Source organism: Kluyvera huaxiensis (assembly GCF_040149365.1).
GTDB lineage: Bacteria > Pseudomonadota > Gammaproteobacteria > Enterobacterales > Enterobacteriaceae > Kluyvera > Kluyvera intermedia_A.
In genome coordinates this window covers 1-57,671 of sequence record NZ_JBEFLV010000015.1, presented here as the reverse complement: position 1 = coordinate 57,671, position 57,671 = coordinate 1, and the positions used below count along the sequence as shown (strand labels likewise).

52 protein-coding genes and 1 pseudogene (1 of these 53 running past the window's edge) are annotated in these 57,671 nt (G+C 54.7%); 25 read left to right on the top strand and 28 right to left on the bottom strand.

The genetic code is table 11. The features are described 5' to 3' along the window. Positions 1-161, top strand: the final stretch of a protein-coding gene (gene narX, locus ABOC97_RS15860) for a nitrate/nitrite two-component system sensor histidine kinase NarX (RefSeq protein WP_349599534.1). It extends 1,639 nt beyond the left edge of the window; 161 of the gene's 1,800 nt are visible here — the last part of the coding sequence; the start codon falls outside the window, past its left edge; its stop codon occupies positions 159-161. After that, the gene (gene narL / locus ABOC97_RS15855; protein ID WP_052284392.1) at positions 154-804 is read left to right on the top strand and encodes a two-component system response regulator NarL; all 651 of its coding nucleotides are present in this window, start codon (positions 154-156) and stop codon (positions 802-804) included. The genes narX and narL overlap by 8 nt, the downstream gene beginning before the upstream one ends. Before the next feature lie 46 nt (positions 805-850). Here the strand turns inward: narL and ABOC97_RS15850 are convergent, their stop codons facing one another. The 7 genes from ABOC97_RS15850 to nasR form a co-directional block, all read right to left on the bottom strand. Continuing rightward, positions 851-2,197, bottom strand: coding sequence for a YchO/YchP family invasin (locus tag ABOC97_RS15850; protein ID WP_349599531.1), 1,347 nt, complete (start codon positions 2,195-2,197; stop codon positions 851-853). Between the two features lie 161 nt (positions 2,198-2,358). After that, positions 2,359-4,965: a nitrate reductase gene (locus ABOC97_RS15845; RefSeq protein ID WP_349599528.1), complete on the bottom strand. Its 2,607-nt coding sequence runs from the start codon at positions 4,963-4,965 to the stop codon at positions 2,359-2,361. Further along, positions 4,962-9,026 (bottom strand): nitrite reductase large subunit NirB, encoded by a 4,065-nt coding sequence (gene nirB / locus ABOC97_RS15840; RefSeq protein ID WP_349599525.1) that lies wholly within the window; start codon positions 9,024-9,026, stop codon positions 4,962-4,964. The genes ABOC97_RS15845 and nirB overlap by 4 nt, the downstream gene beginning before the upstream one ends. A 12-nt stretch (positions 9,027-9,038) precedes the next feature. Then, positions 9,039-9,827 carry an ABC transporter ATP-binding protein gene (locus tag ABOC97_RS15835; RefSeq protein WP_349599522.1) on the bottom strand — a complete coding sequence of 263 codons (789 nt, stop codon included), beginning with the start codon at positions 9,825-9,827 and terminating at the stop codon, positions 9,039-9,041. Positions 9,828-9,837: 10 nt separating this feature from the next. Then, on the bottom strand, positions 9,838-10,713 hold the full coding sequence (ntrB, locus tag ABOC97_RS15830; protein ID WP_061281344.1) for a nitrate ABC transporter permease: 876 nt from the start codon (positions 10,711-10,713) through the stop codon (positions 9,838-9,840). Between the two features lies 1 nt (position 10,714). Beyond that, positions 10,715-11,971 carry a CmpA/NrtA family ABC transporter substrate-binding protein gene (locus ABOC97_RS15825; protein WP_349599517.1) on the bottom strand — a complete coding sequence of 419 codons (1,257 nt, stop codon included), beginning with the start codon at positions 11,969-11,971 and terminating at the stop codon, positions 10,715-10,717. A gap of 201 nt (positions 11,972-12,172) precedes the next feature. Then, a complete protein-coding gene (gene nasR / locus ABOC97_RS15820; RefSeq protein ID WP_349599514.1) occupies positions 12,173-13,381 on the bottom strand; it encodes a nitrate regulatory protein NasR in 1,209 nt (402 codons plus the stop codon). 74 nt (positions 13,382-13,455) lie between these two features. Here nasR and ABOC97_RS15815 point away from each other — a divergent pair, with 74 nt between their 5' ends. Both ABOC97_RS15815 and ABOC97_RS15810 read left to right on the top strand, forming a co-directional pair. Beyond that, entirely contained in the window at positions 13,456-13,809 is a 354-nt protein-coding gene (locus ABOC97_RS15815) for a DsrE/DsrF/TusD sulfur relay family protein (RefSeq protein ID WP_052284386.1), read from the top strand. 272 nt (positions 13,810-14,081) lie between these two features. Beyond that, positions 14,082-14,327: a DUF1883 domain-containing protein gene (locus ABOC97_RS15810; protein WP_112203963.1), complete on the top strand. Its 246-nt coding sequence runs from the start codon at positions 14,082-14,084 to the stop codon at positions 14,325-14,327. 46 nt (positions 14,328-14,373) lie between these two features. Here ABOC97_RS15810 and ABOC97_RS15805 read toward each other — a convergent pair whose 3' ends face one another. Further along, positions 14,374-15,054, bottom strand: a complete 681-nt coding sequence (locus ABOC97_RS15805) for a gamma-glutamylcyclotransferase (protein WP_349599512.1) — start codon at positions 15,052-15,054, stop codon at positions 14,374-14,376. A gap of 363 nt (positions 15,055-15,417) precedes the next feature. Between ABOC97_RS15805 and chaA the strand changes: the two genes are divergently transcribed. Then, positions 15,418-16,518: a sodium-potassium/proton antiporter ChaA gene (chaA, locus tag ABOC97_RS15800; RefSeq protein WP_234508031.1), complete on the top strand. Its 1,101-nt coding sequence runs from the start codon at positions 15,418-15,420 to the stop codon at positions 16,516-16,518. Between the two features lie 116 nt (positions 16,519-16,634). On the opposite strand, the gene kdsA is transcribed toward chaA, so the two are convergent. The 6 genes from kdsA to hemA form a co-directional block, all read right to left on the bottom strand. Beyond that, positions 16,635-17,489 (bottom strand): 3-deoxy-8-phosphooctulonate synthase, encoded by an 855-nt coding sequence (gene kdsA, locus ABOC97_RS15795; protein WP_349599510.1) that lies wholly within the window; start codon positions 17,487-17,489, stop codon positions 16,635-16,637. A gap of 99 nt (positions 17,490-17,588) precedes the next feature. Further along, a complete protein-coding gene (sirB1, locus tag ABOC97_RS15790) occupies positions 17,589-18,398 on the bottom strand; it encodes an invasion regulator SirB1 (RefSeq protein WP_349599507.1) in 810 nt (269 codons plus the stop codon). A gap of 3 nt (positions 18,399-18,401) precedes the next feature. Next, positions 18,402-18,794, bottom strand: a complete 393-nt coding sequence (sirB2, locus tag ABOC97_RS15785) for an invasion regulator SirB2 (RefSeq protein WP_349599504.1) — start codon at positions 18,792-18,794, stop codon at positions 18,402-18,404. Beyond that, the gene (gene prmC / locus ABOC97_RS15780) at positions 18,791-19,642 is read right to left on the bottom strand and encodes a peptide chain release factor N(5)-glutamine methyltransferase (protein WP_349599641.1); all 852 of its coding nucleotides are present in this window, start codon (positions 19,640-19,642) and stop codon (positions 18,791-18,793) included. Before prmC ends, sirB2 begins: the two co-directional genes overlap by 4 nt. Continuing rightward, positions 19,642-20,724, bottom strand: coding sequence for a peptide chain release factor 1 (prfA, locus tag ABOC97_RS15775; RefSeq protein WP_234508036.1), 1,083 nt, complete (start codon positions 20,722-20,724; stop codon positions 19,642-19,644). The genes prmC and prfA overlap by 1 nt, the downstream gene beginning before the upstream one ends. Before the next feature lie 35 nt (positions 20,725-20,759). Further along, positions 20,760-22,016, bottom strand: coding sequence for a glutamyl-tRNA reductase (gene hemA, locus ABOC97_RS15770; protein ID WP_349599500.1), 1,257 nt, complete (start codon positions 22,014-22,016; stop codon positions 20,760-20,762). Between the two features lie 209 nt (positions 22,017-22,225). Between hemA and lolB the strand changes: the two genes are divergently transcribed. The 4 genes from lolB to dauA all read left to right on the top strand — a co-directional run bounded on the left by lolB (position 22,226) and on the right by dauA (position 26,659). Next, on the top strand, positions 22,226-22,849 hold the full coding sequence (gene lolB / locus ABOC97_RS15765; protein ID WP_349599497.1) for a lipoprotein insertase outer membrane protein LolB: 624 nt from the start codon (positions 22,226-22,228) through the stop codon (positions 22,847-22,849). Then, positions 22,849-23,697, top strand: coding sequence for a 4-(cytidine 5'-diphospho)-2-C-methyl-D-erythritol kinase (gene ispE / locus ABOC97_RS15760; protein WP_349599638.1), 849 nt, complete (start codon positions 22,849-22,851; stop codon positions 23,695-23,697). The genes lolB and ispE overlap by 1 nt, the downstream gene beginning before the upstream one ends. A gap of 208 nt (positions 23,698-23,905) precedes the next feature. Further along, positions 23,906-24,853: a ribose-phosphate diphosphokinase gene (gene prs / locus ABOC97_RS15755; RefSeq protein ID WP_112203978.1), complete on the top strand. Its 948-nt coding sequence runs from the start codon at positions 23,906-23,908 to the stop codon at positions 24,851-24,853. A gap of 123 nt (positions 24,854-24,976) precedes the next feature. Further along, entirely contained in the window at positions 24,977-26,659 is a 1,683-nt protein-coding gene (dauA, locus tag ABOC97_RS15750) for a C4-dicarboxylic acid transporter DauA (RefSeq protein WP_349599492.1), read from the top strand. A 51-nt stretch (positions 26,660-26,710) separates the two neighbouring features. Here dauA and ABOC97_RS15745 read toward each other — a convergent pair whose 3' ends face one another. Further along, the gene (locus tag ABOC97_RS15745) at positions 26,711-28,174 is read right to left on the bottom strand and encodes a pyridoxal phosphate-dependent decarboxylase family protein (protein WP_349599489.1); all 1,464 of its coding nucleotides are present in this window, start codon (positions 28,172-28,174) and stop codon (positions 26,711-26,713) included. Positions 28,175-28,187: 13 nt separating this feature from the next. Further along, positions 28,188-29,573: a diaminobutyrate--2-oxoglutarate transaminase gene (locus ABOC97_RS15740; protein WP_349599486.1), complete on the bottom strand. Its 1,386-nt coding sequence runs from the start codon at positions 29,571-29,573 to the stop codon at positions 28,188-28,190. Between the two features lie 615 nt (positions 29,574-30,188). Between ABOC97_RS15740 and lysC the strand changes: the two genes are divergently transcribed. Next, a complete protein-coding gene (gene lysC, locus ABOC97_RS15735) occupies positions 30,189-31,550 on the top strand; it encodes a lysine-sensitive aspartokinase 3 (protein WP_349599483.1) in 1,362 nt (453 codons plus the stop codon). A gap of 122 nt (positions 31,551-31,672) precedes the next feature. Here lysC and ychH read toward each other — a convergent pair whose 3' ends face one another. After that, entirely contained in the window at positions 31,673-31,957 is a 285-nt protein-coding gene (gene ychH / locus ABOC97_RS15730; protein ID WP_349599481.1) for a stress-induced protein YchH, read from the bottom strand. Between the two features lie 278 nt (positions 31,958-32,235). On the opposite strand from ychH, the gene pth reads away from it, so the two are divergent. Beyond that, entirely contained in the window at positions 32,236-32,820 is a 585-nt protein-coding gene (gene pth / locus ABOC97_RS15725) for an aminoacyl-tRNA hydrolase (protein WP_234508051.1), read from the top strand. Positions 32,821-33,036: 216 nt separating this feature from the next. Then, positions 33,037-34,131 (top strand): redox-regulated ATPase YchF, encoded by a 1,095-nt coding sequence (ychF, locus tag ABOC97_RS15720; protein WP_349599477.1) that lies wholly within the window; start codon positions 33,037-33,039, stop codon positions 34,129-34,131. Between the two features lie 305 nt (positions 34,132-34,436). On the opposite strand, the gene ABOC97_RS15715 is transcribed toward ychF, so the two are convergent. Together ABOC97_RS15715 and ABOC97_RS15710 are read right to left on the bottom strand one after the other, a co-directional pair. Further along, on the bottom strand, positions 34,437-35,021 hold the full coding sequence (locus ABOC97_RS15715; RefSeq protein ID WP_349599474.1) for a TetR/AcrR family transcriptional regulator: 585 nt from the start codon (positions 35,019-35,021) through the stop codon (positions 34,437-34,439). A gap of 61 nt (positions 35,022-35,082) precedes the next feature. Then, positions 35,083-36,129 carry an aldo/keto reductase gene (locus ABOC97_RS15710; RefSeq protein ID WP_349599471.1) on the bottom strand — a complete coding sequence of 349 codons (1,047 nt, stop codon included), beginning with the start codon at positions 36,127-36,129 and terminating at the stop codon, positions 35,083-35,085. 112 nt (positions 36,130-36,241) lie between these two features. Here ABOC97_RS15710 and ABOC97_RS15705 point away from each other — a divergent pair, with 112 nt between their 5' ends. The 4 genes from ABOC97_RS15705 (at position 36,242) to ABOC97_RS15690 (ending at position 40,029) form a co-directional block, all read left to right on the top strand. Beyond that, positions 36,242-37,036: an SDR family NAD(P)-dependent oxidoreductase gene (locus ABOC97_RS15705; protein WP_349599469.1), complete on the top strand. Its 795-nt coding sequence runs from the start codon at positions 36,242-36,244 to the stop codon at positions 37,034-37,036. 30 nt (positions 37,037-37,066) lie between these two features. Next, on the top strand, positions 37,067-38,173 hold the full coding sequence (locus tag ABOC97_RS15700; protein WP_349599466.1) for an NADH:flavin oxidoreductase: 1,107 nt from the start codon (positions 37,067-37,069) through the stop codon (positions 38,171-38,173). Positions 38,174-38,240: 67 nt separating this feature from the next. Continuing rightward, positions 38,241-39,239, top strand: a complete 999-nt coding sequence (locus tag ABOC97_RS15695; RefSeq protein WP_349599463.1) for an NADP-dependent oxidoreductase — start codon at positions 38,241-38,243, stop codon at positions 39,237-39,239. A 241-nt stretch (positions 39,240-39,480) separates the two neighbouring features. After that, on the top strand, positions 39,481-40,029 hold the full coding sequence (locus ABOC97_RS15690; protein WP_349599460.1) for a GNAT family N-acetyltransferase: 549 nt from the start codon (positions 39,481-39,483) through the stop codon (positions 40,027-40,029). 83 nt (positions 40,030-40,112) lie between these two features. Here ABOC97_RS15690 and arsC read toward each other — a convergent pair whose 3' ends face one another. The 5 genes from arsC to ABOC97_RS15665 all read right to left on the bottom strand — a co-directional run bounded on the left by arsC (position 40,113) and on the right by ABOC97_RS15665 (position 44,226). Further along, a complete protein-coding gene (arsC, locus tag ABOC97_RS15685) occupies positions 40,113-40,538 on the bottom strand; it encodes a glutaredoxin-dependent arsenate reductase (protein ID WP_349599457.1) in 426 nt (141 codons plus the stop codon). Between the two features lie 12 nt (positions 40,539-40,550). Next, positions 40,551-41,840 (bottom strand): arsenite efflux transporter membrane subunit ArsB, encoded by a 1,290-nt coding sequence (gene arsB / locus ABOC97_RS15680; protein ID WP_349599454.1) that lies wholly within the window; start codon positions 41,838-41,840, stop codon positions 40,551-40,553. 218 nt (positions 41,841-42,058) lie between these two features. Then, complete coding sequence (gene arsR, locus ABOC97_RS15675; protein WP_349599452.1) at positions 42,059-42,409, bottom strand: As(III)-sensing metalloregulatory transcriptional repressor ArsR; 351 nt, start codon at positions 42,407-42,409, stop codon at positions 42,059-42,061. A gap of 218 nt (positions 42,410-42,627) precedes the next feature. Further along, positions 42,628-43,335, bottom strand: a complete 708-nt coding sequence (locus tag ABOC97_RS15670) for a DJ-1/PfpI family protein (protein ID WP_349599449.1) — start codon at positions 43,333-43,335, stop codon at positions 42,628-42,630. A gap of 387 nt (positions 43,336-43,722) precedes the next feature. Next, positions 43,723-44,226, bottom strand: a complete 504-nt coding sequence (locus ABOC97_RS15665) for a hypothetical protein (RefSeq protein WP_349599446.1) — start codon at positions 44,224-44,226, stop codon at positions 43,723-43,725. A 239-nt stretch (positions 44,227-44,465) separates the two neighbouring features. On the opposite strand from ABOC97_RS15665, the gene ABOC97_RS15660 reads away from it, so the two are divergent. From ABOC97_RS15660 to ABOC97_RS15620, 9 genes are all read left to right on the top strand, one after another. Next, positions 44,466-45,389: an aminoimidazole riboside kinase gene (locus ABOC97_RS15660; protein ID WP_349599444.1), complete on the top strand. Its 924-nt coding sequence runs from the start codon at positions 44,466-44,468 to the stop codon at positions 45,387-45,389. Positions 45,390-45,555: 166 nt separating this feature from the next. Then, positions 45,556-47,073 carry a carbohydrate porin gene (locus ABOC97_RS15655; RefSeq protein WP_349599442.1) on the top strand — a complete coding sequence of 506 codons (1,518 nt, stop codon included), beginning with the start codon at positions 45,556-45,558 and terminating at the stop codon, positions 47,071-47,073. A gap of 136 nt (positions 47,074-47,209) precedes the next feature. Further along, the gene (locus ABOC97_RS15650) at positions 47,210-48,580 is read left to right on the top strand and encodes a sucrose-specific PTS transporter subunit IIBC (RefSeq protein ID WP_349599439.1); all 1,371 of its coding nucleotides are present in this window, start codon (positions 47,210-47,212) and stop codon (positions 48,578-48,580) included. Next, complete coding sequence (locus ABOC97_RS15645) at positions 48,580-49,980, top strand: sucrose-6-phosphate hydrolase (protein WP_349599436.1); 1,401 nt, start codon at positions 48,580-48,582, stop codon at positions 49,978-49,980. Before ABOC97_RS15650 ends, ABOC97_RS15645 begins: the two co-directional genes overlap by 1 nt. Positions 49,981-50,010: 30 nt before the next feature. Beyond that, complete coding sequence (locus tag ABOC97_RS15640) at positions 50,011-51,015, top strand: LacI family DNA-binding transcriptional regulator (RefSeq protein WP_349599433.1); 1,005 nt, start codon at positions 50,011-50,013, stop codon at positions 51,013-51,015. 241 nt (positions 51,016-51,256) lie between these two features. Then, positions 51,257-52,255: a siderophore ABC transporter substrate-binding protein EitA gene (gene eitA, locus ABOC97_RS15635; protein ID WP_349599430.1), complete on the top strand. Its 999-nt coding sequence runs from the start codon at positions 51,257-51,259 to the stop codon at positions 52,253-52,255. Beyond that, positions 52,255-53,292, top strand: coding sequence for a FecCD family ABC transporter permease (locus tag ABOC97_RS15630; protein WP_349599427.1), 1,038 nt, complete (start codon positions 52,255-52,257; stop codon positions 53,290-53,292). The genes eitA and ABOC97_RS15630 overlap by 1 nt, the downstream gene beginning before the upstream one ends. Further along, positions 53,292-54,053, top strand: coding sequence for a siderophore ABC transporter ATP-binding protein EitC (gene eitC / locus ABOC97_RS15625; protein ID WP_349599424.1), 762 nt, complete (start codon positions 53,292-53,294; stop codon positions 54,051-54,053). The genes ABOC97_RS15630 and eitC overlap by 1 nt, the downstream gene beginning before the upstream one ends. 15 nt (positions 54,054-54,068) lie before the next feature. Continuing rightward, complete coding sequence (locus tag ABOC97_RS15620) at positions 54,069-55,310, top strand: MDR family MFS transporter (RefSeq protein ID WP_349599422.1); 1,242 nt, start codon at positions 54,069-54,071, stop codon at positions 55,308-55,310. Positions 55,311-55,332: 22 nt separating this feature from the next. On the opposite strand, the gene ABOC97_RS15615 is transcribed toward ABOC97_RS15620, so the two are convergent. The 4 genes and pseudogenes from ABOC97_RS15615 to ABOC97_RS15600 form a co-directional block, all read right to left on the bottom strand. Continuing rightward, the gene (locus tag ABOC97_RS15615; RefSeq protein ID WP_349599419.1) at positions 55,333-56,028 is read right to left on the bottom strand and encodes a GNAT family N-acetyltransferase; all 696 of its coding nucleotides are present in this window, start codon (positions 56,026-56,028) and stop codon (positions 55,333-55,335) included. 109 nt (positions 56,029-56,137) lie between these two features. Continuing rightward, the gene (locus tag ABOC97_RS15610) at positions 56,138-56,851 is read right to left on the bottom strand and encodes a fimbrial assembly chaperone (RefSeq protein WP_349599416.1); all 714 of its coding nucleotides are present in this window, start codon (positions 56,849-56,851) and stop codon (positions 56,138-56,140) included. Further along, positions 56,817-57,521 (bottom strand): annotated as a pseudogene (stbD, locus tag ABOC97_RS15605) (fimbrial usher protein StbD); the annotation flags it as partial. The pseudogene stbD and the gene ABOC97_RS15610, both read right to left, overlap by 35 nt. A gap of 15 nt (positions 57,522-57,536) precedes the next feature. Then, positions 57,537-57,671, bottom strand: a 135-nt coding sequence (locus ABOC97_RS15600) for an IS1 family transposase (protein ID WP_000306011.1), incomplete at its 5' end; no start/stop codon positions are given.

Here is a 57,671-nt window from a genome sequence, read left to right as displayed (position 1 = left end):
AACGCAGCAACCATTATGGCCTTATTATTATGCGTGACCGCGCGCAGAGCCTGCGCGGCGATTGCCAGGTTCGTCGTCGTGAAAACGGCGGTACTGAAGTCGTGGTTACGTTTGTCCCCGAAAAATCGCTTTCAACTCCCCAAGGAGAAATCCATGAGTAATCAGGAACGGGCTACTATCCTGCTAATTGACGATCATCCCATGCTGCGTACCGGCGTAAAACAGCTGGTCAGCATGGCATCGGACATTCAGGTCGTGGGCGAAGCCAGCAACGGTGAGCAAGGTATTGAGCTGGCAGAAGCGCTCGATCCAGACCTGATCCTGCTTGACCTCAACATGCCTGGCATGAACGGTCTGGAAACCCTCGACAAGCTGCGCGAAAAATCGCTCTCCGGCCGCGTCGTGGTATTTAGCGTTTCCAACCATGAAGAAGATGTCGTCACCGCCCTCAAACGCGGCGCGGATGGCTATCTGCTGAAAGATATGGAACCCGAAGATCTGCTGAAAGCCCTGCAACAGGCCGCCGCCGGTGAAATGGTATTGAGCGAAGCGTTAACCCCGGTGCTGGCCGCTAGCCTGCGCGCCAACCGTGCCACCTCGGATCGCGATATCAACCAGTTAACCCCGCGCGAGCGCGATATTCTGAAGCTTATCGCTCAGGGTCTGCCGAATAAGATGATTGCCCGACGTCTCGACATCACGGAAAGCACCGTGAAGGTTCACGTCAAACATATGCTCAAGAAAATGAAGCTGAAATCCCGCGTCGAAGCCGCCGTCTGGGTCCATCAGGATCGTATTTTCTAAACCGTACGCCGCTTAATTGTCGTGACAGGGACTCAGTCACGCACAATTAAGGCGTCGCCCCCGACCAGCCATAGTTCATCGGTGCAAAGCTGACGACCGGCTCGGTCAATGCCAGCGTTATCTCATTCGAGGTGACGCGCTGGCCCTTCTTATCTTCGACGATAACCGACAGATGCCAGGTGTTACTGGCCCCTTCGCTATAGTCCCAGGCGGGCATGATAATACTCCAGCCGTCGGTGCCATTATTGGACGCAGGCGGTGTCAGACTTAACGCGGTAGTGTCTCCCTGCCATGTCAACGACTTCACGCCGTACTCTTCACGCACCTGTAGCTTCAGTTCCACCGTCTCATAGCCGGTCAGATTCCACGGCGGCGTCGCCAGGTAAACCGTCAGACTCTTGCGCTGCCGATACTCCATCACCGGCAGATTATTGCGTTCCGGCGCATCATACCGGCTACCGCGCAGAGTACGGGTTTTCGCCACCTCATCGGCGGCAAGCTGTTTCTTGAGCGGTACGCCAAAACGATAGTTTACCTTCATCCCAAGGTTATTCTGGTTAACCCCGCTTTCACCTTGTTTGTGCTGGGCACTAAAAGTCAGCAGCGGAACCGGGGTGTAATTCAGGCCCAACGACACCGCCAGCGGATTATGGTAGCCGGTACCGGTATGGAACAGATCGACGCTCTCGCCGAAATACTGCTCGACGCTAACACTGGTGTTGATGTGGTTATAAGCGGGGATCCAGGCCTGCGCGGTGACGTCGTAGCCGCGCGCCATACGCTGTTGCAGCGTGGTGCCGGTATTTTGCCAATCGCGTAACGGATGGTAATAGTTGGCGGAAAAACGCAGATTCTCGCCCCAGGCTTCCGCCCCGATACCGCCACGATTGAGATTCTGATCCAGCAGACTGTCATAGAAAGTGTTGTAGCCCAGCAGCCAGTGCCCGGCGACCCAACGCTGCCCGACACCGAGGTTGCCGACCAGGCCGTCATCTTGTTGGGTGACACCCAGCTGGCTCCAGGTGAGATAGCGGGTGTTGTCCTCTAGAGGAACAAACCAGCTACCGTGACTGCCGGTCAGCTTGCCCTGTTCATCGACCAGCAGTTGAATATTGGTATTGCCCCACGGCGATAACCAGTTTTCAAGCTGCTGGTTCATCTGACCGTTGACGCTATCCTGGAGCTGCGTTAGCGCGAAAAGCCGGGCCTGCTCGCCGGTATCCAGCCCATTGTCGGTCATGCTCGCTTCGCCGAAGGATTTCACCATTTCAGCCAGCTGTTTTTCCGCATCATGATTTTCCGGCGCAATGCTGAGATCCGGCAAATCATCGAAGGGATGTTCCGCCTCTTCGATAAACGACTGTCGCGCACGTGCGCCGCCACTAGCCAACATTAACAGCACCAAACATGACGAATAAAAACGTAAAGCTACCACCCACAACCTCATAGCAAACTCAAAAGAGGGTCAAAAGCCGCTGACCCTGGTCTTGTAGTTTAGCCTTTTTAGCCGTCGCCTTCAGCCCTCAGGCCCTATTCCAGGAATAGACTGAATAATCATGAAATCATCACCTTCGGTTGCGTACAGGCCAATAGCGCTTTCAGCTCTGGAATACACGAGCCACAGTTGGTGCCGCACTTAAGTACCCGACCCAGTTCGCCAGGGGTAGAACAGCCTTTTTTTTCAATCGCTTCGGCGATGGTGTTTTCACCTACGCTGAAACAGCTACACACAATTTTCCCCACGGAAGGCCGCGCCAAATCCCGTCCACTTAACAACCCGTGGCGTTCAGTCAGCGTCTGCGGCGCCGCGCTAAACGCGCGAACCACCAGGGCTGCATCCAGTTCCGGCAGCGCCCGACCGCTCCAGAACCCCAGCATCAGTTGCCCTTGTTCCCAGGCCAGCAGGTGCCATGTCTCCCCCAAATGGGCTTCCTGAATTTGCCAGCCGTGATGCTGACACCAGGCCAGCAGTTCCGCCTGGATAGTGCGATCCCCGCAAAGCGTCAGGTGATGCAAACCCGGCGCGGCCTTCCGCCACCAGTGCAAATGCTGCGGTAACGTCACCGGCGCACGGGAATACAGCTCGCCCTGCCAATGCGGTTGCCACGGGGCGATGCGCACCGCCGTCTGTTTGCTTTCAGGTTGCCCCGAATGCGGGTCGACCACTGCCTTGACCAGACTATTAATTTTCCCCTGCCGCGCAAAACAGTCGTTCCAGTGCATCGAGGTAAATAACGAGCCGGGGCGCTGGCTGTCGGTCAGTACGACGCGGGCGACCATCACCCCTCGCGGTGAACTGATTCGCGCCAGCGCGCCATTTTGCAAACTAAAACGAGTCGCATCCTGCGGCGACACTTCCACGATAGGCTGGGCAATATGCTGCATCAGCCGCGGCACGTTGCCGGTCCGGGTCATGGTATGCCACTGGTCGCGAATGCGTCCGCTGTTCAGAATGAGTGGATAAAGCGGTTCGGGACGCGCCTGCATTTCCTGCGGCGTAACCGGCACCATGCGTAACCGTCCATCGCCGCGCCAGCCGCGCTGGAGATCCCACGTATTCTCGCTGCGGCTCACCGGCCAGCGTACCGGCTCTAACGCATCCCACTGTTCGCGGCTCAGTGCAGATAGCCCACTGATATCAAACGCTCGCTGCCCCTCGTTCTCAAAGCCGGAAAGCGCCGCGTGTTCGCTGAATACCTCGTGTGGATGCTGCCAGTTAAAGGCGGCGGCAAACCCGAGCTGTTTCGCCACCTGGGCGATTATCCACCAATCGGCTCGCGCCTCGCCGGGGGCCGGGAGAAACGCCCGCTGGCGGGAGATCCGCCGCTCGGAGTTGGTAACGGTGCCGTTTTTTTCTCCCCAACCCAGCGCCGGAAATCGAATGTGCGCATAGCGAGACGTTTCAGTCTCCGCCGCCACTTCAGAGACAATAACCAGTGGGCATACCGCCAGCGCCCGGCTGACCGCATGGCTATCGGGTAACGAAACCGCCGGATTAGTGCCCATAATCCAGACCGCTTTCACCTCACCGCGCCCGATGGCAGAAAACAAGTCCACCGCCATCAGCCCCGGCGTTTGCGCCAGCCGCTCGGTGCCCCAAAAGCGCGCCACCCGGGCGAGATCCGCGGGTTCAAAATTCATATGCGCCGCCAGCATGGTTGCCAGGCCGCCGACTTCCCTGCCGCCCATCGCATTTGGCTGTCCGGTCAGCGAAAATGGCCCGCAGCCCGCACGGCCAAATTTACCGCTGGCTAAATGAACGTTAATAATGGCGTTGCATTTGTCGCTGCCGCTGGACGACTGATTAATGCCCATGGTGTAGAGGGTGATGGCGCGCGGGGCGGCCATGAAGTCCTGATAAAACGCCTGCACGTCGGCCTCTGTCAGGCCGCAAAAATCCGCCACTTTCGCCACCGACCAGTCCGCCGCCATCGCCAGCGCGGCGCGAGCATCGGTGAAATCTGTCTCCGCATTGCCGGTTTGCGCTATCGCTCGCAGCAGCCCGACGAAAAGCCCGGCGTCGGTGCCCGGCGCAATCGCCAGGTGGCGGTCTGCAATATCACAGGTTGCAGTGCGCCGCGGGTCAATCACCACCACTTTCATCTGCGGGTTATCCCGCTTTGCCTGCACCAGCCGCTGATACAGTACCGGATGCGCCCAGGCGGCGTTCGATCCCACCAGCACCACCAGATCGCTGCACTCCACATCCTCATAGCTGCACGGCACCACATCCGCGCCAAACGCCCGTTTGTAGCCGGTCACGGCGGAAGACATGCACAGCCGGGAGTTGGTATCGATGTTTCCCGCGCCGATAAACCCTTTCATCAGCTTGTTGGCGGCGTAGTAATCTTCCGTCAACAGTTGGCCCGAGGCGTAAAACGCCACCGCCTGCGGGCCATGTTCGTCAATAATCGCCTGCAACCGTTGGCCCGCCGCGCTCAGCGCCTGCGGCCAACTGACCTGTTGGCCGTCAAGCTGCGGATGCAGTAGCCGCCCGCTAAGCCCGGTAGTTTCGGCAAGCGCCGCCCCTTTCACACACAACCCTCCGAGGTTGGCCGGATGCGTTTCATCGCCCTGTACGCTTACCTCACCGTCACGCACGGTAGCCAGCACCCCGCAACCAACGCCGCAGTAAGGACAGGTGGTTTTGGTTTGTGTCATGACGCCTCCGCACGCATCACCAGCGCCTGATTACCGACCCACACTTTGCCGTCTTCAATCTTGACCGGCCACGCCCGCACCAGCGGCTCGCCGTTGTCGCACGAACGCCCGTCACGCAGGCGAATACGCTGCTTATACAGCGGGGAGATAACTATTGGCTCACCGCCCGTATCCCCCAGCAGTCCGCGAGATAACACGTTAGCCTGGCTGCCCGGCTCCTGGTTATCCAGCGCATACACTTTGTCATTCAGGCGGAATAGCGCAATTTGCATCTCGCCAAGACGCGCACCAATCCCGGCCTGCGGTGGAATGGCGTCGACGGAGCAGACGGCCTGCCACGGTTTGTTGCTCGCGGCCAGCACCGGCAGTTCCGCCGCGGGCGCGAGCTGCAATTGCCCACGAACCGGCTGACGAGCCACGGCCTCATCCGGGCTGTCGCTATTCACAAACGAACGGAACAGCGCCAACCGCTGTGGGTCGTTGAGGGTCGTTTGCCATTCGCACTGGTAGCTGTCGATAACCCGCGCCATCTCTTGCTCCAGCTCTTCACCGATGCCCAGCGAATCCTCGAGGATCACGCTTTTGAGGTAATCAATGCCGCCTTCGAGGTTATCCATCCAGGTGCTGGTCCGTTGCAGACGGTCAGCGGTGCGAATGTAGAACATCAGAAAACGGTCAACGGTACGCAACAAGGTGGCATCGTCGAGATCGCTGGCGAACAGATCCGCATGGCGCGGCTTCATGCCGCCATTGCCGCACAAATAAAGGTTCCAGCCCTTGTCGGTGGCAATGACCCCAACATCTTTGCTCTGCGCTTCGGCGCATTCGCGGGTACAGCCGGAGACCGCCATTTTGATTTTATGCGGCGCGCGCAGCCCTTTGTAACGATGTTCAAGCGTCACCGCCAGCCCGGTGGAATCCTGCACGCCGTAACGACACCAGGTCGAACCGACGCAGGATTTCACCGTCCGCAGTGATTTACCGTAGGCATGCCCGGTTTCGAAACCCGCCGCCAACAGCTCGCGCCAGATATCCGGCAGCTGTTCCAGCCGCGCGCCGAAGAGATCAATACGCTGGCCACCGGTGATTTTGCTATACAGCGCGTAGCGTTTAGCAATATGGCCGATAGCGATCAGCCCATCCGGCGTCACTTCCCCCGCCGGCATACGTGGCACAATCGAATAGGTCCCGTCTTTCTGGATATTGGCAAAATAGCGATCGTTGGTATCCTGCAGCGGCAAATGCGCGGGCTTGAGCAGGTATTCATTCCAGCATGATGCCAGTACCGAACCGACCAGTGGTTTACAGATTTCACAGCCGTCACCGTGACCATAGCGCTGGATTAGCTGTTCGAAGGTATGAATGCGGTTGACCCGTACCAGGTGATAAATCTCCTGTCGCGAGTACGGGAAGTGTTCGCAGATATCTTTTTTCACCTCCACGCCCTGCTGTTCCAGCTGGTACTCCATTACCTGTTTCACCAGCGCGCTACAGCCGCCGCAGCCGGTCGCCGCTTTGGTACAGCTTTTAATCGCAGCAATGTTGGTTGCCCCCACGCCAACCGCCTGGCAAATGTCGCCTTTGCTGACGTTATGGCACGAACAGATCTGCGCGCTATCCGGCAAGGCGGCAACGCCCAATGCTTTCGGGGCGCTGCCTTCCAGCGCCGGCAAAATCAGCGATTCTGGACGGGCCGGCAGCGCCATATCGTTAAGCATCATTTGCAGCAGCGTGGCGTAATCGCTGGCATCGCCCACCAGCACGCCGCCCAATAGCTTTTTGCCATCGGCGCTGACCACAATTTTTTTATAGACTTGCTCCGGGCCGTGGATCCACTGGTAGCTCTGGCTGCCCGCGGTTCGTCCCTGCGCGTCACCAAACGAGGCCACATCGACCCCCAGCAGTTTGAGCTTGGTACTCATGTCCGCGCCGGTAAACGCGGCATCTTCACCGGCGAGCGTTGCCGCCGCCACCCGTGCCATCTGGTAGCCCGGTGCCACCAGTCCATAGATTTTGTTATCCCACAGCGCGCATTCACCAATCGCGAAAATATCGGCGGCGGAAGTCTGACACCGGTTGTCCACCGCGATACCACCGCGCTCACCAAGGTGGATTCCGGCGCTGCGGGCCAGCGCATCCTGCGGGCGGATCCCGGCGGAGAACACCACCATATCGGTTTCCAGGCTGCTGCCGTCGGCAAAGTTCAGCACCAGCCCATCGGCCATTGGCGTGATGGCGGTCGTGGCTTTGCTGGTGTGCACGCCGACGCCTAAATCAACAATCTTCTCCCGCAGCATTGCCGCGCCGCCGTTATCGAGCTGAACCGCCATCAGATTGGGGGCAAACTCAACCACTTCAGTAGCAAGCCCCAGTTGGCGTAGCGCATTCGCCGCTTCCAGCCCCAGCAGACCGCCGCCAATCACCACCCCGCGCGTGGCCGTTTTGGCCCTGGCGGCAATAGCATCCAAATCATCAAGGGTGCGGTAAACGAAACAGCCCGGCAGATCGTTACCCGGAATCGGCGGCACAAACGGATAGGAACCGGTTGCCAGCACCAGTTTGTCCCAGTGCAGCTCGTGGCCTTCGGCGTCGCAAATGACACGCGACTCGGTATCGATGGCAGTCACCGCCTGCGACAGACGCAGTTCAATGCCGTGCTCAGCAAAGAAATCACCGGCCACCAGCGACAGCGAATCCGCGCTGCGTCCAGCAAAGTACTCAGATAAATGTACCCGGTCATAGGCGGCGTAACGCTCCTCGCCAAAGACCACTATCTGATACTGCTGATGCAGGTTACGGCTAACACATTGCTCAAGAAAATGGTGGCCGACCATACCGTGTCCCACCACCGCTAATGTTGGTTTTGTCATTGTTTGCGTTCCTGCAGCCGTCGGCTGCGTCGTGAATTGGTCGAAGATCCAACCCGCTTGCGCGGGCTGCGTGGAATGCAGTAAATCGGTGAACGTCGCGGCGCTGGCGCAGTCGCCCAGCAGCAGGACGCCGGTCAGTTGCCCATCTCGTATCAACAGCCGGCGATAGTGCCCGGTCTGTGGGTCAAGCGAGCGCCATTGTTCATCTTCCGTGGTGGCCTGAATTTGTCCGGCGCTGAAGAGGTCGATACCGGTCACTTTCAGCCGCGTGCCGCCATCCTGCCAGTGAAAATCATCGCCGGGTGTGCCCGTAAGTCTTGCTGCCAGCACTTCGGCCTGCTGCATACAAGGCGCAACCAGGCCGAAGGTTTGGCCGTCGATTTCACAGCACTCGCCGATGGCGCTCACCCCGGCAACCGCCGTGGCCAGCTGGCGGTTGACCATAATCCCGCGCTGGCAGGCAATACCGGCGTTTTGCGCCAGCGTGATATTCGGCCGGACGCCTGTAGCCATCACCACCCGCACGGCGGGAATTTCGCGCCCATCGCTGAGCTGCACCGCCTGTGGGGTAATCCGTTGAATACCGGCATTGAGTTCACAGCCGATACCGCGCTCCGTCAGACGCTGGGCCAGCAGCGCCCCGGCCTGTTCGTCCAGCTGCTGTTCCATCAATCGGTTGCCGCGATGAATTAAAGTGACGTTGTCACCTAATCGCCGCAGCGCAGCCGCCGCCTCCACGCCTAATACGCCCCCGCCAATCACCACCGCATCGCCGGGCTGCGCCAGAATGGCATCCACATCCTTGATGGTACGGAAGGCAAAAACGTGCGGCAGGTCGACGCCCGCTACCGGCGGTAAAAAGGCCGAGGAACCGCAGGTAAATACCAGTTCATCCCACGGCAGTTCGCGGTGCGTGGTCAGCACTTTGCGCGCTGCGGTATCCACTGTCAGCGCGGTTTCGCCGCAGCACAGCGTAATATGGTGGTCGACGTACCACTGCGCCGGGTGCAACTGCGTCTGCGCAAAGGTCTTTTCCCCACCTAACACCGGCGACAGCTGAATGCGGTTATAGGCCGGATGCGGCTCGTCACCGATAATGGTTATCGCAAACGCATCAGGGGCAGCGGCCACCAGCGTTTCCGCCAGCCGGGTGGCCGCCATGCCATTACCAATCATGACCAGTCGCCGCATACGTCTCCTCCCTTACGCCGCTTTCGGCTGTTTTTCATAGAGGAAATGGAGGATCTGCTGGCGCAGGTGGTGATAACGGCTATCCTCCGCCAGCTGTACCCGATTGCGCGGACGCGGCAAATTGACGTCAAGAATCTCGCCGACGGTGGCGGCTGGGCCATTGGTCATCATCATCACCCGGTCCGAGAGCAGTACCGCTTCATCCACATCGTGGGTGATCAGCACGATGGTGGTATTCAGCGCCTGCTGGATTTGCATCACCGAATCCTGAAGGTGCGCCCGGGTCAACGCATCCAGCGCGCCGAACGGCTCATCCATTAACAAGACTTTAGGTTTCATCGCCAGCGCCCGGGCGATGCCCACGCGCTGCTTCATGCCGCCGGAGATTTCACCGGGGCGTTTGTGCATCGCATGCCCCATCTGCACGCGGTCGAGGTTGTGCTCAATCCACTCCCGACGCTCGGCTTTGCTCATGGTGCGCTGGAAGACGTGGTTAACCGCCAGCGCGACGTTATCAAAGCAGCTCAGCCACGGCAGCAGCGAGTGGTTTTGAAACACCACCGCGCGTTCCGGGCCGGGACCGGCAATTTCACGGTTATCGCAGATAAGCCCGCCTTCGGTCGGCAGCGTGATACCGGCAATCAGATTCAACAGCGTGGATTTCCCGCAGCCGGAGTGACCAATCAGGCTGACGGTTTCCCCTTCGTGAATATCAAAAGAGACGTTTTGCAGCGCCAGAAATTCGCCGCTGGCGGTATGAAAACGCTGGCTCACGGCCTGGACCTGAATTAATGGTTTCATTGTTCTCTCCTCACTTCTCTTGCCAGCTAAAACGACGCGCAATCAGCATCAACCCCTGCTCCAACAGCAGCCCCACCACGCCGATAATCACAATGGCGATCAGGATGTTTTCGACGTTAAGGTTGTTCCACTCATTCCAAATCCAGAAACCAATCCCCAGACCGCCGGTGAGCATTTCTGCCGCCACAATCACCAGCCAGGCGATGCCAATCGACAAACGAACGCCGGTCAGCACCGACGGCAGCACCGCCGGGAACAGAATTTTGCGCATCACCGTCCATTCGGAGAGCTGCAGCACTCGCGCCACGTTGAGGTAATCCTGCGGAATACGCTTCACCCCTTCGGCGGTGTTAATCACCATCGGCCAGATTGAGCAGATGAAAATGGTCCAGCTCGACGCCGGCTCCGCTTTCTGAAATAGCAGCAGGCCGATCGGCAGCCAGGCCAGCGGGCTGACCGGGCGCAGCAGCGCAATCAGCGGCGTAAACATGCGCGAGGCGAAGGTAAAGCGGCCAATCAAAAAGCCCAGCGGGATCCCGACCAGCGCCGCCAGCCCAAAGCCCACCGCCACGCGCTGCAAGGAGGCCAGCACATTCCAGCCAACGCCCACGTCGTTCGGGCCGTTGATGTAGAACGGGTCTGCAAACAGCGTTAACGCCGAATCGAGGGTACTGAGCGGCGTCGGGAAGCCCTTGCTGTTCACGGCGGCGAGCTGCCAGGCCAGCACCAGCAGGCCAAGCCCCAGTAGCGCCGGAATGGTGCGTTCGGCAAGCGCGCGCAAATGACGTCTGAACGCGGGCGGCTGGCGACGCACCTGCACCGGCGGTAGCGTAATCACTTCACCTGCGGGTGCAGGCACATCGACAATCGTGGTTTTGGTCTTCATCTCATGCCCCCAGGCGTTGAACGTTAAAACTCCGGGCGTACCCGGCTGGATCGGCCCCGGTCCATATCGAGCCGTCGATCAATTTGCTGCTGCGCAGCGTTTGCGTTGGCGCACTCACGCCACCCACCGCCAGCGCCGCCTCTTTCCACACATCGATACGGTTAATGCGTTGGGCAATGGCCAGGTAATCCGGGTCGTTTTTCAGCAGTCCCCAGCGACGGAACTGGGTTAAGAACCACATGCCGTCTGACAGCCATGGGAAGCTGGCTTCGCCGTGGTCGAAAAAACGGATCGGATGCGGGTCCTGCCAGCGGCGACCGATGCCGTTGTCATAGGCACCGAGCATGCGGCCCGTCAGATATTGCTCTTTGGTATTCAGCCAGCCGCGCTGGGCGAGGATCTTTGCGGTCTCGCGTTTATTGTCGTCGGAGGCGTCAATCCAGCGCGCGGCATCGAGCAGCGCGGCAACCAATGCACGGCTGGTATTTGGATGCTGCTCAACCCAGTCCCGGCGGGTGCCGAGTACTTTTTCCGGGTGATCCGGCCAGATGTCCTGGCTGGTGGCGGCGGTAAAACCGATGCGGTCATTGATGGCGCGCGCATTCCACGGTTCGCCGACGCAGAAACCCACCATGTTGCCAATACGCATGTTCATCACCATCTGCGGTGGCGGCACCACCACCGTGCGCACGTCGGTAAACGGGTTAATGCCACCGCTCGCCAGCCAGTAATAGAGCCACATGGCATGGGTGCCGGTTGGGAAGGTGTGGGCGAAGGTATAGGTGCCCGGCTCGCTGTTAGCGACAAGCGTTTTCAGCCCGCTAAGATCGGTGACGCCCTTTTCCTGCAAATCGGTCGACAAGGTGATCCCCTGCCCGTTGCGGTTTAGCGTCAGGAGATTGGCCATCGCCTGCGGTTTACCGGCAATACCGAGCTCAAGACCGTACAGCAGGCCATAAAGAATATGCGCCGCATCCAGTTCACCGTTGACCAGCTTGTCGCGTACCGCCGCCCAGCTAGCCTCTTTGCTTGGTACCAGCGTGATGCCGTACTTTTTATCGAACCCCTTCAGCGACGCAATAGCCAACGGCGCACAGTCGGTCAACGGAATAAACCCTACCTTGACCGTTTGCAGCTCCGGCTTATCCGAGCCCGCCGCCCAGGCCGATTGCATAATGCCCGGTAGCAGCATCGCACCGCCCAGGGCCGCTCCGGCCTGCAGTAACCGCCGCCGTGATAGTGAAAACGTCTCGCTCATACTCGCTCCCGAAAGCAAAAAAAAAGCGCCCGGCAATGCTTACGCATTGCAGGACGCCTTTATCCTCGTGGTTCGTGCGCCGCCATTGGCGCACAACCGACTATTTTCAGAAATAATGCAAATCAGATGCCAGGTATGAAATGGCGCATTTTCGCAGGGAAAATGCCGGTGTGCTCACACTTTTGCACCGCATTCAGGCATTCATGCCCGCTGATTGTGCAACGGTGCCCCTGGCTCGTCCTGCCAGAGCGACTTCACCGCCAGCAGCGCGCGGGCGATTTCCACCATCCGCTGGTTTTTGTCCATCGCCATTTTGCGCAGGCAGTGCCAGGCCTGTTCCTCGTTCATCTGTCGATGAGTCATCAGCACGCTTTTGGCTTTGTCTATTAACCGACGCTCCTCCAGCGTGTCTTTCAGCGAAGCCAGCTGGCTGGAAAGCTGCTCCAGCTCGCGCGCTTGTTGGCGAACCAGCGGTAAAAGCTGACGGTCAAGATGCAGCACCAGACTGTCTCCAGGCGGATCGTCAAACGTCGGTGCCAACGTTTCGTCCTCCTGCAAAAGCGCCTCTACGGCATTCATCAGCTCGCCAATCAACAGTTCTTCAAGCCCCCGCATCTGCTCCAGTCGCTGGGTTTGCAGGGTAAACCAGTGCAACGCGCTTTGCCCGTCATCCGCCGTGGGTTTGCGGGTACAGGCGATGCGCCGCAGCTGCTCGATGGCAATACCCGCCTGACACTCGGTAAAAAACAGCATCTTCAGCGGCGCACTGGCCAGCGATAAAAAGCTGTCAAAGCAGGGTTGCTGACCATCGATTCTATCGACCAGCCGCTGGCGAAGTTCGTCGTTAAAATCGCCCAGCGCAAATCCCTGCGCCCCAAGCGCGCGTTCCTGGCCGACCAGCTCTTTGCCCTGCATAAAGCTGTAGAGCGCCACCAATCGACCGGCGAGAGTGGGATCGTCAATGCTGTCGTTAAGCTGTGGAATGATATTCAACAGATGGCGAATCGTGCGGTTGAACTGGCTGGTTGCTGCTTCCGGGCTTATCTGCAATGCGCCCACTTTTTCGCGCAGCGCGGGCAGTTGCTCCAGCGACCACACCGCGCGGGCGATGCGTTGGCACAGGCCGCTGGCGGAAGGTAGATATTGCGGTATCAGCCGGGCAAGCAGGCTGCGGGTCTGTTCATCCACCAACGCCCCGCTGGCGCGGCGTTCGGCAGCATATAATCGCCCCTGCGAGCACAACCAGATGTTGGATGCGCCCCGCTCACACTGTAACATATGCACCACGTGGCTTAACTGGCTCACCAGTTGCCCCTGCTGTGCGAGCTGATGGAGCTGCTCTTTTTGCACCTGACGCGCGTAACGAAACCACTCGATAGCGCCGGGTGTCTCATCTTCACGGTTTATCATGCGCTCTCCCGTTATAGGATTTTCTTACCGATAGTCCTAACGTCTAGCAATAACCGTGCCTTAAAGGAGTTCAGATGCAACGTATCGTCATTATCGCCAACGGTGCTGCTTACGGCAGCGAGTCTCTGTTTAACAGCCTGCGTTTAGCCATTGCTCTGCGCGAGCAGCAGGATGACCTGCAGCTACAGCTGTTCTTAATGTCGGACGCGGTGACTGCGGGCCTGCGCGGGCAAAAACCGGCTGAAGGCTACAACATTCAGCAGATGCTGGAGATCCTCACCGCTCAGGGCGTACCGGTGAAGCTGTGCAAGACCTGTACTGACGGGCGGGGTATCAGCGCGCTGCCGCTGATTGACGGCGTAGAAATCGGCACGTTGGTAGAACTGGCACAGTGGACGCTGGCGGCGGACAAGGTGCTGACCTTCTGATTCGCGACGATATAGTCAGGCAAACCAGAACCATGGTGATTTAAAGGATTTTATATTATCGCAGTATCATTCTTCGTATGAATCTCACGAAGGCTGAATGGATTCAGGGATATTGTCATTTTTGTTGAAGCATTGCGGATTTTTTTGATCAAAATCAGCATCTGCCCCCTCGGTGTTTGGTGTTATGCCATGAGTGATTTGTGAACAATATCACAGGCGAAATAGAGGATTCGATCGCAGGAAGCGGGTTGACTCATAGGCAGCGGGGTAGTTTGGCGATGGTTAAGGCAAGTTTGACATTGTTTGGTGGGGATACGGTGGTGGTGCGTTGTTCTGAGCGTTGCCATATTCATTTAATGAGCACGCAGAAAAATACCAGCAGTCATAATACCGATATTTTGAGCGTACAAAACGAAGAGAAAGCGTATTTGACCGTGCCGTATAGCGGCACCTGGAATGTGCTGATCGATAGCCACAGCCAGTCTCTTGAGCACTCCATCAGCTACGTAGCAGCCTGATGATTCACCCCGGAAGCACGCACTTCCGGGGTTTTCACGATACCGCTTAAGCCAGCCCCGGCGGATTTACCCCGCCAATCAGCGTCCGCACTTTACCGATCAGCTCATTCAGACCGTCATCCGGCATTCCTAACTTTTTCAGCTCTTGCTCCAGCGAGAACAGATACTGCGCGTTGGTGCCCAGCGGCCCGCTGGCGCGCGCAATCAGCGGCGCAATCACCTGCACGCTGGTGTCAGACTCATACAGCGGATGACGCGGGTCCATAATAAATACCAGCGCGTTAACCGTACGCCCGTCGTCAAGGCTCAGCTTGCACCAGGTTGGCAGATAGCAGCCGGTTATCATCTCGCGCTTCCACAATAGTGACAGCTCGTTTTCAATCTCATCGTCCGGCAGACGGTAGGCAACGCCCGTGGTGCGCCCGCCCTCTTTGAGCGCCAGCATGCGCCCCGGTTGACAGGCGCTGCCTCGCCCGGCCGTCAGACGCAGACAGAACGCCCGGTGCCAGCCAACCAGCGTACCGGTGACTGACTCACTAAAGTTAAGCGCCGGGTTCCACATCAGTGAACCGTAGCCAAAAATCCACACCGGGCCGTTATCTGGCCGACAGGCTAGCGTCGCCGCCAGCGATGCCGCACGTTGTTCAGCAGACCATAATAGCGATTCCTCAATGGCGCCAAACGCCGTTGTACAATCTGCCTTCATCAAGAAATCACGCGTTAACACTGTAAACCTCCACCACCACTTCTCTTCCCTGCAACACATACGCCCTTAAGGGAACGAATGGTGACCTCCGGAGCTGTCATTGATGAAATATTATCCAGCTTTATGCGGCAGGATGCAATTTGTCTGCTATGCCTTCTGCGTCAATTCACGTCCGTATTGGCGATAAAAATGGATAATTCCAACACAGCAATTTGCTGTTATTTAAAAAATATTTAACCGATACTTTATATTATAGACATCTATGCGAAAAAATGGCGCTATGGGTAAATTTTAGTAAAAGATCGCATTGCCAGTGGAAAAATTTGTTAATTTATCCCACTGCTTTTTCTATAATTATAAATACCTGCACAGATGGAGACAAACATGACCCACGCGCATGAGGCGGTGAAAACTCGCCATAAGGAGACGTCGCTTATTTTCCCGGTAGTGGCGCTGGCAATCCTGTTATTCTGGGGAAGTAGTCAGTCATTGCCAGTGGTTATCGCGATTAACGCCATGGCGTTAGTTGGTATTCTTAGCAGCGCATTTAGCGTTGTACGCCATGCGGATGTATTAGCACACCGCCTTGGCGAGCCGTACGGCTCTCTGATTTTAAGCCTTTCCGTGGTTATCCTTGAGGTTAGTCTGATATCGGCATTAATGGCTACGGGTGATGCTGCCCCTACCCTGATGCGCGATACTCTCTATTCCATCATTATGATCGTCACCGGCGGATTAGTCGGCTTTTCGTTATTGCTCGGTGGTCGTAAATTCGCCACGCAATATATGAACCTATTTGGTATCAAGCAGTATTTAATTGCCCTGTTTCCGCTGGCAATTATTGTACTAGTCTTCCCGACCTCATTGCCGGGTGCCAATTTTACCATTGGCCAGTCGCTGCTGGTGGCGCTGATTTCTGCCGCCATGTACGGCGTATTCTTGCTAATTCAGACCAAAACGCACCAAAGCCTGTTTATTTACGAGCATGAAGATGACAGCGATGACGATGACCCGCATCACGGTAAACCGTCGGCGCATAGCAGCCTGTGGCACGCGGTGTGGCTGATTGTCCATCTGGTTGCGGTTATTGCCGTCACCAAGATGAACGCCAACCCGCTGGAGACGTTACTGACCAGCATGAACGCCCCGGTGGCCTTTACCGGTTTCCTGGTGGCCCTGCTTATCCTGTCGCCGGAAGGTCTTGGTGCATTGAAGGCGGTGTTGAATAACCAGGTACAGCGCGCCATGAACCTGTTCTTTGGTTCGGTGCTGGCGACGATTTCACTGACCGTGCCGGTGGTGACGCTGATTGCTTACATGACCGGCAACGAGCTGATGTTTGGCCTGGGGATGCCGGAGATGATTGTAATGGTTGCCTCGTTGGTGCTGTGCCAGATTTCCTTCTCAACCGGGCGTACCAACGTGTTGAACGGTGCGGCGCATCTGGCGCTGTTTGCAGCTTATCTGATGACTATTTTTGCCTGATAGCTATTTCAATGCCGGATGACAACGCTTCGCGTCTATTCCGGCCTACATGTTTCGCTAATAAAAAAGCCGGTCTGTTATACAACAGGCCGGCTTTTTTTATTCGTTAAGCAACGTTATTTGCTGGTATCCAGCTCGTCGAACCCTTTAACCAGGTCGTCGATGGCTTTCATTTGCTTCAGGAATGGTTCCAGTTTATCCAGCGGCAGCGCGGATGGACCATCACAACGGGCATGTTCTGGATCTGGATGCGCTTCAATGAACAGACCGGCGATACCGACTGCCATACCCGCACGCGCCAGTTCAGCAACCTGCGCACGACGACCGCCAGATGCTGCACCAAACGGGTCGCGGCACTGCAGCGCGTGGGTCACGTCAAAGATAACCGGGGAGTTGTTAGACGCTTTTTTCATCACGCCAAAGCCCAGCATATCGACAACCAGATTGTCGTAACCGAAGTTTGCACCACGGTCACAAAGAATAATCTGGTCATTACCGCCTTCAATGAACTTGTCGACGATGTTACCCATCTGGCCTGGGCTCACGAACTGTGGTTTTTTAACGTTGATAACTGCGCCGGTTTTCGCCATTGCTTCAACCAGGTCGGTCTGGCGAGCAAGGAATGCTGGCAGCTGGATAACGTCAACCACGTCGGCAACCGGCTGAGCCTGGCTGGCTTCATGAACGTCGGTGATGATCTTCACGCCGAAGGTCTGCTTCAGTTCCTGGAAAATCTTCATCCCTTCTTCCAGGCCTGGGCCACGGTAGGAGTGAATCGAGGAACGGTTGGCTTTATCAAATGAAGCTTTGAATACGTAAGGGATGCCCAGTTTTTGGGTCACGGTCACGTAGTGCTCGCAAATACGCATTGCCAGGTCACGTGACTCCAGCACGTTCATGCCGCCAAACAGAACAAACGGCAGGTCGTTTGCGACTTTGATATCACCAATGCTAACCACTTTTTCTTTCATAAGAGCGCCTTGTTAGGGTATTTCCGCGATTATATACGCAAATAACTTAAGTTACATCAAAGGGGCAAGGGTACGAATTTGCCCCGCTAAAAACGGGTTTTAATGAAGAGTAACTTGCTTGTGCGCGATGGTATTAATCTGCGCACGGATCATTTCGCTGATCGGGTCTTCCGGACATTGCTCAACGAAATAATTTAAATCAGTAAGGGCAATATGTTCACATTCCAGCTGCGCGTAGATAAGCCCACGATCGCGAATTTCATACGGGTCTTCCGGGTTAAACTGCAGCAGCGTTTGGCTGGCACCCAGCGCCAGCTCCATCTGCCGCTCTTCCATCAGCGCCGACTTCAGCGTATCGAGCAGCTTGCGGACAACTTCAGCGTTGTCTGCTTCATCGAGATCTTCATTAAACAGCTCCGCCATCGGGCTGATGTTGCCTTTGAGCCAGACTTCCAGCGTGTGTTCGTCGAGCGTCTCGCCGTTGAACGGATTCACCAGCCACAGCTCTTCGTCGTCAACATCGGCGCGCAGCAGCAGTTGGGTAGGGAAAATCACCGGCACCACGGGAATGTCGAGGTGGCTGGCAATCCACAGCACTATCGCCCCGAGCGCAACCGCACTGCCCTGACGATTTTTCAGCACCTGATCGAGCCACAGCGCATCGGACAGGCGATATACGCCCGACGAGTCGCCAAAATTCCACTCATGATAAAACAGCTCAATCAGACGCTCCATTTGACGCGTCAGCGTCCAGGAAGGGCTAATTTCCTCGCGGGCTAATGCCACCAGGCATTCGAGCTGTTCACGCACCTTCTGCGATGGGAAATCATCACGAATCATTTCGGAAATAAGGATCATGCCATCGCACAGCGGCGCTTTATTAAATTCAAAATCAGCCAGTGACTTCATACCTTACCCCAACAACGGAACTTTAGTGATGGCGAGTTTAACGATGATGCACAACACCACCAGTGCAAGCAGGAAGGCGACAAAGCCACTCTGCTGACTGCGCTGACGACGACGTCCAAGCGCGACAAAACCCAAAAAGATGTAAATGATAACGCCAAACAGCTTCTCCGTCAGCCATGTCCCTTCTTCGGTGAAAGGAAAATAGCGCGTCATCAGCATCAGCGCGACGCCGCTCAGTAGCAGTACGCTATCGACTGCATGTGGCAGAACGCGCACCCAGCGCGCCTCCAGCATGGCGTTAGCGTGGTGTTTCCACCAGTAGCGTAGTGCAAAAAAGCTGACGGAAACAATGGCCGACCCTATATGTAGATAGAGCACCCACTGGAATAAATTCATGGACAAACCTCCGCGTCACCCGGCCATTGCGCCAGCGTCAGGCGATCGTTGTCACCGTAGTCGCGGCAGGTTTGGGCATGCTGATAGCCTGCTGCCTGGAACAACTCACGCACTGCCTCACCCTGCTTCCAGCCGTGTTCAAGCAGCATATAGCCGCCCGGCAGTAATTGCTGACGACCGTGACGGATAATGTGCGCGAGATCGGCAAGACCGTTTTGCGCGGCCACCAACGCGGTTTTCGGTTCAAAACGCACGTCGCCCTGAGCAAGGTGTTCGTCTTGCTCATCGATATAGGGCGGATTGCTGACGATCATAGCAAAGCGCTGACCGTCCAGCGCGCTGAACCAGTTGCTTTGCAAAAGAGTCATATTGTGGATGCCAAGATTATCGGCATTCCGCTGCGCCAGCGCCACCGCATCGGCAATAAAGTCAACGGCGGTCAACTGGCAGTCCGGGCGTTCGCTCGCCAACGCCAGCGCCACGGCACCGGTGCCGGTGCCCAGATCGAGAATACGGCACGGCGTTTGCGGCAGACGCGCCAGCGCCTGCTCAACCAGACATTCCGTATCCGGGCGCGGGATCAGCGTCACCGGAGAGACAAAGAGCGGCAGCGACCAAAACTCACGTGTGCCCACTAGATGAGCGACCGGTTCACCGTTAGCACGCCGTGCCAGCAGTTCCGCCAGTGCTGCCATCTGCGAGGCCGTCAGTTCGGTCTCATCAAAAGCCAGAATGTAGGTCCGCGCCTTGCCGGTTACGTGTCCCAGCAGGATCTCGGCGTCGCGCCGCGGGCTTTCGCTCGCTGCGAAGGCCGCGATAGCCTGTTGTAGCCACTGTCGATAAGTCATCATTCCGTGTCGGACAGCGCCGCCAGCTGATCGGCCTGATATTCCTGCACGATAGGCTCGATAAGCATATCCAGCTTGCCTTCCATCACTTCATCCAGACGGTAAAGCGTCACGTTGATGCGGTGATCGGTGACGCGCCCCTGCGGGAAGTTATAGGTACGGTTACGATCGCTGCGATCGCCGCTGCCCAGCAGGTTACGGCGCTCGGAGGCTTCCGCCTGCTGACGACGAGCAATTTCCGCCGCACGAATACGCGAACCCAGCACCGACATCGCTTTGGCTTTGTTTTTATGCTGGGAACGTTCGTCCTGACACTCCACCACGATGCCGGTTGGCAAGTGGGTAATACGGATTGCGGAGTCGGTGGTGTTAACATGCTGACCGCCGGCGCCCGAGGAGCGGAAGGTATCAATACGCAGGTCCGCCGGGTTGATATCCGGCAGCTCGGCTTCCGGCACCTCTGGCAATACGGCCACGGTACAGGCGGAGGTGTGGATACGCCCCTGAGATTCGGTGGCCGGAACGCGCTGTACGCGGTGGCCGCCGGACTCAAATTTCAGGCGACCGTAAACGCCTTCGCCGCTGATTTTCGCGATCACTTCTTTAAAGCCACCATGTTCGCCTTCGTTGGCGCTCATGATCTCCACGCGCCAGCGGCGGGATTCCGCATAGCGGGAATACATCCGGAACAGATCGCCGGCAAACAGCGCCGCTTCGTCACCGCCGGTACCAGCGCGCACTTCAACAAACGCGTTGCGTTCATCGTCCGGATCGCGAGGCAGCAGCAGAACCTGCAGCTGCTGTTCCAGCTGTTCTTCACGCGCTTTGGCTTCCTGTAACTCTTCCTGCGCCATTTCGCGCATTTCAGGATCGTCGAGCATCATCTGCGCGGTTTCAATATCATCCTGAACCTGGCGCCAGTCGGTATAACAACGAGAAACGTCGCCTAACTGCGCGTACTCACGCGACAGCGCCCGGAAACGGTCCTGATCGGCAATGGTTGCCGCATCTCCAAGCAGCGCCTGAACTTCTTCATGGCGCTCGTAGAGAGCTTCCAGTTTAGCAACAATAGAAGGCTTCATTGGCGTAAATGCACCTTGTAATAAATAGAGTTGTGCTACTCCAGCCCGAGGCTGTTGCGCAGAATATGCAGGCGTTCATCATCCCCGTCACGGGCGGCCTGCTGAAGTGATTTGGTTGGCGTGTGGATCAGGCGGTTGGTTAATTTACGTGCCAGATCCTGCATGATGACCTGCGGATCGCCGCCCTGTTCGAGCGCGGCAATCGCTTTCGCGGTGAGTTCTTCACGCGCGCTTTCAGCCTGAGCGCGATAATCACGAATGATTTCGCTGGCGCTTTGCGCGCGCAGCCAGGCCATAAATTCACTGGCTTCCTGCTCGACAATCGTTTCAGCCTGTACCGCCGCGGCTTTGCGCTGCGCCAGGTTGTGCTGAATGATATTTTGCAGGTCATCCACGCTGTACAGATAGGCGTTGGCGAGTTTCCCCACCTCCGGTTCCACATCGCGCGGTACGGCAATATCCACCAGCAGCATCGGCTGATTGCGGCGCGCCTTGAGGGCACGCTCAACCATGCCTTTACCAATAATCGGCAGCGGACTGGCGGTTGAACTGATAATAATGTCGGCCTCTTTTAGCCGCTCGTCGACGTCGCTTAAGGCAATCACTTCCGCCCCCACTTCGTCCGCCAGCACCTGCGCCCGCTCACGGGTACGGTTGGCAATCAGCATTTTTTGCACGTGATGTTCGCGCAGATGGCGCGCCACAAGCTCGATGGTCTCGCCTGCGCCAACCAGCAGCACCGTGACCGTCGAGAGAGATTCAAAAATTTGTCGTGCCAGCGTACAGGCGGCAAACGCGACCGACACCGCGCTGGCGCCGATATCCGTCTCCGTGCGTACACGCTTGGCCACGGAGAATGATTTCTGGAACATGCGTTCCAGTTCGCTCACGTTGAGATGGCCGCGGCTGGAGTCGGCAAAGGCTTTTTTCACCTGCCCTAAGATCTGCGGTTCACCAAGCACCAGCGAGTCTAAGCCGCTGGCGACGCGCATCAGATGGCTGACGGCGTCGTTGTCCTGATGCCAGTAGAGGCTCTGACGCAGCTCGGCTTCGTTTAATCCGTGGTAATCGCACAGCCAGCGGATAATCGCTTCATGCTGATTATCCTGCTCTTCGACGCTCAGGTAGAGTTCGGTGCGGTTGCAGGTCGACAGGACCACTCCCCCTTGTACCATTGGCTGAGCCAGCAGGCTCTCCAGCGCCTGGTCAAGCGTATCTGGCGAAAACGTCACACGTTCTCGCAGCGCTACCGGGGCTGTTTTGTGGTTAATGCCAAGAGCTAAAAGGGTCATTGTACGGGAGTAGTACCAGCGTTGATAAGGTTAGTCTGAGCGCATCATACAGGATGCGCGAGATCAATAAAAGGGAGGCTCCCCTTTTGGAGTAATAGGTAAGCTGGGTTAATTTTATGATTTAAGACAACTTGAGCGTAGACGCTGCCCCCCGGCAACGCTAGCATTAAGCCTAATTACTGCAACGCATTTCAAGGATTGTCATTATTATGGCCCTGTCTGATTTCCGCATGGTTCGTCTGCTGCCGCTGGCAGCGCTGGTTCTTACCGCTTGTACCACCACTCAACCGCCAGGGCCGGGCAAAAGTCCAACCTCGCCTGAGTGGCAGCAGCATCAGCAAGAAGTGCGCAAGCTCAGCCAGTACCAGACGCGCGGCGCCTTTGCTTATATCTCCGACCAGCAGAAGGTTTATGCCCGCTTCTTCTGGCAGCAAACCGGCCAGGATAACTATCGCCTGCTGCTCACCAACCCGTTAGGCAGTACCGAGCTGGAGCTGGTTGGCCAGGCGGGCTCGGCGCAGTTGACCGATAATAAAGGCCAACACTACACTGCCGCCGACGGCGAGGAGATGATCGGCAAGCTGACCGGGATGCCGATTCCACTCAACAGCCTGCGTCAGTGGATTCTTGGCCTACCGGGCGACGCCACCGACTATAAGCTTGATGATCAGTACCGTCTGAGCGAGCTCAACTACAGCCAAAACGGCAAAACCTGGAAAGTGGTCTACGGTGGCTACGACAGTAAAACGCAGCCGGTGCTGCCGTCCAACATGGAGCTGACCCAAGGCTCGCAGCGCATCAAGCTGAAAATGGACAACTGGATCGTTAAATGATGACCCGCTGGCCCTCTCCCGCAAAGCTGAACCTGTTTTTATACATTACCGGGCAGCGTCCTGATGGCTACCACACGCTACAGACGCTGTTTCAGTTCCTCAATTACGGCGATACGCTGACCATCGTGCCACGTAGCGACGGGCAGCTACATCTACTCACGCCGGTCGACGGCGTGCCCAATGAAGAGAACCTGATTATTCGCGCCGCGCGCCTGCTGATGAAAACGGCGGCGCAAAGCCAGCGTCTGCCAGAAGGCAGCGGTGCCGATATCAGTATCGACAAGCGTTTGCCGATGGGCGGTGGCCTGGGCGGCGGTTCATCGAATGCGGCAACGGTACTGGTTGCGCTGAACCATCTCTGGCAGTGTCATCTCTCGGAAGATGAGTTAGCGACCATCGGCTTGACGCTCGGCGCGGATGTGCCGGTCTTTGTTCGCGGTCACGCGGCCTTTGCTGAAGGCGTGGGCGAAGTGCTGACACCGGTTGAAGTGGCGGAAAAATGGTATCTGGTGGCCCATCCGGGTGTCAGTATTCCAACACCGGTCATTTTTGGCGATCCGGAGCTGCCACGAAATACCCCTGTCAGGTCAATAGATACGTTATTAAATTGTGAATTCGCTAATGATTGCGAGGTTATCGCAAGAAAACGTTTTCGCGAGGTTGATGATGTGCTTTCCTGGCTGTTAGAATACGCGCCGTCGCGCCTGACTGGAACAGGAGCCTGTGTCTTTGCTGAATTCGACACGGAACTCGCTGCCCGCCAGGTGCTTGAGCAAGCCCCGGAATGGTTGCAAGGCTTTGTGGCGAAAGGTGTAAACCTCTCTCCATTGAAGCAAGCCCTACTCTGAATTATTCGGATTTCCGCCAGTTTTGCTGACGAAAGAAGAAAAGTGATGAGTAAACCCTGCCGGGCAAACTGAGCTCCGGTGACAACGTCACCCCGTTCCAGACGTTGCATCGTGCTCTTTAATACACCGCCTGGATGAAATCGCGCCTGGCCCGCACAGTTTTTGGCCCGTTTCATCCACCACTGGACGCATGCCTGAGGTTCTTCTCGTGCCTGATATGAAGCTTTTTGCTGGTAACGCCACCCCGGAACTAGCACAACGTATTGCCAACCGCCTGTACACTTCTCTCGGCGACGCCGCTGTAGGTCGCTTTAGCGACGGCGAAGTCAGCGTACAAATCAATGAAAACGTACGCGGTGGTGATATTTTCATCATCCAGTCCACTTGTGCCCCTACTAACGACAACCTGATGGAATTGGTTGTTATGGTAGATGCCCTGCGTCGTGCTTCCGCAGGCCGAATCACTGCCGTTATCCCTTACTTCGGCTATGCCCGTCAGGACCGTCGCGTACGTTCTGCGCGTGTACCGATCACCGCTAAAGTTGTTGCTGACTTCCTGTCCAGCGTTGGCGTTGACCGCGTACTGACCGTAGATCTGCACGCTGAACAGATCCAGGGCTTCTTCGATGTTCCGGTTGATAACGTGTTTGGTAGCCCGATTCTGCTTGAAGATATGCTGCAGCTGAACCTGGAAAACCCAATTGTGGTTTCTCCAGACATCGGTGGCGTAGTTCGCGCACGTGCTATCGCTAAACTGCTTAACGATACCGACATGGCTATCATCGACAAACGTCGCCCGCGTGCGAACGTTTCCCAGGTTATGCATATCATCGGTGATGTTGCCGGTCGTGACTGCATTCTGGTTGATGACATGATTGATACCGGCGGCACGCTGTGTAAAGCAGCTGAAGCGCTGAAAGAACGTGGTGCTAAACGCGTATTTGCTTACGCAACTCACCCGATCTTCTCCGGTAACGCGGTAAACAACCTGCGTAACTCCGTCATCGACGAAGTTATCGTCTGCGATACCATCCCGTTAAGCGATGAGATCAAAGCGCTGCCAAACGTCCGTACCCTGACTCTGTCCGGGATGCTGGCCGAAGCGATTCGTCGTATCAGCAACGAAGAATCCATCTCTGCCATGTTCGAGCATTAATCGAATTTGGTTAAAAAACCCGCTGCGGCGGGTTTTTTTGTCTATAGTGTTTATTTGTATGATTTATGCCAACTTCACTGCCATTCACCTGACAGATGATGCGCTCACGGATGAAACAGTATTGTGAATAAATTATTCTCCCCTGAAATAATGCCTTTCCGCGCGCTGATTGACGCCTGCTGGAAAGAGAAATACAGCACCACGCGCTTTATACGCGACCTTATCGCCGGGATCACCGTCGGTATTATTGCCATCCCGCTGGCGATGGCGCTGGCGATTGGTAGCGGCGTTGCGCCACAGTACGGCCTTTATACCTCCGCCGTTGCTGGCATTGTTATCGCCCTCAGCGGCGGTTCCCGTTTTAGCGTATCCGGGCCGACCGCCGCCTTTGTGGTGATCCTCTACCCGGTATCGCAACAGTTTGGCCTCGCTGGCTTACTGGTGGCGACGCTGATGTCGGGGCTGTTTTTGATCCTCTTTGGCCTCGCCCGTTTTGGCCGCCTGATTGAATACATTCCGCTGTCTGTCACCCTCGGTTTTACCTCGGGGATTGGTATTACCATCGGGACCATGCAGATTAAAGACTTCCTTGGTCTGCAAATGGCGCATGTCCCTGAGCATTATTTACAGAAAGTTGGCGCGCTGGCGATGGCCCTGCCGACCATTAATTTCGGTGATGCGGCGATCGGCATTGTCACCCTTGGAACCTTAATTCTCTGGCCACGCCTCGGCCTGCGTCTGCCGGGGCACCTCCCCGCGCTGATTGCGGGCTGCCTGGTGATGGTCATCGTCAATATGCTTGGCGGCCACGTCGCGACTATCGGTTCTCAGTTCCACTATATTCTGGCCGATGGCTCACAGGGTAATGGCATTCCACAGCTGCTGCCGCAGTTTATACTGCCATGGGATCTGCCTGGTTCAACCTTTACGCTCAGCTGGGACTCCCTGCATGCGCTTCTGCCCGCCGCCTTTTCCATGGCGATGCTCGGCGCGATTGAATCGCTGCTTTGCGCCGTGGTGCTGGATGGAATGACCGGCACCAAACATAAAGCCAATAGCGAGCTTATCGGCCAGGGTTTGGGCAACATTGTTGCGCCGTTCTTCGGTGGGATTACCGCCACCGCCGCAATTGCCCGCTCCGCCGCCAACGTACGCGCGGGCGCAACCTCTCCGGTTTCCGCGGTCATTCATGCGATTTTAGTGATTCTGGCTCTGCTTGTCCTCGCTCCGGTATTGTCGTGGCTGCCGCTGTCGGCCATGGCTGCACTGCTGCTGATGGTGGCGTGGAACATGAGCGAAGCGCATAAAGTGGTGTATCTGCTGCGCAAAGCGCCGAAAGACGACATCATTGTGATGCTAATTTGTATGTCGCTGACCGTGCTGTTCGATATGGTTATCGCCATCAGCGTCGGTATTGTGCTGGCGTCACTGCTGTTTATGCGCCGAATCGCCCGCATGACCCGTCTCTCCACGGTCAACGTGACGGTTCCGGACGATGTGCTGGTGCTGCGCGTCATTGGCCCGCTGTTCTTTGCCGCCGCCGAAGGGCTGTTTACCGATCTGGAAACGCGTATTGCGGGTAAACGAATTGTGGTACTGAAGTGGGATGCGGTGCCGGTACTTGATGCCGGTGGTTTAGACGCGTTCCAGCGTTTCGTCAAAAAACTGCCGGAAGGCTGTGAACTGCGGGTATCGAATCTTGAGTTTCAGCCGCTGCGCACCATGGCGCGCGCCGGTATTCAGCCGATTCCGGGACGCTTAGCCTTCTTCCCGAATAAAGACGCCGCGCTGGCGGATATTCAGTAAAAAAAATGGCTCCCCAGGGAGCCATTTTCATTTCAGCATTAACGCCAAACGTTACGCTTTCAGCAGCTGTTCTGCGGTCTGTTTGACGCTGGCCAGCAGGACTTTGATATCCTCCAGGCACACGGTCGGGTTCAGCAGAGTCAGCTTCAGGCAGGTGACACCATCGGCTTCGGTAACGCCGACGTTAGCGCTGCCGGAGGCCAGCAGCACGTCGCCGATACGCTGGTTCAGCAGTGCCACAAACGCCATATCCGTACTTTCCGGACGGAAGCGGAACAGAACGCTTGCCAACTGCGGCTGCATCACCAGTTCCAGATGCGGCTGCGCTGCCACAAACTCGGCGACATCACGGGCCAGCGTTACGCCGTTATCAATGATTTCGGCATACTGCTTTTTACCCAGCGCTTCAAGGCCCATCCACAGCTTCAGCGCATCAAAACGACGCGTGGTCTGCAGGGATTTCGACACCAGGTTCGGTACGCCGTGCTCTTCATCAAAATCAGAGTTCAGGTACGCAGCCTGGTAGCGCATCAGCTCATAGTGACGCGCTTCTTTTAGCAAGAACGCGCCGCAGCTGATGGTCTGGAAGAACTGCTTATGGAAGTCCAGAGTGACGGAGTCAGCAAGTTCCAGCCCGTTGAGGAAGTGACGATACTTCTCAGAAAGCAGTAACGCCCCGCCCCACGCGGCATCCACGTGCATCCAGATCTGCTGTTCAGCAGCCAGTGCAGCGATTTCTGTTAACGGATCGATAGCTCCCGCATCGGTGGTACCGGCGGTGGCAACAATCGCCATCACCTGCTCGCCGTTGGCTTTCGCCTGCGCCAGCTTCTCACGCAGATCGTTAAGATCCATGCGCGAGAACGCGTCGGTTTTCACCAGCGTGACCGAGCGATAGCCCAGCCCCATCAGCGCCATGTTTTTCTGCACCGAGAAGTGGGCATTTTCAGAGCAGAACACTTTGATTTTGCTCAGATCGCCGGTTAAACCATCCTGCTGGATAGAGTGCCCCTGACGCGCGAAGAACGCGTCGCGAGCCAGCATCAGCCCCATCAGATTGCTCTGGGTGCCGCCGCTGGTGAATACACCGGCATCGCCTGCGCTGTATCCCACCTGCTCACGCAGCCATTCAATGAGTTTGATCTCAATAATGGTCGCGGACGGGCTTTGATCCCAGGAATCCATGCTCTGGTTGGTGGCGTTGATCAACACTTCCGCCGCCTGGCTAATCACCAGGCTTGGGCAATGCAGATGCGCCACGCACTGCGCGTGATGCACGGACAGGCTGTCTTTAAGGAAATACTCAACCGCACGCTCGATAGCGGCCTGGTTACCCAGGCCCCCGGAGGTGAAATTCAGGCTGATACGGGAGCGCAGCTGTTCAACGGTTTTGCCCTGATACATCTCAGGCTGTTTTAACCATTCTACAACAGCTTTCGTGCTCTGCTCGATAGCGTCCTGATAGGCAGCGATACTCTGCGCCGAGCCGGACAGAATCGGGTTTACATCAGACATTCGACCCACTCCGTTAAACCGGCTTCACGCCAGCGCCCAGCAAGGCGTTTTCAAATTTATCGAGGAAGATTTCCAGCTCTTCATTGGTGATCAGCAGGGACGGCAGCAGACGCAGTACGCAACCGTGACGACCACCGCGCTCCAGAATCAGACCGGATTCGAAGCATTTTTTCTGAAGCAGGGCTGACAGTTCGCCATCGGCCGGATAGCAGCCCATGTGATCCTGCGCTTCGTTTGGTTTGACGATTTCGAGGCCAATCATCAGGCCCAGACCGCGAACCTGGCCGATAACCGGATAGCGTTTCTGCAGTTCTTCCAGTTTACCTTTCAGCCACTCGCCCTGGGCGGCAACTTTGTCGGCAATTTTGTCGTCTTTGAGGATCTTCAGCGTCGTCAAACCGGTGGCCATTGCCAGCTGGTTGCCGCGGAAGGTACCGGTGTGATGACCTGGTGCCCACGCATCGAACTGCTTTTTAATCCCCAGAACGGCCAGCGGCAGACCGCCGCCAACGGCTTTGGACATCACGATGATGTCTGGCTCAATACCGGCGTGTTCAAATGCGAACAGTTTACCGGTACGGGCAAAGCCCGCCTGCACTTCATCGATAATCAGCAGGATGCCGTGTTCCTGAGTCACTTTGCGAATACGCTGCAGCCACTCAACCGGAGCCGGGTTCACGCCGCCTTCACCCTGAACGGCTTCAAGAATCACCGCCGCAGGTTTACGCACGCCGCTTTCAACGTCGTTAATCAGGTTTTCGAAGTAGTAGGTCAGCGCTTTGACGCCCGCTTCGCCGCCGATACCCAGTGGGCAACGGTATTCATGCGGATACGGCATGAACTGAACTTCAGCCATCATGTTGCTAACGGCTTCTTTCGGCGACAGGTTGCCGGTCACGGACAGTGCGCCATGGGTCATCCCATGGTAGCCGCCGGAGAAGCTGATAATGCTGGAACGGCCGGTGACTTTTTTAGCCAGCTTCAGCGCCGCTTCAACGGCATCAGCGCCGGATGGGCCGGTGAACTGCAGGCAATATTCTTTGCCCTGTCCCGGTAATAAAGAGAGTAAATAAGATGAAAATTCATCTTTTAATGGCGTAGTAAGATCGAGTGTATGTAACGGTAGGCCACTGGAGATGACACTTTGAATGCTTTGAAGCACATCGGGGTGATTATGACCAAGCGCCAGGGTACCGGCACCTGCCAGACAATCAAGATATTGATTATTTTCAACATCAGTAATCCAGACGCCCTGCGCTTTGGCAATAGCCAACGGTAGTTTACGTGGATAGCTTCTGACGTTAGATTCAAACTCAGCTTGTCTTGCTAAAAAGGTATCATTGCTTTGAGGTAATGAATTAGCATTTAAAGTATCAATACGGACTTTATCCGTCATCATATCACTCCTACAAGCAGGCGTAGTTTTGCGCCCGATTGAATAAATGGTTAAAAGGATTGCCTGTAAAAAAACGCGGCTAATATATGTTGTTTTAAGCATGGACTCAATCATTTATTTTACGCTGCTTTCTTACAACCTTTTCCCCTCTAAAATCAACAAGTAACGAAACATCACTCACAATGTTTTCACCAAAATTTGTTACCATTTATCTTAAACAGCAACAGTTGGCTACAATGCGGACAATCTAATGAAATCCATCTCATTGACAGGGTTTTATTAATCTTTTACACGTTTTTACCATTAATAACGCAGGGCTTCTTTAGTTAAAGCACGATCTTTAACTTGTTTATGGTTTATTAAAATAAATAAGTCGATCCCCAAGGATAAATCACTTAGTATGGCGCGCTTATTTACATACGCTGTAAATAAACAGTTAATGCGCATTCCCCGGTAACGAGCGACAGGCGAAACTCGTTATCGACAACAGGAGTATTTCCTGGGTTGTCATTAGAAATGTTCGCGGGCGGACATTTCGTAAGGCGAAGCTGTCTTCCCTTATGCCGAGAATGAAAATTTTCTAGCCATGTATTTATGGCGCCCTGATATGAGATTGTTATGACTCGCATTTATCCACAGTTCATCGTTGCCAAATTTGGCGGCACTAGCGTTGCTGATTTTGATGCCATGAATCGCAGCGCCAGCATTGTCCTTTCCGATCCAAATGTTCGTTTAGTGGTTCTGTCGGCCTCGGCAGGCGTCACAAACTTGCTGGTGGAGCTTTCTGAAGGCCTGGAGAGTCATCTGCAATTAGACAAGCTTGATACTTTACGCACCATCCAATACAACATCATTTCCCGATTGAAGCAGCCTTCGGTCATCAGCGCGGAAATTGATAATCTCCTCGAAAATATAGCTCGCCTGGCCCATACCGCGATGACCTCTGCGTCGACCGCGCTGAGCGATGAGCTGGTCAGTCATGGGGAGTTAATGTCGAGCCTGCTTTTCACCGAAGTAATGCGTGAAAAAGGGGTTGAGGCCAGCTGGTTTGATGCCCGTAGCGTCGTTCGTACCGATTCAAACTATGGTTGTGCGGAGCCTGATGTGCGTACGCTGGCGGAGTTAGCAGAAACGCATCTTCGCCCCCGCATTGAACAGGCCATCATGATAACCCAGGGATTTATTGGTCGCGATGCGACGGGTCACACCACTACACTGGGGCGTGGCGGCAGTGATTACACCGCGTCCCTGCTGGGTGAGGCGCTGCATGCGGCACGCGTGGATATCTGGACCGATGTGGCCGGCATTTATACTACCGATCCGCGCATTGCACCGAAAGCCAAACGTATCGATAGCATCTCGTTTTCCGAGGCTAGCGATATGGCCGCCTACGGAGCCAAAGTTCTGCATCCAGCTACGTTAATGCCCGCCATGCGCAAAAATATTCCGGTGTTTGTTGGTTCAAGCAAAGATACTGCCGCTGGCGGTACGCTGGTCTGTTGCACAACCGAGAATCCGCCGAGCTATCGCGCCGTTGCGGTGCGCCGTAAGCAAACGCTGGTTCGCTTGCATAGCCTGAATTCACAGCCGTCTTATCGTTTTTTAGCGCAGATTTTCGCCCTATTGGAACAGCATACGGTAGCAGCGGATCTGGTCACTACCTCAGAGAACAGCATTGCGCTGGCGTTAGATTCGACCAATGCCACATCCGGCGAAGATCCAACGCTGACCACAGCACTATTCACCGCCCTCTCCTCCCACTGTCGCGTTGAAGTGGAAACCGGGCTTGCTCTGGTCACTTTGGTTGGCAATCAGCTCACCCAGGCATCCAGCGTGTGCAAAGATGTGTTCGCCCGTTTTGACGAGCATGCTGTGCGGATGATTTGTCATGGCGCATCGAATAATAACCTTTGTTTCCTGCTGCCAGGCGATGTTGCCGACAGCGCGGTCAAAGCGTTGCATCAACGGTTGTTTGAATAATCATCTGGGTCAATAGGATGAATGGGCACGTGGTCGGTTAACGTGCCCAGCATAAAAGAAAAGTCCCGGTCTTTCGGCCAGGACTTCGTCAATTTCTTTCCGGCTCCGTCTGGAGCTATTATTTAGCTGTGGCGACGTGACGTGTTGTCGTTACGACGACAGCGTTTGTCGTAATGACGCACCCACCAATATCTGTCGCTGATGCGCTCATGCCCACCGACGCGAGCCCCAGTAAGCCAAAGAACGGCGCCGACGAAGATACTTAGAATCGCACCGTGTGCAAAAAACTGCGGAAGGTTAAGTTGCGGCATCTGGTTTAAAATAGAATAACCAACGCCGACGACCATCACGATCAAGCCTAACCCCATAAGCACATTACCGAGTAACGAAGCGTTTTTGCGTTTCATAGTGTCACCTCCGTAGATTGGCTGCGGGTTTAGGGATATATCCCTATTCCTAGTGTGTAAAGTATAGACAACACTACCAAATATAAGTGCGCTACCGATCACAAATGGGCACATATAATCAACAAAACTTTACATTTAAGTCACTGAAATACATCAAATCAATATTATTACTATTTTGAATTATTCACTTTTAGCGCCTTCCGACGCTAATTTTTGTCAACGGCGCTGCCACGACGTAAACTAGCCGCCGAAAAGATTGCCCACTCAGGAACAACTACGTGACGATTAAACTGATTGTCGGCCTGGCCAACCCCGGTGCAGAGTACGCCCAGACGCGCCATAACGCGGGGGCCTGGTATGTCGATTTGCTGGCAGAGCGTTTTCGCGCGCCGCTGCGTGAAGAGAGTAAATTCTTTGGTTACACCTCGCGCATTAATGTTGCCGGTGAAGATATTCGCCTGCTGGTACCCACCACCTTTATGAACCTTAGCGGTAAAGCCGTTGCGGCGCTGGCGACCTTCTATCGTATTAATCCAGATGAAATTCTGGTGGCGCACGATGAACTTGACCTGCCGCCCGGCGTGGCGAAATTCAAGCTCGGCGGCGGTCACGGCGGCCACAACGGGTTGAAGGATATCATCAGCAAATTGGGCAATAACCCCAATTTTCACCGCTTACGCATCGGAATCGGTCATCCGGGCGATAAAAGTAAAGTTGTCGGCTTTGTATTAGGTAAACCGCAGGCTGCGGAACAGAAGCTGATCGACGATGCGGTAGACGAAGCGGCGCGCTGCACTGAGGTTTGGCTGAAAGATGGGCTGACCAAAGCGACCAACCGGTTACATGCCTTTAAGGCGCAATAATTTTTCATTTATACACCCATCATGCAAGTTACGTCAGGCGGCAAACGCCCGCGCTGACGTTGTTGTGCGACCGGTGCGGGGTACGCCCACCGCCCGCGGGATAAAGTGCATACGGTATTTTTTCCGTATGACGTGTATAATAGGCAGAGTTATTTACTTTTCTACAATCTGTTTTAAAAAACAGGTTGAAAATCAAAAGATTAAGGTGATTTAAACATGGGATTCAAATGCGGTATCGTTGGTTTGCCAAACGTAGGCAAATCCACCCTGTTCAACGCGCTCACTAAAGCGGGTATTGAAGCGGCAAACTTCCCGTTCTGTACTATCGAGCCGAACACGGGTGTTGTCCCGATGCCCGATCCGCGTCTGGATCAGCTGGCTGAAATCGTGAAACCACAGCGCATTCTGCCGACCACCATGGAATTCGTCGATATCGCGGGCCTGGTGAAAGGCGCATCTAAAGGTGAAGGCCTGGGCAACCAGTTCCTGACCAACATCCGTGAAACCGAAGCTATCGGTCACGTTGTTCGCTGCTTTGAAAACGACAACATCATCCACGTTAATAACAAAGTGGATCCAGCTGACGATATTGATGTTATCAATACCGAGCTGGCGCTGTCCGATCTGGATACCTGTGAGCGTGCCATCCACCGCGTGCAGAAGAAAGCGAAAGGCGGCGATAAAGATGCGAAAGCGGAACTCACCGCGCTGGAAAAATGCCTGCCACAGCTGGAAAACGCCGGTATGCTGCGTTCGCTGACTACCCTGACGGACGAAGACAAAGCGGCCATCAAATACCTGAGCTTCCTGACCCTGAAGCCAACCATGTATATCGCTAACGTTAACGAAGATGGTTTTGAGAACAACCCATACCTCGATAAAGTTCGCGAAATCGCTGCCGCCGAAGGTTCCGTAGTTGTTGCCGTTTGTGCAGCCGTTGAATCCGATATCGCTGAACTCGACGACGCCGACCGTGATGAATTCATGGCCGAACTGGGCCTGGAAGAGCCGGGCCTGAACCGCGTTATCCGCGCCGGTTACGAACTGCTGAACCTGCAAACTTACTTCACCGCTGGCGTGAAAGAAGTACGCGCATGGACCATCCCTGTCGGCGCCACCGCACCGCAGGCAGCCGGTAAAATCCACACCGACTTCGAAAAAGGCTTTATCCGCGCTCAGACTATCGCGTTTGAAGACTTCATTACCTACAAAGGTGAACAAGGCGCGAAAGAAGCCGGCAAGATGCGTGCAGAAGGTAAAGATTACGTCGTGAAAGATGGCGACATCATGAACTTCCTGTTCAACGTCTAAACGGTCAGCCTTGTTTCGTAGAGACTCACGTTGTCTCACGGAACAAAAAATAAACTTAAAATCCACGCACTTGCGTGGATTTTTTATATCTGTAGCACTCTAATAGTTTCATAGCAGCGCACATGAAAGTGAGTACAGTGGTGAGTACTGGACCGACTCATATCCTCGAGCATCAAGTTAGCTACTGTAGATTTTAGTACTCTCGGCATCGCTTGCAGATAGCAATGGCAGATCCATAAGATCATGCGATTCCAGCTTGTCTCTGCGGGATGACAATATTTATGCAGGGTATGGGTTATAGATCTTCAAACACAATCGCTTTCAAGCAATGCCTTTTTTGCAGCCGTAAGAAAACGTTCAGAGATATCATCCCCACTGGTCGCTCTGGACAGCATCAGGGCGCCGGTCATCAGAGCAAACTGCATAAGATGCCGATCATTGATGTCAGACGCCGGGACACCGTCCTGCATATTTTTAATACTCTCAGCCATTTTTTTGACACCGGAAATATAAGCCTCATGCACCGGCTTATCTTCTCCTTTACGCTGCACATCGGTGGCAAGTGCCGCAACGGCACAACCGCTGGCCGGAGCATCCCGATGACGGGGTGAAAGATAGTATTCAACAAGCTGTGGAAAACTGCTTATACCGCTTTCTTCTATCGCCGACCGACTCTCTTCGAATGCCTGCTCGCAGGCGACCGCTTCCAGTGCGTCTTTAGAGCTGAAATGCCCGTAAAATCCTCCATGGGTCAGTCCGGCAGCAGACATAATGTCCTTAACGCTGACCCCATCAAGTCCCCGTTCCCTGAACAACTGTGATGAGGTAGTGATGATGCTGTTGCGATTAATCTCGCTTTGCTCTCTTGACACTCGTCCGGTTCTGGCCATTTTTGCTCCCGTTACTTCCAGCCGGGGCAGTTAACCTGCCCCTGTAAAACATATCGCCTGCTCAGGCGCGTGGTGGTGTGATCTTATCATATTCAGCACCCAGCCCCTGTGCTCGCGGTAAAGTCCCGGCAATCTGCTGATGAGGAGTACCGGCTGAAACTGCACTGATGTTATCCAGTCGGGCTGCCTGGGTATCACTGAGCCTGATATCCAGCGCCAGCAGTGTTTCGGCAAGCTGGACTGGCGTTCGCGAGCCAATGATGGGGATCAGCGGCGTCTGCAACTGCGAAGCTCTGTGGCGAAGCCAAGCCATGGCAACCTGTACAGGCATGACATCCAGTTCCTGAGCCACGCTGAAGACTTCATCCAGAAGTGTCGGATCCTGCTCTGTATGAACCAGTCGACCTGCAAAACCCTGTAATCGGCCTTCCTGGCTGGTGCGGTATTTTCCCGTCAGCATTCCACCACCCAGTGGGGACCAGATGGTGGCGGCCAGACCCAGCGCATCGGCCATCGGCAAAAGCTCCCGTTCGGCGGTACGCTCGGCCAGACTGTATTCAACCTGAATACCCGCAATACGTGACCAGCCGCGCAATTCTGCCAGTGTTTCCGCGCGCGCAATCTTCCAGGCCGGGAAGTTGGACAGCCCAGCATACTGCACCTTTCCAGCCCGGATAAGATCATCGAAAGCCCGGACTATTTCCTCCAGCGGCGTCATCTGGTCATCGAAATGCGCCCATAAAAGCTCGATGCGATCGGTTTTCAGACGTTTCAGACTGTTTTCAACCGAAGCAATCATGTTCCTGCGGCTGTTACCTGTCCTGGCAACCCCGGCATCAGGGAGTGCGCTCAGGGTATATTTGGTCGCAATCACAAAATGATCGCGATCGGCCGCAATAAAATCACCAATCATCTGCTCAGACTGACCAAACTGGTAAGCATCTGCGGTATCGATAAAATTGCCTCCGGCATTCACATAGCCGTCAAACACGGCCCGGGCTTCTTCTTTTTCGGAACCATATCCCCAGCCTGTCCCGAAGTTTCCTGTTCCCAGGGCCAGCTCTGATACGCGCAGGCCGGTGTTACGTCCAAAAGTTGTATATCTCATGCTGTCTCCCACTCAGTTTGTTTTTATAAATGACGGTTGACATTTATTATACATGTCAATCATCATTTAAAAAGGCAGGCAAGACGATTTTTTCCCCGAGAGAGAACTAAAAATGACTGAGACAACACCGACCGTATTAATCACTGGTGCATCAACCGGCCTAGGGGCCGTGTATGCCGACCGTTTTGCCCGCCGCGGGCATAATCTTGTTCTGGTTGCCCGTGATACCACGCGCATGGAGACGCTTGCTGCCCGACTGCGGGAGCAGTACAGCGTTGAGGTGGACGTGTTGACCGCAGATCTGACTAAGGAAGAGGATCTCGATGTCGTGGCAAAACGCCTCGAAACCGACGACCGCATTACTGTCCTGGTCAACAATGCCGGGATGAGTTTATCCGGTACATTTACCACCCAGACACCGGCAGATATCGACCGTTTGATCGCCGTTAACCTTACTGCCGTTGTCCGCCTGGCACGCGCGGTAGCCCCTCGTCTGGCCAAAGCAGGCACCGGCGCAATTATTAACATCAGTTCCGTGGTCGGTCTGGCCCCGGAATTTGGCATGACGATTTACGGCGCCACCAAGGCGTTTGTGCTTTTCCTGTCACAGGGATTAAGCCTTGAACTGGGTCCACAGGGCGTGTATGTCCAGGCCGTTGTGCCATCGGCCACTCGCACTGAAATCTGGGAGCGTTCCGGCAAAGACGTGAATACCATGACCGGCGTGATGGATCCCGGTGAACTGGTTGATGCAGCACTTATCGGTTTCGAACGCCGGGAAGCGGTGACCATTCCTCCTCTGCATGAAGAGTCGTTGTGGGCCGCCCATCAACAGTCCCGCCAGGCCATGCTGACGGAATACCGTCAGGAACACGCCGCCCCTCGCTATCTCAGTGACACCCAATAACCCCTGTTTCACCGTAAGGAAAATAGAGCAATGAGTGACAATATTCTTTTCACCCCTTTCACCCTGAAGGGGATGACACTACCAAACCGTATCGTAATGGCTCCCATGACCCGCGGCATGGCACCTGAAGGTGTGCCCGGTCAGGCTCAGGCTGACTATTACCGCCGTCGTGCCGAAGGCGAAGCCGGGCTTATCCTGACTGAAGGTACCGTGGTTAATCGTCCGGCATCACGCAACATGCCGGGAATTCCTCTCTTTCACGGCGAACAGGCGCTGGCGGGCTGGGAAAGCATAGCCGACGCGGTACACGCAGCGGGCGGACGTATAGGGCCGCAGATCTGGCATACCGGCTCTACACGCGCACAAGGATGGGAACCTGACGCGCCGGTTGAAAGCCCTTCCGGGCTGGTCGGCGCAGATGACCCACGCGGTGTGGCCATGACAGAAGAGGACATTGCCGATACGGTCGCGGCCTTTGCCCGCGCCGCAGCCGATGCCAGGCGCCTTGGGTTCGATACTGTAGAACTGCACGGTGCACACGGTTATCTGATCGACCAGTTTTTCTGGTCGGTCACCAATCGTCGTACCGATGCATGGGGAGGTGAAACCATTCTGCAGCGCGCCCGCTTCGCGGCTGACGTTGTGCGTGCCGTACGGGCTGCCGTGGGTCCGGATTTCCCGCTTATTCTCCGTGTCAGCCAGTGGAAACAGCAGGAATACACCGCGCGTCTGGCAAACACACCGCGTGAGATGACTGACTGGCTGACTCCGCTGGTCGAGGCTGGCGTGGACATTCTGCACTGTTCCCAGCGTCGTTTCTGGGAGCCAGAATTCCCGGAGCAGGACGGAAGCGATGGGCTGAATTTTGCGGGCTGGGCCAAAAAACTGACCGGTGCTGCCACCATCAGCGTCGGTTCTGTCGGCCTGTCCGGGGACTTCTTCGGTGCGTTTGGTGGACAGGGTTCTGGCACAGCAGCGCTGGATAATCTCTACACCCGAATGGAACGTGGTGAGTTTGACCTGATCGCCGTCGGTCGCGCACTGATCTCCGATCCGCAGTGGGTGCAAAAAGTCCGGGCGGGTAAAACGGATGAACTCCATGGTTTTCGTGCCGAAGACCTTGCCTCTCTGGCCTGATTTTGAAGTCCCGCCGATGGCGGGACATTTTGAAAATCCGCTTCTTTACTAAAGGCAGGGTCAAACGATGAAAGCACTAGTGCTTAAAAAATATGGTAAGACTGGCCTGATAGAATTTGATTCTGTTTCGCCGCCTGCACTGGGAGATAACGAACTGCTGCTTAACGTGCATGCTGTGGGGCTGAACGCCATAGACTGTATGATACCAAAAGGGCTGTTCAAACCGATCCTTCCCCTCACATTACCCGCTGTATTGGGAAGCGACCTTTCAGGCGTTATTGAGGCTGTTGGTAAAAATGTCACTCGTTTCAAAAAAGGCGATGCCATCTATGCCAGCATATTTGACATGGACCGTGGTGCGCTTGCTGAGTACGCCCTCGTTCCGGAGCATGCCGCTGCGCTAAAACCCCAAAATCTTAGTTTTGTCGAAGCCGCTTCGCTGCCGATGGTGGCGTTGACTTCATGGCAGGCTTTTGAACGGGCGCAAGTGAGAGCGGGAACAAAAGTGTTTATCCCCGCAGGGTCTGGTGGCATAGGAACATTTGCTATCCAGCTGGCAAAACATCTGGGCGCCACGGTGGCAACCACAACCAGTTTGCCTAACGCCAGCCTTGTCACCGGACTGGGCGCTGACCTTGTCATTGATTATAAAAGTCAGGACGTTGAAAGCGTGCTGAGCGGGTACGACGTTGTTCTTGGTACTGTCCGTGGTGACAGCATTGAAAAATCACTGCAAATCCTGAATTCTGGGGCTGAAGTTGTCTCACTTGTTGGACCGCCGGATTTGCCATTTGCCCGTCAGCGGGGCATGAATAAAATAATGAAAATGATTTTCTGGATACTAAGCCGAAAAATCATTTCCCAGGCAAGGCGCCACAAGACTAAATATTCGTTCCTTTTTGTTCGTCCTGACGGCGCACAATTGTCAGAGATTGCAACCTTAATTGAAGACGGACAGCTTAAGCCCGTTATTGATAAAATTTTCCCCTTTGAAGAAAGCCTGGAGGGGTTGTCATATCTTGAAAAAGGGCATGCTAAGGGAAAAGTTGTGATAAAGCTTAAGTAACTCACCAGGTATACAGAAAAAAACATCGCGCATTGTTGACCCTAAAGCGATCGTTTCCGGTGGATTAGCAGCGAATGTTGATGATCCACTCCTCACTCATCGCTGACCTCTATTTTGCGCGCTTCTGGTTGCGGCTGTACCGCCAATTACATGGATGATTTCTATACATTCAGATAAATTAAAGTCACTATCGAACAAGCAAAACAGAAATAGATATCTTGCTCGGGAAGGAAAAGCACGTATGCAAATACCAGAACTCCATACAGAACGTCTGCTGTTAAAACCATTAACTGCCGAAGATGCCTCACAGATTCAGGTGCTTTATCCTCGCTGGGAGATAGTTCGCTATATGGTCTCTTCAGTACCGTGGCCCTATCCTGATAACGGTGCTGAAAATTACGTCAATAACGTTGCCCTGCCTGACATGAAAAAAGGGATTGCCTGGTTCTGGACTATCAGACACCGTCAGACCCCTGACGAACTGATGGGGTTAATCTGCCTTTATGACGTTGAGGATAATAACCGTGGATTTTGGTTAGCTCCGGAATATCAGGGGCAGGGTTTTATGCGTGAAGCCTGTAATGTAGCTACGGATTACTGGTTTAACACGTTAAATAATACTGTATTGCGTGCGCCGAAAGCGGCTCTCAATAGCCGTTCCAAACGTATTTCAGACAGTAGCGGCATGCGACTTATCAGGACTGAAAAGAAAGAGTATGTCAGCGGTTTGCTGGATTCCGAACTCTGGGAAATCACGCGCGACGAATGGAATGCGCGCCAGGTTGGCTAATAACAGAGCGAAGAGTCGGTTGGTATCGATCTGCTGGCATAAATGGCAAAGTAACAATAAAGGGGGCATTTGCCCCCTTCTCTTTATTTCAATCGCTTACCTGCTGCATCAACGATTTTCTCACCATCTTCCTTAGCGAAAGCCGCTTTCTGCGTATCTGGCAGGATATCCAGAACCACCTCGGAAGGACGGCACAGTTTGGTTCCCAGTGGCGTCACCACAATCGGACGGTTAATCAGAATCGGATGCTGCAACATAAAGTCGATGAGCTGGTGGTCAGTAAATTTATCTTCGGCGAGCCCCAGTTCCTCATAAGGCTCAACGTTTTTACGCAGCAAAGCCCGGACGGAAATACCCATATCAGCAATGAGTTTGACCAGTTCATCACCTGAAGGTGGGGTCTCGAGATAAAGAATAATCGTCGGTTCAGTACCGCTGTTGCGGATAATCTCCAGCGTATTACGCGAGGTGCCGCAGGCCGGGTTGTGATAAATGGTGATGTTGCTCATATCAGTATCTCATTACAAAGTGACAGAGAGACGTAGCGCCAGCGCGGCCAGCGTTACAAACAGAACCGGCAGAGTCATGACGATCCCAGTACGGAAATAGTATCCCCAGGTGATGGTCATATTCTTTTGTGAAAGCACATGCAGCCAAAGCAGCGTTGCCAGGCTACCAATAGGTGTAATTTTCGGCCCCAGATCGCAGCCAATTACGTTGGCATAAATCATTGCCTCTTTGATAACGCCGGTTGCGGTGCTGCCATCAATAGAGAGCGCGCCAACCAGCACGGTAGGCATGTTGTTCATGATGGAAGAGAGAAATGCCGTCAGGAAGCCAGTACCAAAGGTCGCGGCCCACAGACCTTTATCGGCCAGCACGTTCAGTATGCCGGAGAGATATTCCGTTAGCCCGGCGTTACGCAGGCCATAGACCACCAGATACATCCCCAGCGAGAAGATGACTATCTGCCATGGTGCGCCGCGCAGCACTTTACCAGTATTAATAGCATGCCCTCGTTTCGCCACCGCAAACAGGATCGCAGCCCCAACAGCCGCAATCGCGCTAACCGGAATACCCAGCGGCTCAAGAACGAAAAAACCAACCAGCAGAAGAATCAACACTACCCAGCCGGTTCTGAAGGTTGCCAGATCTTTAATCGCATTTGCCGGTGCTTTCAGGAGAGCCAGGTCATAAGTCGGCGGAATATCTTTGCGGAAGAACAGATGCAGCATCACCAGCGTGGCGATAATAGCGGCAATATCAACCGGCACCATTACTGACGCATATTCAGTGAACCCTAGCCCGAAGAAGTCGGCAGAAACGATGTTAACCAGATTTGAGACGATAAGCGGCAGGCTGGCCGTATCGGCAATAAACCCGGCGGCCATGACAAATGCCAGCGTCGTGCCTTTGCTAAACCCTAACGCCAATAGCATGGCGATGACTATCGGCGTCAGAATAAGTGCTGCGCCATCGTTGGCAAACAGTGCCGCCACTGCCGCACCGAGCAGAACAATATAGGTAAACAGCAAACGCCCGCGACCATTACCCCAACGTGAAACGTGCAGCGCCGCCCATTCGAAAAAGCCGGATTCATCCAGAAGCAAGCTAATGATGATAACGGCAATAAACGTCGCGGTTGCATTCCAGACAATATTCCACACCACCGGGATATCGCCAACGTGTACAACACCAAAAATCAACGCCAATACCGCGCCCAGCGTCGCACTCCAGCCGATTCCTAATCCCTTCGGCTGCCAGATAACCAAAACAATGGTCAGGACAAAAATAGCGCCTGCCAGTAGCATAAATCCTCCAGTCAGAGCCGTTCTAGCGCCCTGTATACACAAAAATTAAACTGCTCACTCTCTGAGTTTGTCGATGCCAGCGGGCCGTAATACCAGGTTGAACGTTCAACCGGTACAGCACGCCCTTTCAGCCATTGCTCATCGCCAGTTAGCACACCGTTAACGTTTTCACATTCAACACTTCACATTCGAAAAAGCATATATGTAAAGGCAAATTTTTAGATACAAACAGCCTTGCCGCTACCAGAGCAGTTAGCCAATGCCAGCTTACGAGCGATAGCCCGGACGTCATCCTGTTGGCTCAACCAGGCCTGCTCAATCACCTGGGCCGCCCAGGAAGGAATATGCGGGGATAAGCGGTAATGAACCCATTTCCCCTGCTTGCTATCCAGCAATAGACCGCTTTCCCGAAGCATCGCCAGATGGCGGGAGATCTTGGGCTGAGACTCATCGAGTGCAGTGCATAAATCACACACACACAGCTCCCCCATCTCACGTAGTAAAAGAACAATACTGAGCCGGGTCTCATCCGAGAGGTTTTTAAAAAGTTGTAGGGAAGTTAACTGCATCGTTCCTCCAGATAATCTCAGGACAGGATACTCTTTGCAGTAAGATGTGCAATGATGAATACGAAAAAACAGATATGAATATCGACTCGCATCGTCATAGATGCAATTTTGACACTGGATATCGTGATAATCCGTGAATGCGTTTACGTGAGCGCAATTAACCCTGGTCCACGATGTGCCAAAAGCGAGTATTGAAAGTCGAAAAAGGAATTCCCTCTTCAGCTAAGCCCTTTTCTCCGCAGTCTGGCTGCTGCTTTTAGCGTCGCCTGTCGTCTCTTTTCAATAAATGGCGCTATTTGTTCCTGTGCCTTTTTTAACTGCTCTTCAGATGCAGTACGGGGTGAGCCACAGGTAAAGGGAGGTGCGGGGTCATATTCCATATGCAGTTGAATATTCTGAGCAATATTGCTCCCATACATTTCGGACACCACGTTGAGCGCAAAATCTATACCTGAAGTCACGCCTGCGCCGGTTATACGGTTACGGTCACGAACGACTCGCTCATTTAACGGCTCCGCACCTAACAAAGCGAGTTGATCCAAAGAAGCCCAGTGCGTAGTGGCTTTATATCCATCCAGAAGTCCTGCTGCGCCCAAAATAAGCGACCCAGTGCATACAGACGTCACCAGCTTTGCTTCTTCACTTTGGCAACGGATAAATGAAAGGACTTCTTCATCCTCCATTAGGTTTATCTGACCAGGCCCGCCGGGGACACAAATTACATCCAGTTGTGGACACGTGTTAAATGTGGTCGTTGGCTGTATTGCCATGCCACGATCGGAAACGACAAGGTCCAGATTTTTCCAGATGAGATGAACCTTTGTGTTTGGTGCCCTGACGAAAACTTCATATGGGCCGGTCAGATCAAGCTGAGTAAGAGATGGAAACAGGAGCAGCCCGATTGATGTGCATCCAGAATCACTCATAGAACCCCCTTTAACTTAAAAAGGTATAATGGCTTTTCCTGCAACAAAGGCAACCCGTTGCTGAAAAAAGGCGCGCGCCGAATGAATATCATGCTTAACCCAGCGGTATTACCGTAGCGTTAAGCGATTTATTACCCGCCCAACGTACTTACTTAAAAAATAAGTAATTACAATTAATAAATTAAATGAAGCCCCATCATTTAACGCAAAAAACGTATATGCATTTGTGCTGACTCTCACCGTTACCCGCAATCGACGTAATAAAAATCCACGCTCATACGTGGATTTTTATATTTGTCAGAATGCAGTTCTTACTGCCGTTTAGCTCTGTTTTGCCTACGTGACATCCGCCGATTTCCCAGATGCCCGGAGCAAACTCCCGACAGTTTATATCTGGATATTCTGTTGTAGAACCGCAACAAACTCCAGTTTGCGCGGCCTGATAAAGCCATATCCGCCCGGCGCTGAAAGTTGCCACAGTGGACGTCCATCAGCCTCACCCACTTTTGCCAGCGTATGGCCCATTTCTTCAAGCAAGAGGGTTAATTCTTCGTCACCAGGCACCAGCAAACCCGCAATCTTAGCATTCCCCATATAGAACCATTCCCCACTACGCTCTTTAAAATAGTGGAACGGACTGCTTTCCTGTTGCACCTTTTCCAGGCGTTTTAAGTAGTTCCGGTACTCATTATCACCGGAAACAAACAGCAAATTATCCAGCGGGCCGTTAATCTCCCTGCGCGCAAAAATAGCGCGTATTAACGTCGAGGGATTACCGCGTGAAGGATTTAAAAAACCTCCCTGCGTCAGCCCTTTTTCACCCGGTTTCATTGATTTATAGAGCGTTTGCGCGTCCTTGAATGTGTAGCTTTCACCAACCTTAAATGCCATTGTCCCTCTCCAGAAAATCACTAATCTAAACAGTAAATAGCGACCAGAAAGAGGGAAACTTTATACCCGTAGACTCTGTTTTCTCATAAGCGGCCATTGAGCCTCGGGATAACCACAAAAACCATGAATTCCACGCAGTGGCTTTGATTTTTAGCATCACATCGTTTTACTGAGTTTATTGCTGTGCTTTAATGTGCTAAACCGTTTTAACTAAGTTTAGCACACAGGGAAATATCAGCATGAATGCAAAAGTATGGGTTCTGGGGGACGCAGTCATTGACCTGCTGCCTGAAAGCGAGGGCCGCTTGCTACAGTGTCCCGGCGGCGCACCGGCTAACGTGGCGGTGGGTGTTGCTCGTCTTGGGGGCAATAGCGGATTTATCGGGCGCGTCGGCGCCGATCCGTTTGGCCGCTTTATGCGCCATACCCTGCAACGAGAACAGGTGGACATCAGCCATATGCATCTCGATGCCCACCACCGCACCTCCACCGTAGTGGTCGACCTTGACGATCAGGGCGAACGGACGTTTACCTTTATGGTGCGCCCTAGTGCCGACCTTTTCTTAACGTCAGAAGATTTACCGGCGTTTGCGGCCAACCAGTGGCTGCACGTCTGCTCCATCGCGCTCAGCGCTGAGCCTAGCCGTAGCGCCACCTTCGCGGCGATGGAGAAGATAAAACTTGCCGGTGGCCGAGTCAGTTTTGATCCCAATATCCGCCCCGACCTCTGGCAGGATCAGGACCTATTAAAAGCGTGCCTCGACCGCGCGTTGCATCTTGCCAGCGTCATAAAACTATCTGAAGAGGAGCTTGTTTTTATCAGCGGCAGTGAAGATTTAGAAAGAGGCATCGCCTGCGTCGCCGAACGCTACCAGCCCGAATTACTGCTCGTCACTCAAGGGAAAGCGGGCGTACTCGCCGCCTTCCAGCAACAGTTTATCCACTTTAAAGCTAAACCCGTCGTCAGCGTAGATACCACCGGTGCGGGCGATGCCTTCGTTGCCGGCCTGCTCGCCAGCCTCGCCGCGCAAGGAATGCCGACAGATGTTGCCTCGTTAGCACCGACCATCGAGCTGGCACAAACCTGCGGCGCATTAGCCACCACCGCCAAAGGCGCAATGACGGCTCTCCCCTACCAGCGCGATCTTAATCGCCAGTTTTAATCCCTTCGGGCCGCTTCGTGCGGCCCACTTTGTCGCCCTCATCACAATTATTAAACCGGTTTAGCAAATTATATTTCAAGATCGTAGTGCGCATGTTTAACATAGCCACTAAACCGGTTTAGCAAAAACACACTTCTTTCAATTTTACTTTTGGGATGCGACCAGCATGTATAAAAAAAGCACACTCGCGGTTCTTATCGCTTTGCTAACCGGCACCGCCTCAGCCCACGCACAAACCGATCTCAGCACTATTGAAGCCCGTCTTATTGCGATGGAGAAACGCCTACAAGATGCTGAAAATAGAGCACAAACGGCAGAAAACCGCGCGGAGTCGGCGGAGCAAAAAGTCCAGCAGCTCACCACCCAGCAGCAAAAAAATCGGGACAATACTCAGGAAGTCGCCCAGCGTACTGCCCGGTTAGAGAAGAAATCTGATGAGAAAAGTGGTTTTGAATTCCACGGCTATGCCCGCTCCGGCCTGTTGATGAACGATGCGGCTTCCAGCAGCAAAAGCGGCCCCTATGTGACGCCAGCCGGGGAAACCGGCGGCGCTATTGGTCGCTTAGGTAATGAAGCCGATACCTACGTCGAGCTGAACCTTGAACATAAACAGACGCTGGACAACGGCGCAACCACCCGCTTCAAAGCCATGTTGGCCGATGGTCAGAAAACCTATAACGACTGGTCCGCAGACTCAAGCGATCTCAATATCCGTCAGGCATTTGCCGAACTCGGCAGCTTGCCAAGCTTCGAGGGGCCGTTTAAAGGCTCCACCCTGTGGGCGGGTAAACGCTTTGACCGTGATAACTTTGATATCCACTGGCTCGATTCCGACGTGCTGTTCCTCGCCGGGACCGGTGGCGGTATTTATGATGTGAAGTGGAACGACAGTATTCGCAGTAACTTCTCTCTTTACGGGCGTAACTTCGGCGATCTTGAAGACATTGATAATAATGTGCAGAACTACATTCTGAGCATGAACCATTTTATCGGCCCAGTGCAGGTGATGGTCAGCGGTCTGCGAGCAAAAGATAATGACGACCGTAAAGACGCCAATGGCGATCTTATCCAGACCGATGCCGCCAATAACGGCGTGCATGCGCTGGTTGGCCTGCATAACGACAGTTTCTACGGCCTGCGTGAAGGCAGCAGCAAAACCGCCCTGCTCTACGGTCACGGTCTGGGTGCGGAAGTTAAAGGTATCGGTTCGGACGGCGCGCTGCTCTCCGATGCCAATACCTGGCGTTTTGCCAGCTACGGCACCACGCCGCTCAGCGAACGCTGGCATATTGCACCGGCTGTACTGGCGCAAAGCAGTAAAGACCGCTACGTCAAAGGCGATAGCTATGAATGGGTCACTTTCAACGTCCGCCTGATTCAGGAACTCACCCAGAATTTCGCACTGGCCTACGAAGGCAGCTACCAATATATGGACCTGCATCCAGAAGGTTATAAAGATCGCAACGCGGTGAACGGCAGTTTCTATAAACTCACGTTCGCCCCGACGTTTAAAGTCGGCGACATTGGCGATTTCTTCAACCGTCCCGAACTGCGCCTGTTCGCGACATGGATGGACTGGAGCAAAAAGCTGGATAATTACGCCAGCAACGATGCCTTCGGCAGCAGCGGCTTCAACGCTGGCGGCGAGTGGAACTTCGGTATTCAGATGGAAACCTGGTTCTGATGGTGAACACCTGAAGCCAGTAATAACCGGGGTGGCGATGCGCGTTTCGTCGCCCCGGACACAATAACAACGCAGAAACTGCACCCCGTAATCACGGGAACATATCTCGCAAATCATGACGTATTCAGAGGGTACTATGGATTTTGAACAAATTTCCCGCTCGCTGCTTCCCCTTTTGGGAGGCAAGGAAAACATCGCCAGCGCCGCACACTGCGCCACGCGTCTGCGTCTGGTCCTCGTAGATGATTCGCTCGCAGACCAGCAGGCTATTGGCAAAATCGAAGGGGTTAAGGGCTGTTTCCGTAACGCCGGGCAGATGCAGATTATATTCGGTACGGGTGTGGTGAATAAAGTCTACGCCGCCTTTATCCAGGTGGCAGGTATCGGCGAATCCAGCAAATCGGAAGCTGCCGATATTGCGGCCCAAAAGCTTAACCCTTTCCAGCGTATCGCTCGCCTGTTGTCGAATATTTTCGTGCCGATTATCCCGGCTATCGTCGCTTCGGGTCTGTTGATGGGCCTGCTGGGAATGGTCAAAACCTACGGCTGGGTGGATTCCAGTAACGCCATTTATATCATTCTGGATATGTGCAGCTCGGCGGCGTTTATTATTCTGCCGATTCTGATTGGCTTCACCGCCGCCCGCGAGTTTGGCGGCAACCCCTATCTCGGCGCAACGCTGGGCGGTATTTTGACCCATCCGGCGCTCACCAACGCCTGGGGCGTGGCCGCAGGTTTCCACAGCATGAACTTCTTCGGCCTTGAGATTGCCATGATTGGCTATCAGGGTACGGTATTCCCGGTGCTGCTGGCGGTGTGGTTTATGAGCATCGTTGAGAAACAGCTGCGCCGCGTGATCCCCGATGCGCTCGATCTGATCCTGACGCCATTCCTGACGGTAATCATCTCCGGCTTTATCGCCCTGCTGATTATCGGTCCCGCTGGCCGTGCTCTCGGCGATGGCATTTCGTTTATCCTGAGTACCCTTATTACTCACGCTGGCTGGTTGGCCGGACTGCTGTTTGGCGGTCTCTATTCCGTGATTGTCATCACCGGGATTCATCACAGCTTCCACGCCATCGAAGCCGGGTTGCTGGGTAATCCATCTATCGGCGTCAACTTCCTGCTGCCGATTTGGGCCATGGCAAACGTCGCCCAGGGCGGCGCATGTCTGGCCGTCTGGTTTAAAACTAAGGATGCGAAAATTAAGGCCATTACCCTGCCATCGGCATTTTCTGCCATGCTGGGGATAACCGAGGCCGCTATTTTTGGTATCAACTTACGTTTCGTGAAACCCTTTATCGCCGCACTTATCGGCGGTGCCGCAGGCGGTGCGTGGGTAGTATCCATGCACGTTTATATGACTGCGGTTGGCCTGACGGCAATCCCGGGTATGGCCATCGTGCAGGCTAGCTCACTGCTAAACTACATTATCGGGATGGTCATCGCCTTTGGCGTCGCCTTTATCGTCTCCCTGGTGCTGAAATACAACACGGACGCTGAATAATGTCACTTCCATCACGCCTGCCTGCAGTTTTGCAGGCCGTTATGCAGGGCCAGCCACGCGCGCTGGCCGATAGCCACTACCCGCACTGGCATCACGCGCCTGTCACCGGGTTGATGAACGATCCTAACGGTTTTGTTGAGTTTGCCGGGCGCTATCATCTGTTTTATCAGTGGAACCCGCTGGCTTGCGATCATAAGTTCAAATGCTGGGGACACTGGAGTTCCGCCGACCTGTTGCACTGGCAGCATGAGCCGCTAGCCCTGATGCCAGATGAAGAGTACGACCGCAACGGCTGCTACTCTGGCAGCGCGGTAGATAACAACGGCACGCTCACTCTGTGCTATACCGGCAACGTCAAATTTGACGATGGCGGGCGAACGGCCTGGCAGTGTCTGGCAACGGAAAATGTCGACGGTACCTTTACCAAGCTCGGCCCAGTCTTGCCGCTACCTGCGGGTTACACCGGGCACGTGCGTGACCCAAAAGTCTGGCAGCATGACGGTCGCTGGTACATGGTGCTGGGTGCGCAGGATCTGCAAAAAAACGGCAAGGTGCTGCTCTTTAGCTCCGCAGATCTTCAGCAATGGACAAGCGAGGGCGAAATCGCCGGTTATGGCATCAACGCCCTGCACGACGCCGGGTATATGTGGGAATGTCCGGACCTGTTTCCCCTTGATGACCAGCACATTTTAATCTGCTGCCCTCAAGGTATCCCTCATGAGGAGCAGCGCTACCTCAACACCTATCCCGCAGTGTGGATGGCCGGTAAGTTTGATTACACCCGCGCGACGTTCAATCATGGGCCACTGCATGAACTTGACGCGGGATTCGAGTTTTACGCCCCGCAAACCATGCAGACCCATGATGGTCGCCGTCTGCTGGTCGGCTGGATGGGCGTCCCGGATGGCGAAGAGATGCATCAGCCAACGCTCGCCCACGGCTGGATCCACCAGATGACCTGCCTGCGTGAGCTGGAATTTATCGACGGCAAGCTCTATCAACGCCCGTTGCGCGAGCTAACCGCACTGCGCGGCGAAGCGCAAGGCTGGCAGGAAACAGCCCTACCGCTTGCGCCAATGGAAATTTTCCTCGAGACAGCCAGTGCCGATGAATTTTCGATTGATTTCGGCGGTGCGTTAATGCTGAAGCACGATGCCAGCGGCATTCGTCTGGCGCGGCGCAGTCTGGTTGGTGATGAAACGCACTATCGCTACTGGCAGGGAGATGTACGTTCGCTGCGGATCTACATCGACAGATCGAGCGTTGAAATATTCATCAATGACGGCGAAGGGGTGATGAGCAGCCGCTACTTCCCGACTTATCCAGGGCAACTGATTTTTAACGGCAGCAAACCGGGCGCATTCTGTTACTGGCCGCTGCGCCCATACATGGTAGAATAAGCGTATTGATTTCAGGCTCATGGCGTAGTGATGAAAACCAAACGCGTTACCATTAAAGATATCGCCGAACTGGCGGGGGTTTCCAAAGCCACCGCCAGCCTGGTGCTGAACGGTCGTGGCAAGGAGCTGCGCGTGGCGCAGGAAACGCGCGATCGCGTGCAGGCGATAGCGCGCGAGCAGCACTACCAACCAAGTATTCACGCCCGCTCTTTGCGCGATAACCGCAGTCATACCATCGGGTTGGTGGTGCCGGAGATAACCAACTACGGTTTTGCCGTCTTCTCCCATGAGCTTGAAATGCTGTGTCGCGAAGCGGGCGTGCAGCTGCTTATCTCCTGTACCGATGAGAACCCCGGTCAGGAGAGCGTGGTGGTTAACAATATGATTGCCCGTCAGGTCGACGGGCTTATCGTCGCGTCCTGCATGCACAACGATGCCGACTACCTGAAACTCAGCGAGCAACTGCCGGTGGTGTTATTTGACCGCTGCCCCAATGAGAGCAACCTTCCGCTGGTGATGACCGACTCTATCACCCCAACGGCCGATCTGATTTCACGTATTGCGCCTTTGCACCGCGATGAATTCTGGTTTTTAGGCGGCCAGCCGCGCTTGTCGCCATCACGTGATCGTCTGGCCGGATTCACCCAGGGTTTGGCTCAGGCGGGCGTTGAACTCCGCCCGGAATGGGTGCTCAACGGCAACTACCATCCCAGCTCCGGCTACGAGATGTTCGCCGCCCTTTGCGCACGCCTTGGCCGTCCGCCAAAGGCGCTGTTTACCGCCGCTTGTGGGCTGTTGGAAGGGGTTCTGCGCTATATGAGCCAGCACAATTTGCTGGATTCAGGGATTCATCTGGCAAGTTTCGACGATCATTATCTCTACGATTCACTGTCACTGCGCATAGACACCGTTGGGCAGGATAACCGCCAGCTGGCCTGGCACTGTTATGACTTGATTAGCCAGCTCATCGACGGCAATACCCCGCAGCCGCTACAGCGCTATCTGCCTGCGAGTCTGCAAATCCGCCATCGCTAATAGACCGCTATTCAACGCCTCTGTGGGCCAGATTCGGGGCGTTAATTCACTCTTTATGACGACAATTGCAACGCGCCCGCCCTCTCACATTTAGCGATTCTCGATAACAAATCGGCAAAAATCGTCTCTCATTGACATCATAAATACGCCATTGTATAAAACCACGCCTCAGTAATGAGTTTCATTAGCATTAGAAAAATCCAGTCTCCTCAATAACTATTTTAATGAAGGCTAGCATTTAATGAAAAAGGTCATCTGCGCGTTAGGTATGGTGTTTGCGTCGGTCAGCTCTGCTCTGGCAACCACTTATCCTCTGACCATGGAAAACTGTGGATATAAAGAGACATTTAGCAAACCGCCTGAACGCGTTGTGGCGCTGGGGCAAAATACCGTTGAGATTTTGCTACTGTTAGGACTGCAAAATCACGTGGTCGCCAGCGCATTTTGGCCAACCAAAGTTCTGCCGCAGCTGGCGGAGCAAAATGCCAAAATCAAATTACTGACGGTAGAAATTCCGACGCTTGAATCTGTCCTCTCGCAAAACCCTGATTTTGTTCCCGCACAACTCCCTCTTTTACTCGGCCCGGAAAGTAAAGTCGCCAAACGTGAAGATCTGGCTACCGTCGGCGTAAACAGCTATTTATCACCGGGTATGTGCGCCACCAAAAAAGCCGCGGGCGATATGTACGGCAGCCGCCAAAAGCTGTGGGACATGACCTATCTGTATAAAGAGATCGCTGATTTCGCCACCATTTTTAATGTCCAGCCTCGTGGCGAAGCGCTGATTGCCGATTTCAAAAAACGCGAGAACGACCTGCGCACGGAATTCAGCAAGAATAAAAAGGATCTCTCTTTCGTCTTTTGGTTCTCCAGCGCATCCCCCTCTTCAGATGCCTACGTAGGGGGTAAAAACAGCGCATCCGGCTTTATTGCCAACGTGCTGGGTGGACATAACGCCATCACCTCTGAGACCGAATGGCCAACGGTCGGCTGGGAAAGCATTATCGCTGCCAATCCTGACGTCATCGTCGTCTCCAGCCTCGACCGTAATCGCTGGGCGCTTGATAATGCCGAAGAAAAAATCAAATTCCTGAAAAGCGATCCTGCCGTTAGCCAACTGGACGCGGTTAAAAAAGGACACATTGTGGTCATGGACGGTCAGGCAATGAACCCGACCATCAGGACTATCTACGGTGCTGAACAGGTTGCCGAACAGCTTAGAAAATTAGGGCTGAACTGATGACGACTGCTGCTCTTTCGTCGCGACAGGGGCTGTTCCTGACCACCTCATGTTTGCTGTCAATCGTGTTGTTATTGCTGGTGATTGCCATTGGCGTTAGCGTGGGCGAATTATCCATCCCGCTGCAAAACGTCTTTTACGCCATCAGTAATCGCATGGGACTGACTGACGTCCCGCTCAACCGCATCTATGAAAGTGTGATTTGGGACTTCCGCCTGAGCCGCGCGCTGGTAGCGGCATGCTGTGGCGCCGGATTAGCAATTTGCGGCGCCGTTTTACAAAGCCTGCTGAAGAATGCGCTGGCCGAACCCTACGTACTCGGGGTATCGGCCGGGGCATCTACGGGGGCGGTATCCGTCGTAGTATTGGGGATAGGTACCGGGGCGGTGTCATTGTCGGCAGGCGCATTTGCCGGGGCATTTGCCGCCTTTGCCTTTGTTGCCTTTCTCACCAACGGCGCGCGGGGCGGTAACGAACGGACGATTCTGGCCGGGGTTGCGGCTTCGCAACTTTTCAACGCTATCACCGCTTACACCATCAGCACCTCCGCCAGCGCGCAGCAGGCACGCGATGTCATGTTCTGGCTACTGGGCAGCTTCAGCGGCGTGCGATGGCCTGAGTTCCAGCTGGTGCTGGTAGTGGTGTTGGCAGGTCTTGCCGTCTGCCTCTACTACTCGCGCGCGCTGGATGCCTTTACCTTTGGGGATGATGCCGCCGCCTCTTTAGGCATTGCCGTGCCGTGGGTACGACTCGCCCTCTTTACCACTACCGCACTCATTACCGCGACTATCGTCAGTATGGCGGGGTCGATTGGGTTTGTTGGGCTGGTAGTGCCTCACGTCATGCGCTTCTTCTTCGGCCCGCTGCATCGCACGTTGCTTATCGCTAGCGCGCTGGCCGGTGCCATCCTGATGGTGCTGGCAGATATCGCTTCGCGGTTACTGATTGCACCGCAAAGTCTTCCGGTTGGCGTGGTAACGGCGCTGGTCGGCGTCCCGTTCTTTGCCATTATTATTTACCGCTCAAGGAATAAGTGATGAGTATCTGCGCTGAAAATATTACCTGGAAGGTCGGTAAAAAAGTCATCGTTAACGGCGTCTCGTTGAACGTTTCTCGCGGTGAAACGGTCGGGCTGCTTGGTCCCAACGGATGCGGTAAATCCTCACTTTTACGTATCCTCGCGGGCCTTCGTCGCCCGGATGCTGGCTGCGTGACTCTGGATGGACAGGACATTTCCCGGATAGCGAAAAAACAGCTCGCCCGGCGGGTGGCCTTCGTGGAACAACACGGTATGACCGATGCCAATATGCGCGTGCGTGACGTGGTCAAACTTGGCCGTATTCCGCACCATTCCGCTTTTTCTAACTGGAGCACCCACGATGACCAAACCGTCACGGCGGCGCTGCAAAGAGTGGATATGCTGGAAAAAAGCGATCAGGGCTGGCTCAGTTTGTCCGGTGGGGAGCGCCAGCGGGTACATATCGCCCGTGCGCTGGCGCAGACACCCACTGAAATTCTGCTTGATGAACCGACCAACCACCTGGATATTCATCACCAGATGCAATTAATGCAGTTGATCAGTGAGTTACCGGTGACTAGCATTGTGGCCATCCACGATCTTAACCATGCAGCGATGTTCTGTGATTCGCTGATTGTGATGCAAAACGGGCGAATTATCGCCACCGGGACGCCGCAGGATATTCTTTCCGAAGAGCTTCTCTGGGAGGTGTTTCGGGTGAAAACCAAAATTGAGATCTCCCGCTTCCATGGCAAAAAGCATATTCACTTTATCGTTTAGCGGCGGGTAATTTTCATGTTCCGCTTTTCTCTGCGCCCTGCAACCACACTCTGGCCACCCGTTTTGCTGGGCAGCCAGTTTGTTTTTAATATTGGCTTCTACGCGGTTGTCCCGTTCCTGGCGATATTTTTACGCGACGATATGCTGCTCTCTGGCGGGCTGATTGGGCTCATTCTCGGGCTGCGCACTTTCTCGCAGCAAGGGATGTTTATCATCGGCGGTGCCCTTTCCGACCGGTATGGTGCCAGAGTCATTATCCTGTGCGGTTGCATCATTCGCGTCGTTGGCTATCTGCTGCTGGCATTCGGCCAATCGCTGTGGCCGATTATCCTCGGGGCGTGCCTCACGGGTATTGGCGGGGCGCTCTTCTCGCCGTCGATCGAAGCGCTGCTGGCTAAAGCCGGGACGCAGAGCGAGGCGAATGGAAAACGCAGTCGTAGCGAGTGGTTTGCGCTCTTCGCCGTTTGCGGTGAACTGGGTGCAGTGCTGGGCCCGGTGGCTGGCGCGCTGCTGACCCATCTTGGCTTTCGCCAGGTTGCGCTGGCCGGGGCTGGGGTCTTCGTCATCGCATTAATGGTGCTGTATTTTTGCCTGCCAAATTCGCAGCACCATACACGGTCGATAAAAATCGTTCCCTGGTGGACGACGTTTCGCCAGCCGCGCTTTGTCGCCTTTATTATCGCCTACAGTTCGTGGCTTTTGAGCTACAACCAGCTGTATCTGGCGCTGCCGGTCGAGATCCAGCGTTCAGGCGGCAGTGAGAAAGATCTCGGCCCTCTGTTTATGCTGGCCTCAGTGTTGATTATCGCTTTTCAGCTTCCGCTGGCGCGGTTGGCACGGCGAGTGGGGGCGGTGAGGATTTTACCGCTCGGCTTTTTGCTGCTTTCTGCAGCTTTTGCCAGCGTGGCTATGTTTGCCGCTTCGCCGCCACCGGTGGGATGGCTGAGGTTACTGCCTGCGGTGTGTCTGGTCACACTGTTGACGCTAGGCCAAATGCTGCTGGTGCCCTCGGCGAAAGATTTAATTCCCGGTTTTGCTGAGGAGTCAACGCTTGGCGCACACTACGGCGCGCTCGCCACCGCCGGGGGGGTTGCCGTGCTGGTGGGTAATCTGCTATTTGGCCCGTTGTTGGATAACGCGCTGACGCCCTCACCGCAGGCCGTTTATCCCTGGCTGCTGCTGGCGGCGTTTCCTCTGTGCAGCGCGATTGCCCTGACGCGTATTTGCCGACTACCGCCAGAACGGCTCAATACCTAAGACTGAGTACCACGCCCATCACTTAGCGGAACGCGGCCAGTGGCTGCCGCTGACGTCCCTGCTCATCAAAATTGCTCGCCGCTAACCAGCGGCGGAGTACGGCGTCGCGATCCGACCATTCATCGTTAATTATCGACAGAATATCGCTGTCGCGCGTGCGTCCTTTACGCACTATTTTATGCCGTAAGCGCCCTTCCCAGCTAAAGCCCAGGCGCTCGGCGGCGCGACGGGAGGCCAGGTTCATCGAATCGCATTTCCATTCCATGCGGCGGTAGCCATTGGCAAAGCCGTTTTTTAGCAGCAGCCAGACGGCCTCGGTACCCAGCGGCGTAGCCTTCATTTTCCGTGACCAGGTGACGTGACCAATTTCCACCGTCCCCATTGATTGGTCGATAGCCATATAGCTGACAATCCCTACGGCACGCTCGGTTTGCAGACAGATAACCGCGTAAGGCACCAGGGCGTCGTCCATCACCTTGCCGGTAAGCCAACGGACAGTGGCGTCGAGGCTCTCTGGCTTTGAGCTAGCAAGCCACGTCCAATCGCTATCATCACCAGAGGCGTAAGCGTCGAATAAATCCCCCGCGTGACGGGCCGCATCCAGCGGTTCCAGCCGACAAAAATGGCCGTTGAGCGCCACTCGCCGGAGCAGCTGCGCCCCTTGCCAATCCGGGACGCGGTCGTTGACCTGCTGACCAAACTCATTGATTTCCGGCACCTGTCTTTCTCCTGTGAATACGCGTTTATGATGGTATGAGGATTCAGTACGCGTAATAACAAAGCATAAAGGCGCTCATGTACGCAATAGTTTCAGGCCCGCAGGCAAATCACAAACGCTTACGGTAGTCGCGGAAATGACCATCATCAGTAATAACACGATAATCGATAATGCTGCCGGCTAACGCGGGAACTGCTAGCGGCACGGTCAATTCGGCAAAAGGAGAGACCATCAGATTATTGATTGGCGGTTGTCCCGCTAGCGTTACCGTCAGGCTCATATGCCACGCCGTGGGGTTGGTTATCTTCATGGCGCCACTCGTGGCGGTAAATTGCAGCGCCTCTTCATCTTGTGGCTGCGGCGCCTGTAACTTCACCGGGCGGATAAAGACTTTTAAGCGTAGACGCAGCGGCAGCGTTAATTTGTCCTGTGGCTGCGCGGCGTCATTGCTCATCGGCGCTATCTGGAAAATATTGAGCCAAATTACGCTCTCTCTGTCATCCGGCAGGCCGTCACGGGAGCTCAACATCAAGCGTAATCCGCGTAGCTCACCGGGTAACATTTTAAATAGTGGGGGCAGTACCACCACCGGCGTGACCACCCGATCCGGCGTCACCTGCGGGTCGCCAAAATCCGTCCACACCTGAAGCAACATTGGCGTGCTGCCATCGTTGGACAAATTGAGCGTTTGCTGTCGCTCTTGCGCCGCAAAAATCACCCGCGTACTGTCCACATTGACTGCGGCGACGCTGTGCATCGCCGCCAGCCAGAGCAGGCCACAGAAGGTATTACTGAAAACTGACCACCACCTGGAGCTGCGCATTGACTGTCCCCGCCGTAATCGTTTGGCCACTGATTGCCTCAAGCGACGCCGTAAAGTCGCCCCGGTAACTATTTGTCATCCCTGAGCTGGCCAGAGAAGTGAGATCTTTAAACGCATACCAACCGCGCAAATTACCGCCCCCGGTACTACCCCGGTTGGGCAACAGGTTCACTATTCCACCCTTGCTATTGTAAATACGGATCCCGACGCCCGACGCCACGCCGGGGCTACCATAACGGCTATCAAGTAGCCATGTCAGCCCCCCGCCGCTGGTGACTAAACCCAGCTGCTGCGCGCTGTTGACCGCCGTCGGTTGGTTGACTAAAAAACCCATCGCGACGTTGGCCGATGAGGTGGTCGAGGCATTGGTGGATGACACCGCCCCTGACTCACATTCGATACTGACGGAAAAAGGTGCCTGACTGCTCATGCCCGCTTTCAACTCGGTGCTACTCGCCGTGGGCAGCAAAACCGTTGAAGGATAATCCTGTACCTGGCATAACGCGCCGCGCACATAGGTGACTTTGCCGTAAGTGTTCCATCCACCGGGCCAGTTATGATGCCAGCCATAATAATTACTGGCGCTATCCGCACCGACCATCAGGTTATTGCTATCTAATCCCGGGCCTTTAAACGCAATATATCCGCGAGGTTGACTATAGGCATCTTTGGTAATGACTCCAACTTACTGATAGTGTTTTATGTTCAGATAATGCCCGATGACCTTGTCATGCAGCTCCACCGATTTTGAGAACGACAGTGACTTCCGTCCCAGCCTTGCCAGATGTTGTCTCAGATTCAGGTTATGTCGCTCAATGCG

Excerpts from the sequence above, each read along its gene's own strand:
- prfA (WP_234508036.1), bottom strand. The coding sequence starts at position 20,724 with ATGAAGCCTTCTATTGTTGCTAAACTGGAAGCTCTCTACGAGCGCCAT.
- ABOC97_RS15700 (WP_349599466.1), top strand. The coding sequence starts at position 37,067 with ATGAGTGACAATATTCTTTTCACCCCTTTCACCCTGAAGGGGATGACA.
- ABOC97_RS15740 (WP_349599486.1), bottom strand. The coding sequence starts at position 29,573 with ATGATGACGGATAAAGTCCGTATTGATACTTTAAATGCTAATTCATTA.
- ABOC97_RS15715 (WP_349599474.1), bottom strand. The coding sequence starts at position 35,021 with ATGGCCAGAACCGGACGAGTGTCAAGAGAGCAAAGCGAGATTAATCGC.
- ychH (WP_349599481.1), bottom strand. The coding sequence starts at position 31,957 with ATGAAACGCAAAAACGCTTCGTTACTCGGTAATGTGCTTATGGGGTTA.
- arsR (WP_349599452.1), bottom strand. The coding sequence starts at position 42,409 with ATGCAGTTAACTTCCCTACAACTTTTTAAAAACCTCTCGGATGAGACC.
- ABOC97_RS15640 (WP_349599433.1), top strand. The coding sequence starts at position 50,011 with ATGAAAACCAAACGCGTTACCATTAAAGATATCGCCGAACTGGCGGGG.
- ABOC97_RS15645 (WP_349599436.1), top strand. The coding sequence starts at position 48,580 with ATGTCACTTCCATCACGCCTGCCTGCAGTTTTGCAGGCCGTTATGCAG.
- ABOC97_RS15845 (WP_349599528.1), bottom strand. The coding sequence starts at position 4,965 with ATGACACAAACCAAAACCACCTGTCCTTACTGCGGCGTTGGTTGCGGG.
- ABOC97_RS15670 (WP_349599449.1), bottom strand. The coding sequence starts at position 43,335 with ATGAGTGATTCTGGATGCACATCAATCGGGCTGCTCCTGTTTCCATCT.
- ABOC97_RS15665 (WP_349599446.1), bottom strand. The coding sequence starts at position 44,226 with ATGGCATTTAAGGTTGGTGAAAGCTACACATTCAAGGACGCGCAAACG.
- ABOC97_RS15710 (WP_349599471.1), bottom strand. The coding sequence starts at position 36,129 with ATGAGATATACAACTTTTGGACGTAACACCGGCCTGCGCGTATCAGAG.
- ABOC97_RS15660 (WP_349599444.1), top strand. The coding sequence starts at position 44,466 with ATGAATGCAAAAGTATGGGTTCTGGGGGACGCAGTCATTGACCTGCTG.
- ABOC97_RS15825 (WP_349599517.1), bottom strand. The coding sequence starts at position 11,971 with ATGAGCGAGACGTTTTCACTATCACGGCGGCGGTTACTGCAGGCCGGA.
- hemA (WP_349599500.1), bottom strand. The coding sequence starts at position 22,016 with ATGACCCTTTTAGCTCTTGGCATTAACCACAAAACAGCCCCGGTAGCG.
- lysC (WP_349599483.1), top strand. The coding sequence starts at position 30,189 with ATGACTCGCATTTATCCACAGTTCATCGTTGCCAAATTTGGCGGCACT.
- sirB2 (WP_349599504.1), bottom strand. The coding sequence starts at position 18,794 with ATGAATTTATTCCAGTGGGTGCTCTATCTACATATAGGGTCGGCCATT.
- ABOC97_RS15630 (WP_349599427.1), top strand. The coding sequence starts at position 52,255 with ATGACGACTGCTGCTCTTTCGTCGCGACAGGGGCTGTTCCTGACCACC.
- eitA (WP_349599430.1), top strand. The coding sequence starts at position 51,257 with ATGAAAAAGGTCATCTGCGCGTTAGGTATGGTGTTTGCGTCGGTCAGC.
- prmC (WP_349599641.1), bottom strand. The coding sequence starts at position 19,642 with ATGACTTATCGACAGTGGCTACAACAGGCTATCGCGGCCTTCGCAGCG.
- arsC (WP_349599457.1), bottom strand. The coding sequence starts at position 40,538 with ATGAGCAACATCACCATTTATCACAACCCGGCCTGCGGCACCTCGCGT.
- ABOC97_RS15620 (WP_349599422.1), top strand. The coding sequence starts at position 54,069 with ATGTTCCGCTTTTCTCTGCGCCCTGCAACCACACTCTGGCCACCCGTT.
- ABOC97_RS15690 (WP_349599460.1), top strand. The coding sequence starts at position 39,481 with ATGCAAATACCAGAACTCCATACAGAACGTCTGCTGTTAAAACCATTA.
- ispE (WP_349599638.1), top strand. The coding sequence starts at position 22,849 with ATGACCCGCTGGCCCTCTCCCGCAAAGCTGAACCTGTTTTTATACATT.
- kdsA (WP_349599510.1), bottom strand. The coding sequence starts at position 17,489 with ATGAAAGAAAAAGTGGTTAGCATTGGTGATATCAAAGTCGCAAACGAC.
- ABOC97_RS15650 (WP_349599439.1), top strand. The coding sequence starts at position 47,210 with ATGGATTTTGAACAAATTTCCCGCTCGCTGCTTCCCCTTTTGGGAGGC.
- ABOC97_RS15850 (WP_349599531.1), bottom strand. The coding sequence starts at position 2,197 with ATGTTGGCTAGTGGCGGCGCACGTGCGCGACAGTCGTTTATCGAAGAG.
- narL (WP_052284392.1), top strand. The coding sequence starts at position 154 with ATGAGTAATCAGGAACGGGCTACTATCCTGCTAATTGACGATCATCCC.
- ychF (WP_349599477.1), top strand. The coding sequence starts at position 33,037 with ATGGGATTCAAATGCGGTATCGTTGGTTTGCCAAACGTAGGCAAATCC.
- nirB (WP_349599525.1), bottom strand. The coding sequence starts at position 9,026 with ATGCGGCGACTGGTCATGATTGGTAATGGCATGGCGGCCACCCGGCTG.
- lolB (WP_349599497.1), top strand. The coding sequence starts at position 22,226 with ATGGCCCTGTCTGATTTCCGCATGGTTCGTCTGCTGCCGCTGGCAGCG.
- ABOC97_RS15655 (WP_349599442.1), top strand. The coding sequence starts at position 45,556 with ATGTATAAAAAAAGCACACTCGCGGTTCTTATCGCTTTGCTAACCGGC.
- chaA (WP_234508031.1), top strand. The coding sequence starts at position 15,418 with ATGACCCACGCGCATGAGGCGGTGAAAACTCGCCATAAGGAGACGTCG.
- eitC (WP_349599424.1), top strand. The coding sequence starts at position 53,292 with ATGAGTATCTGCGCTGAAAATATTACCTGGAAGGTCGGTAAAAAAGTC.
- ABOC97_RS15695 (WP_349599463.1), top strand. The coding sequence starts at position 38,241 with ATGAAAGCACTAGTGCTTAAAAAATATGGTAAGACTGGCCTGATAGAA.
- ABOC97_RS15745 (WP_349599489.1), bottom strand. The coding sequence starts at position 28,174 with ATGTCTGATGTAAACCCGATTCTGTCCGGCTCGGCGCAGAGTATCGCT.
- ABOC97_RS15610 (WP_349599416.1), bottom strand. The coding sequence starts at position 56,851 with ATGCGCAGCTCCAGGTGGTGGTCAGTTTTCAGTAATACCTTCTGTGGC.
- ABOC97_RS15835 (WP_349599522.1), bottom strand. The coding sequence starts at position 9,827 with ATGAAACCATTAATTCAGGTCCAGGCCGTGAGCCAGCGTTTTCATACC.
- ntrB (WP_061281344.1), bottom strand. The coding sequence starts at position 10,713 with ATGAAGACCAAAACCACGATTGTCGATGTGCCTGCACCCGCAGGTGAA.
- nasR (WP_349599514.1), bottom strand. The coding sequence starts at position 13,381 with ATGATAAACCGTGAAGATGAGACACCCGGCGCTATCGAGTGGTTTCGT.
- ABOC97_RS15705 (WP_349599469.1), top strand. The coding sequence starts at position 36,242 with ATGACTGAGACAACACCGACCGTATTAATCACTGGTGCATCAACCGGC.
- arsB (WP_349599454.1), bottom strand. The coding sequence starts at position 41,840 with ATGCTACTGGCAGGCGCTATTTTTGTCCTGACCATTGTTTTGGTTATC.
- sirB1 (WP_349599507.1), bottom strand. The coding sequence starts at position 18,398 with ATGAAGTCACTGGCTGATTTTGAATTTAATAAAGCGCCGCTGTGCGAT.
- ABOC97_RS15815 (WP_052284386.1), top strand. The coding sequence starts at position 13,456 with ATGCAACGTATCGTCATTATCGCCAACGGTGCTGCTTACGGCAGCGAG.